The organism is Paenibacillus doosanensis, assembly GCF_025060755.1.
Lineage (GTDB): Bacteria > Bacillota > Bacilli > Paenibacillales > NBRC-103111 > Paenibacillus_S > Paenibacillus_S doosanensis.
In genome coordinates, this window is the sequence record NZ_JANYUY010000014.1 from 1 (window position 1) to 57,671 (window position 57,671).

At 57.2% G+C, this 57,671-nt stretch carries 48 protein-coding genes (1 of these 48 running past the window's edge); 38 read left to right on the top strand and 10 right to left on the bottom strand.

Annotated elements, in window-relative coordinates; genetic code table 11:
* The first annotated feature begins 203 nt into the window (after positions 1-203).
* The 7 genes from N0M98_RS12275 to N0M98_RS12305 all read left to right on the top strand — a co-directional run bounded on the left by N0M98_RS12275 (position 204) and on the right by N0M98_RS12305 (position 6,703).
* Complete coding sequence (locus N0M98_RS12275) at positions 204-728, top strand: P-loop nucleotide/nucleoside kinase family protein (protein ID WP_249861220.1); 525 nt, start codon at positions 204-206, stop codon at positions 726-728.
* 117 nt (positions 729-845) lie between these two features.
* Entirely contained in the window at positions 846-1,844 is a 999-nt protein-coding gene (locus N0M98_RS12280; RefSeq protein WP_259618044.1) for a phosphotransferase enzyme family protein, read from the top strand.
* 45 nt (positions 1,845-1,889) lie between these two features.
* Complete coding sequence (locus N0M98_RS12285; protein ID WP_249861222.1) at positions 1,890-2,390, top strand: NUDIX domain-containing protein; 501 nt, start codon at positions 1,890-1,892, stop codon at positions 2,388-2,390.
* 194 nt (positions 2,391-2,584) lie between these two features.
* A complete protein-coding gene (locus N0M98_RS12290; protein WP_259618045.1) occupies positions 2,585-3,637 on the top strand; it encodes a DUF1835 domain-containing protein in 1,053 nt (350 codons plus the stop codon).
* A 216-nt stretch (positions 3,638-3,853) separates the two neighbouring features.
* Positions 3,854-5,137: a class II aldolase/adducin family protein gene (locus N0M98_RS12295; protein WP_259618046.1), complete on the top strand. Its 1,284-nt coding sequence runs from the start codon at positions 3,854-3,856 to the stop codon at positions 5,135-5,137.
* Between the two features lie 164 nt (positions 5,138-5,301).
* Positions 5,302-5,820 carry a hemerythrin domain-containing protein gene (locus tag N0M98_RS12300; protein ID WP_259618047.1) on the top strand — a complete coding sequence of 173 codons (519 nt, stop codon included), beginning with the start codon at positions 5,302-5,304 and terminating at the stop codon, positions 5,818-5,820.
* Positions 5,821-5,851: 31 nt separating this feature from the next.
* Positions 5,852-6,703, top strand: a complete 852-nt coding sequence (locus N0M98_RS12305) for a formate/nitrite transporter family protein (protein ID WP_249861226.1) — start codon at positions 5,852-5,854, stop codon at positions 6,701-6,703.
* 338 nt (positions 6,704-7,041) lie between these two features.
* On the opposite strand, the gene N0M98_RS12310 is transcribed toward N0M98_RS12305, so the two are convergent.
* Positions 7,042-8,304, bottom strand: coding sequence for an acetate/propionate family kinase (locus N0M98_RS12310; protein WP_249861227.1), 1,263 nt, complete (start codon positions 8,302-8,304; stop codon positions 7,042-7,044).
* Positions 8,301-9,173 (bottom strand): 3-hydroxyacyl-CoA dehydrogenase family protein, encoded by an 873-nt coding sequence (locus tag N0M98_RS12315; RefSeq protein WP_259618048.1) that lies wholly within the window; start codon positions 9,171-9,173, stop codon positions 8,301-8,303. Before N0M98_RS12315 ends, N0M98_RS12310 begins: the two co-directional genes overlap by 4 nt.
* Positions 9,174-9,668: 495 nt before the next feature.
* On the opposite strand from N0M98_RS12315, the gene N0M98_RS12320 reads away from it, so the two are divergent.
* From N0M98_RS12320 to N0M98_RS12430, 23 genes are all read left to right on the top strand, one after another.
* Positions 9,669-10,217 (top strand): DoxX family protein, encoded by a 549-nt coding sequence (locus N0M98_RS12320; RefSeq protein WP_259618104.1) that lies wholly within the window; start codon positions 9,669-9,671, stop codon positions 10,215-10,217.
* A 271-nt stretch (positions 10,218-10,488) separates the two neighbouring features.
* On the top strand, positions 10,489-11,034 hold the full coding sequence (locus tag N0M98_RS12325) for a hemerythrin domain-containing protein (RefSeq protein WP_259618049.1): 546 nt from the start codon (positions 10,489-10,491) through the stop codon (positions 11,032-11,034).
* A gap of 148 nt (positions 11,035-11,182) precedes the next feature.
* Positions 11,183-13,798, top strand: a complete 2,616-nt coding sequence (adhE, locus tag N0M98_RS12330; RefSeq protein ID WP_259618050.1) for a bifunctional acetaldehyde-CoA/alcohol dehydrogenase — start codon at positions 11,183-11,185, stop codon at positions 13,796-13,798.
* Between the two features lie 68 nt (positions 13,799-13,866).
* The gene (pflB, locus tag N0M98_RS12335; protein ID WP_249861232.1) at positions 13,867-16,143 is read left to right on the top strand and encodes a formate C-acetyltransferase; all 2,277 of its coding nucleotides are present in this window, start codon (positions 13,867-13,869) and stop codon (positions 16,141-16,143) included.
* Positions 16,144-16,299: 156 nt separating this feature from the next.
* Positions 16,300-17,079: a pyruvate formate-lyase-activating protein gene (gene pflA / locus N0M98_RS12340; RefSeq protein ID WP_249861233.1), complete on the top strand. Its 780-nt coding sequence runs from the start codon at positions 16,300-16,302 to the stop codon at positions 17,077-17,079.
* A gap of 424 nt (positions 17,080-17,503) precedes the next feature.
* Complete coding sequence (locus tag N0M98_RS12345; protein ID WP_249861234.1) at positions 17,504-18,223, top strand: G1 family glutamic endopeptidase; 720 nt, start codon at positions 17,504-17,506, stop codon at positions 18,221-18,223.
* A 243-nt stretch (positions 18,224-18,466) separates the two neighbouring features.
* Positions 18,467-19,495, top strand: coding sequence for an AraC family transcriptional regulator (locus N0M98_RS12350; RefSeq protein WP_259618051.1), 1,029 nt, complete (start codon positions 18,467-18,469; stop codon positions 19,493-19,495).
* A gap of 209 nt (positions 19,496-19,704) precedes the next feature.
* Positions 19,705-20,496, top strand: coding sequence for an SDR family NAD(P)-dependent oxidoreductase (locus tag N0M98_RS12355; RefSeq protein WP_259618052.1), 792 nt, complete (start codon positions 19,705-19,707; stop codon positions 20,494-20,496).
* A gap of 350 nt (positions 20,497-20,846) precedes the next feature.
* On the top strand, positions 20,847-21,839 hold the full coding sequence (locus N0M98_RS12360; protein WP_249861237.1) for a beta-ketoacyl-ACP synthase III: 993 nt from the start codon (positions 20,847-20,849) through the stop codon (positions 21,837-21,839).
* Positions 21,829-23,118 carry an ATP-grasp domain-containing protein gene (locus N0M98_RS12365; protein WP_249861238.1) on the top strand — a complete coding sequence of 430 codons (1,290 nt, stop codon included), beginning with the start codon at positions 21,829-21,831 and terminating at the stop codon, positions 23,116-23,118. The genes N0M98_RS12360 and N0M98_RS12365 overlap by 11 nt, the downstream gene beginning before the upstream one ends.
* Positions 23,109-24,107, top strand: coding sequence for an NAD-dependent epimerase/dehydratase family protein (locus N0M98_RS12370; RefSeq protein WP_249866422.1), 999 nt, complete (start codon positions 23,109-23,111; stop codon positions 24,105-24,107). The genes N0M98_RS12365 and N0M98_RS12370 overlap by 10 nt, the downstream gene beginning before the upstream one ends.
* A complete protein-coding gene (locus N0M98_RS12375) occupies positions 24,100-24,951 on the top strand; it encodes an MBL fold metallo-hydrolase (protein WP_259618053.1) in 852 nt (283 codons plus the stop codon). The genes N0M98_RS12370 and N0M98_RS12375 overlap by 8 nt, the downstream gene beginning before the upstream one ends.
* Positions 24,948-26,309: a F390 synthetase-related protein gene (locus N0M98_RS12380; RefSeq protein ID WP_259618054.1), complete on the top strand. Its 1,362-nt coding sequence runs from the start codon at positions 24,948-24,950 to the stop codon at positions 26,307-26,309. The genes N0M98_RS12375 and N0M98_RS12380 overlap by 4 nt, the downstream gene beginning before the upstream one ends.
* 564 nt (positions 26,310-26,873) lie before the next feature.
* Positions 26,874-27,713, top strand: a complete 840-nt coding sequence (locus tag N0M98_RS12385; protein ID WP_259618105.1) for an SDR family oxidoreductase — start codon at positions 26,874-26,876, stop codon at positions 27,711-27,713.
* A 420-nt stretch (positions 27,714-28,133) separates the two neighbouring features.
* Positions 28,134-29,228 carry a putative 2-aminoethylphosphonate ABC transporter substrate-binding protein gene (locus N0M98_RS12390; protein WP_249861241.1) on the top strand — a complete coding sequence of 365 codons (1,095 nt, stop codon included), beginning with the start codon at positions 28,134-28,136 and terminating at the stop codon, positions 29,226-29,228.
* Between the two features lie 64 nt (positions 29,229-29,292).
* A complete protein-coding gene (locus N0M98_RS12395; protein WP_249861242.1) occupies positions 29,293-30,351 on the top strand; it encodes an ABC transporter ATP-binding protein in 1,059 nt (352 codons plus the stop codon).
* Positions 30,348-32,060, top strand: a complete 1,713-nt coding sequence (locus N0M98_RS12400) for a putative 2-aminoethylphosphonate ABC transporter permease subunit (protein ID WP_259618055.1) — start codon at positions 30,348-30,350, stop codon at positions 32,058-32,060. Before N0M98_RS12395 ends, N0M98_RS12400 begins: the two co-directional genes overlap by 4 nt.
* 75 nt (positions 32,061-32,135) lie before the next feature.
* Positions 32,136-32,933, top strand: coding sequence for a phosphonoacetaldehyde hydrolase (gene phnX / locus N0M98_RS12405; protein WP_249861243.1), 798 nt, complete (start codon positions 32,136-32,138; stop codon positions 32,931-32,933).
* On the top strand, positions 32,930-34,111 hold the full coding sequence (phnW, locus tag N0M98_RS12410) for a 2-aminoethylphosphonate--pyruvate transaminase (RefSeq protein WP_259618056.1): 1,182 nt from the start codon (positions 32,930-32,932) through the stop codon (positions 34,109-34,111). Before phnX ends, phnW begins: the two co-directional genes overlap by 4 nt.
* A 97-nt stretch (positions 34,112-34,208) precedes the next feature.
* On the top strand, positions 34,209-35,015 hold the full coding sequence (locus tag N0M98_RS12415) for a DeoR/GlpR family DNA-binding transcription regulator (protein ID WP_259618057.1): 807 nt from the start codon (positions 34,209-34,211) through the stop codon (positions 35,013-35,015).
* 160 nt (positions 35,016-35,175) lie between these two features.
* Entirely contained in the window at positions 35,176-36,213 is a 1,038-nt protein-coding gene (locus tag N0M98_RS12420) for an extracellular solute-binding protein (RefSeq protein WP_259618058.1), read from the top strand.
* A complete protein-coding gene (locus tag N0M98_RS12425; protein WP_375295478.1) occupies positions 36,158-36,862 on the top strand; it encodes a Gfo/Idh/MocA family protein in 705 nt (234 codons plus the stop codon). Before N0M98_RS12420 ends, N0M98_RS12425 begins: the two co-directional genes overlap by 56 nt.
* A gap of 43 nt (positions 36,863-36,905) precedes the next feature.
* Complete coding sequence (locus tag N0M98_RS12430) at positions 36,906-37,931, top strand: sugar phosphate isomerase/epimerase family protein (RefSeq protein WP_259618060.1); 1,026 nt, start codon at positions 36,906-36,908, stop codon at positions 37,929-37,931.
* A 101-nt stretch (positions 37,932-38,032) separates the two neighbouring features.
* Here the strand turns inward: N0M98_RS12430 and N0M98_RS12435 are convergent, their stop codons facing one another.
* A complete protein-coding gene (locus N0M98_RS12435) occupies positions 38,033-38,893 on the bottom strand; it encodes a polysaccharide deacetylase family protein (protein WP_259618061.1) in 861 nt (286 codons plus the stop codon).
* Positions 38,894-39,021: 128 nt separating this feature from the next.
* On the opposite strand from N0M98_RS12435, the gene N0M98_RS12440 reads away from it, so the two are divergent.
* The 6 genes from N0M98_RS12440 to N0M98_RS12465 all read left to right on the top strand — a co-directional run bounded on the left by N0M98_RS12440 (position 39,022) and on the right by N0M98_RS12465 (position 47,264).
* A complete protein-coding gene (locus N0M98_RS12440) occupies positions 39,022-40,806 on the top strand; it encodes a sensor histidine kinase (protein ID WP_249861250.1) in 1,785 nt (594 codons plus the stop codon).
* Positions 40,787-42,070, top strand: coding sequence for a response regulator transcription factor (locus N0M98_RS12445; RefSeq protein WP_259618062.1), 1,284 nt, complete (start codon positions 40,787-40,789; stop codon positions 42,068-42,070). Before N0M98_RS12440 ends, N0M98_RS12445 begins: the two co-directional genes overlap by 20 nt.
* Before the next feature lie 104 nt (positions 42,071-42,174).
* Complete coding sequence (locus N0M98_RS12450) at positions 42,175-43,677, top strand: ABC transporter substrate-binding protein (protein ID WP_259618063.1); 1,503 nt, start codon at positions 42,175-42,177, stop codon at positions 43,675-43,677.
* A 115-nt stretch (positions 43,678-43,792) separates the two neighbouring features.
* Entirely contained in the window at positions 43,793-44,662 is an 870-nt protein-coding gene (locus N0M98_RS12455; RefSeq protein WP_249866425.1) for an ABC transporter permease, read from the top strand.
* A 19-nt stretch (positions 44,663-44,681) separates the two neighbouring features.
* Positions 44,682-45,569: a carbohydrate ABC transporter permease gene (locus N0M98_RS12460; protein WP_259618064.1), complete on the top strand. Its 888-nt coding sequence runs from the start codon at positions 44,682-44,684 to the stop codon at positions 45,567-45,569.
* 63 nt (positions 45,570-45,632) lie between these two features.
* Positions 45,633-47,264 carry a CocE/NonD family hydrolase gene (locus N0M98_RS12465; protein WP_259618065.1) on the top strand — a complete coding sequence of 544 codons (1,632 nt, stop codon included), beginning with the start codon at positions 45,633-45,635 and terminating at the stop codon, positions 47,262-47,264.
* 279 nt (positions 47,265-47,543) lie between these two features.
* Here N0M98_RS12465 and N0M98_RS12470 read toward each other — a convergent pair whose 3' ends face one another.
* From N0M98_RS12470 to N0M98_RS12500, 7 genes are all read right to left on the bottom strand, one after another.
* Complete coding sequence (locus tag N0M98_RS12470) at positions 47,544-48,302, bottom strand: sugar isomerase domain-containing protein (RefSeq protein WP_249861255.1); 759 nt, start codon at positions 48,300-48,302, stop codon at positions 47,544-47,546.
* Entirely contained in the window at positions 48,299-49,495 is a 1,197-nt protein-coding gene (locus N0M98_RS12475; protein ID WP_249861256.1) for an N-acetylglucosamine-6-phosphate deacetylase, read from the bottom strand. Before N0M98_RS12475 ends, N0M98_RS12470 begins: the two co-directional genes overlap by 4 nt.
* 13 nt (positions 49,496-49,508) lie before the next feature.
* Positions 49,509-50,291, bottom strand: a complete 783-nt coding sequence (locus N0M98_RS12480) for a glucosamine-6-phosphate deaminase (RefSeq protein ID WP_249861257.1) — start codon at positions 50,289-50,291, stop codon at positions 49,509-49,511.
* Positions 50,284-51,582: a neutral/alkaline non-lysosomal ceramidase N-terminal domain-containing protein gene (locus N0M98_RS12485; protein ID WP_259618066.1), complete on the bottom strand. Its 1,299-nt coding sequence runs from the start codon at positions 51,580-51,582 to the stop codon at positions 50,284-50,286. Before N0M98_RS12485 ends, N0M98_RS12480 begins: the two co-directional genes overlap by 8 nt.
* A 1-nt stretch (position 51,583) precedes the next feature.
* Positions 51,584-52,888 (bottom strand): AGE family epimerase/isomerase, encoded by a 1,305-nt coding sequence (locus N0M98_RS12490; protein WP_259618067.1) that lies wholly within the window; start codon positions 52,886-52,888, stop codon positions 51,584-51,586.
* A 220-nt stretch (positions 52,889-53,108) separates the two neighbouring features.
* Complete coding sequence (locus N0M98_RS12495) at positions 53,109-54,617, bottom strand: sodium:solute symporter family protein (protein WP_259618068.1); 1,509 nt, start codon at positions 54,615-54,617, stop codon at positions 53,109-53,111.
* Positions 54,618-54,769: 152 nt separating this feature from the next.
* Complete coding sequence (locus N0M98_RS12500; RefSeq protein ID WP_259618069.1) at positions 54,770-55,912, bottom strand: ROK family transcriptional regulator; 1,143 nt, start codon at positions 55,910-55,912, stop codon at positions 54,770-54,772.
* 140 nt (positions 55,913-56,052) lie between these two features.
* Here N0M98_RS12500 and N0M98_RS12505 point away from each other — a divergent pair, with 140 nt between their 5' ends.
* Together N0M98_RS12505 and N0M98_RS12510 are read left to right on the top strand one after the other, a co-directional pair.
* Complete coding sequence (locus tag N0M98_RS12505) at positions 56,053-56,574, top strand: (2Fe-2S)-binding protein (protein ID WP_259618070.1); 522 nt, start codon at positions 56,053-56,055, stop codon at positions 56,572-56,574.
* 157 nt (positions 56,575-56,731) lie between these two features.
* Positions 56,732-57,671 carry the 5' portion of a 3'-5' exoribonuclease YhaM family protein gene (locus N0M98_RS12510; protein WP_259618071.1) on the top strand. Its footprint extends 17 nt past the window's final position, so the window shows 940 of its 957 coding nt (coding positions 1-940); the start codon lies at positions 56,732-56,734; its stop codon lies off the right edge, out of view.

The following is a 57,671-nucleotide window of genomic DNA, read 5'->3' on the forward strand; positions in this document are numbered from 1 at the left end:
CGGTGTGGTAGACTTCACCTAAAAGGTGCTCCTCTCTTTGGGTGATGTTGTCCTGGACAAACACCATTCTACCAAAGATTTGGAGCCCTTTTTATGTTTTTAATGCGCAGTACTTTCGAAATTCAGGATAAAGAAAACTTTCCCTTTCTATGTAAGCAGATATTGGATATAATCTGTATTTATGTAATATCTGGGGGCGTTATATGGAGAAGATCCCTTTATTTATTGTTACCGGCGCAAGCGGTGTCGGGAAAACGACAGTTATGCAGGAGCTGCGTGCCATACTGCCGCAGTTTGATGTATTTAGCACGGATATGGATAATTTCGGAACGACGGCTGCCAAATTAGAATACCAAGATCGGTTTAACTTATTGTTTCATTTTGCTAATGCGGTTGCGAAATCCGGAAGAGGAACGATCATTTGCGGCACGATGATGCCATGGGCCGCTGAAAAGTGCGATACATACAATGAATTCAGTGAAATATGCTTTATTAATCTGCATTGCGATGATGCGACTCGCAATCATCGTTTGCGCAACCGAGGAGATCGCGCAATGTGGACCGATGAGATGCTTAAGCAGCATGAAGAATTTGCCCAATGGCTTATTCAAAATGCAGAAACCGCATACAATCCTCCTATGCCCGTAATTGATACTACATCAACCCCACCGGCACAAGTCGCAGAGCACATAAAAAAATACATACTGAGTAAATGGAACCAACCCTGACGAGGCTGCCGCAATGAACGGCAGTCTCGCTGCGCTATGGGAAACGAGAACCAGGGTAGAGACGGATGCGAGCTATCGCTTTTTAAGTGAGTCTGATCATAGGGGAGGATAGCTGCTATGCCGGATGATGCGAACTGTATTAAGGAAATATTGTCAAAATATCCCTTTATTCACCCCGTTGTGGAATTTATTCGCCATAATGAAAACATCACTTACAAGGTAACCGAAAAGGGATCTGAAGATGCTTACCTGCTGCGGATACATAAACCAATAACCAAAAACATGCAGGGGGTACAAAACAGGCGCGAGGCGATTCAATCGGAATTGGAATATTTGTTAGCTTGGTCGTCTTGTTCTGAGCTGCCTGTTCAAATCCCTGTTCCGAATCTAAACGGTGATGTAGTATCAAGCGTTGTCCTGGAAGGCGAAGAAGTATATTGTTCCGTATTGAAATGGATTTGCGGGGAAACCATGTCCAGGAGCGACTTCGCCAGTGAAGAAATGGCGAGTACCTTGGGGGAGCGTGTCGCCCAATTGCACCAGTTTTCACGGAGTTTTAAACCGAGTTCCGGGTTTATAAGACCCGAATACGAGATCGCGTGGATCAATAACATGCTGACCAAATTGCGATCAGGTGAAAACATGGGTGTAATCCTTAGCGGCGAATTCCAAATTATTGAAAAGGCATTTCCGCCGATAATCGATCGCATGAAAAGCTGGAGCAAAAGCATTGAGACATGGGGATTCATCCATGCCGATATTCACTATAGCAACTTCATTCGCACATCAAGGGGAATCTCATTCATTGATTTCGGATTATCGGGGTTTGGATACTATGCAATGGATGTCGCTATGAGCGCCCTTTTTATTAAAAGCGAATTGCGGGATGATCTGCTGTCCGGCTACACTAATGTGATTGCCGGGAACATAGATATCGCACAACTGGAGGACTTGATGTTTTTGAATATATGCGAATATTATGCATTTCTGGTCAGCAGAAGAGAAAAGCATCTATGGATACGCGAACATATGCCAAGCCTGATTGAACTTTGCCGATCGTTGCTTCAAGGCACACCGGTTTTTTATCGTATGAATCAAGTAGGCTTAGCCAACTAAAGAGGCTATGCTTAATAAGAAGTTCCGCTAACAGGAGGCGATTGCATGGAAGTCAGACAAATGGCGACAGCATTCTTGATCCATCAAGAGCATGTATTAATGATGAAGAAAGCTCGCAGCAAACTATTTGATTTCGAGTTTTGGGGAGGCATTGGCGGTCATCTTGAATATGAAGAATTGAACTTCCCGATGAAAGCAAGCTACAGGGAAATTGAAGAAGAGACCGGGTTTAAGGAGAATGAAATCAACAACTTTAAACTTAAATACATTTTAATAGAAGACAGTCACGGTGAAATCAGACAGCAGTACGTTTATTTTGGTGAAACGACGCATAGAAACTTTATCGCTTCGGATGAGGGCGACTTGTTTTGGATTCATAAAAATGAACTGTTAAATCTAAAAACTTCGAAAATGATCCAATCTACAATTCAACATTTCTTGGAAAATCCTGATGAAACTAGCATTTGTGTAGGCTCGCTCACGGTTAATGATGAACAAATTCCACAGATCCAATGGACTACCGTAAAGCAGACGTCAACTTTTTAAACCTTGGAGTTAAATGAACGTACTTACTATCTAGATTTAGTCGGGCCTGTCTCATAGAGATGGGTCTATTTGCTTTATTATCCTATATATGAAACTAACTAGGCGATTTCGCGTCTAAATTAAAAAGGTACAAACAGTAAAAATCCGAACCAAATCGAATCGTATCGATATAGGTTGGAGGGGAGAAAAGAGCATTGAATAAACGATTAGACATACGGAAAGCGATCCATGCGCTATCCTCGCAAGAGGCCAAGCAGCTCCTCGCGGGCATTAAGCTTCAATTGGATTTGGTCGAGTTGAGCCCTAATGCGAATATAGATTTGTATAAAAACATCAATGACATGTACGAGCAGCTGCTGGTTCCCGATAGCCGGAAATCGATATGGGAGCCGGATGCGTCTGCCAGAAAGGTACATATCGTTTTCGGGGATTCTGCTGCCGCAAGCTTGAAATTGGCCATGAAGCAGCTGGGAGATGCGGAGGCGAGCAAGATGGTCTGCTTCCGCGACCTATTTTCCATCGGTCCTTTATGGCGGCTTCATGAAGAAAGGGGACGAGCGGCTAGAGGGGAGTGGTTCAAAGACCATATTAATAGCGGCAATGACGACGATGCTTATGATGATTATGGCAGTATGTATCACCAAAGACTGGACGAGCAAATGGCCCTTATTCCCGATGAAGCCTCCATTGTCATATGGAGCGGCGGCAATGCGCATGAGCAGGCAGGGCTTCGGTATGCCATGTATTTGCTCAAGGAAAGGAACAATCCAATCTTTACCTTCCATGCCGCAAAGGCGTGCGAGAGAAGGTTTTCCACTGCTGATCGGCAAATTCGCTATTCCCATACAGGCGAAATTTCCCCGGAGCTACTTCAGGAGATTGTTGGAGAGGCCGAGGAAACCGAGCCTTTACCACGGGAAACAAGAAGGCTGCTGGAGCAGGAATGGTTGTCGCTTGCAGAGCGTGGCGAAGTGCTGCGCACATGGGATGGAGAACGAATTATTAATGTCCGTGAAGATCATTACGACGCTTATTTGCTGGAAGCCATAGACAAGCTGCATACCGGCCAATCCCATCGTGATTTTATTAAAGCGGCAAGGGTCATAGGCGAAGCGCTCGGCTCCTGTGAGCAGTACATCGGCGATAGTTATTTAGAATATCGGCTGAGGCAGCTGATCTACAACGGAGTTTTGGACATCAAAGGCGTGCCGCGGGCGATGAGGTATTATAGTGTAAGGCGTAAATAAGGGACAGAAGTAGGAAAATTGCAGGAGTTGAAGCCAATTCCTTTTGCAAAACGACCGGGACCGCTGATCCGTCAAAGGTGCCGGTCTATTTTCTGAGGCAGAACCGGGCATTATAATTGATATTGTGAAATCCATCACATGATACGGCGCTACCGCGGGCTATAATGAAATTCATACTGAGGATATGCATTTATATAGGAAAAAGAGGTGGACTCTATGCATTTTGAACTGGCGCATCCGGCTGATCAAATCATTATGATGATGGAGCGAATTTACGGTTACGGCATGACTACGACGTCCGGGGGCAATCTGTCCATACGCGACGAGAACGGAGATATTTGGATCACGCCCGCCGGCGTGGACAAAGGGGCTCTGACCCGCGAGGATGTGGTGTGCGTGAAGCCGGACGGAACGTCGGCCGGCATTCATGCGCCGTCGAGCGAGCTTCCTTTTCACGAGCGCATTTATCGTGCCAGACCCGACCTGAAGGCGGTGCTTCACGCCCATCCGCCGGCGCTTGTCGCCTTCAGCATCGTCAGACTAATCCCGAACCTGCATTTGCTGCCCAACGATTACCGGATTTGCGGCGAGGTGGGGATGGCGGAATACGCGCTGCCCGGCAGCGAGCGGCTGGGGAGGAATATTGCCGACGTATTCGCGAGAGGAATCAACACGGTGATGCTGGAAAATCACGGCGTCGTGATCGGGGGTAGTGATTTGTTCGAAGCGTTCAAAGCCTTCGAAACGCTGGAGTTTTGCGCGAGGCTGGAGCTGAAGGCGAGACGGATCGGCGAACCGGTCGCCCTGACGCCCGAGCAGCTTGCCGAACGGCTGGCGGACGCGCCGCAAGCGGAGGCTTTCGTTCCCGCCGGATTTAGCGCGAAGGAGAGAGGACTGCGCCGGGAGATGTGCCGGCTGATTCATCGCGCTTATCATCAGAAGCTTTTTACAAGCACGCAAGGCACGTTCTCGCAAAGAATCGACGGAGATTCGTTTATTATTACGCCATTCGATCAGGACCGGAAATACCTCGGGCCCGAAGATCTTGTAAGGGTGGACGGCGGCCGCGTGGAGGCGGGGAAGGCACCGAGCCGCTCGGTTCGGCTGCATCAATGGATTTACGATAAGCAGCCGCATGTCAATTCGATTATTATCGCTCATCCGCCGAATATTATGGCCTTTGCCGTGACGGCTGCCAAGTTCGATTCCAGGACGATTCCCGAGAGCTACATTTTGCTGAGAGGCATGCCGAAATTACCTTACGGCGCGGCTTTCCGGACGCCGGAGGCAACGGCGGAACGGTTTACTCCGGATACGCCGATCGCTCTCATGGAAAATGAATGCGTGATCGCCGTCGGGCACAGTCTGCTGAATGCGTTCGACAGATTGGAAGTGGCCGAGTACAGCGCCAAAGCGGTCATTTCGGCGGCAAGTCTGGGCGGCATCGTCGTTATGGATCAGGACAAAATCCGCGAGATCGACGAAGCGTTCAAGCTGTAGTGCAAGCTGAAGCGGGGTAGGCGCGACGATGCGTGTCAAACAACGAATCGATTATCCATGACAACTTGTGATTGTTTTCACATACGTTCCCGTTCGGATACGGTATAGTGGGAACTAGCAAGAGATCATAGCATAAGGCCTAGAAGCCAACGGAGGGATAAGCGATGAGACAGCGCATGAATATGGATTTGCATTTTACGACGATCGGCCACCCGCTGTATGAATTCAACGAAGCGGTGCAGCGGCTTAGGGAAGAGCACGCGATGCTCGAAGAAGGGTTGGGCGAATTATGCGCCGCCGCCAAGGCGATCGGGGACGAGGAGCAGACGGACGATTGGACGGAGCCGCTCCTTGAATTGCGCGGGAAGGCATTGGCCTTTCAGCAGGAGCTGATGGCCCACAGCCATTGGGAGGAAGAGAAGATGTTTCCGATGGTCGCCTGGTATTTCGGCGAGGAGCCGGATCAATTCCCGCTGATGGAGCAGGAGCATGAGCTTGCCGAGCAATGCATCGAGGCGTTCATCAAGGCGGCCGACCGCATCCGTCATGCCGTGCGCCGCGCCGAGGCTCAAGATATGGCAGCCTATTTGCTGCAGGCCAGATCGATATTGAAGCATCATTTCCGCCAGGAAGAAGAGATTATCGCGGCGCTCGAAGACCGTTCGAACCGGTACGGATTTTAGGCCGGGCGGCATCCAGGAGGGGGAATGTTCCATGGGCTTCGCCAAACCGGAGCAAATCGCGCTGCGCACCGTGCAATTCGGCGTGAAAAAAGCGAACCTGCCGCTGTCCGCCCAGCTTCCGCTCGGATTCGCCGCCGGCGCCTTCATCTCGCTCGGCTTTCTTCTGGCCATCCGCGTAAGCGCCGGCCTGCCTCCCGAATGGGAAGGCTTCCGCAGCTTCCTCGGAGCCGCCGTCTTTCCGCTGGGGCTGATCTTGTGCCTGGCGGCGGGCGGCGAGCTGCTCACCGGCAATATGATGGCCGTGCCCTTCGCCTGCATGGCGGGACGCATTCCGCTAAGGCGCGTTGCCGCCAACTGGCTGGTCATCACGCTGAGCAACTTCGCCGGGGCGATCTTCGTCGCCTATGCGTTCGGCCATCTTGCCGGAATGACGGAGCACGGGCCTTATCTGGCCCAAATGGTCGCGCTGACCGAAGCCAAGCTGGAAGAGCCGTTCCTGACGGCGCTAATCTCGGGGGTCGGCTGCAACTGGCTTGTCTCCCTGGCGGTGTGGACCGCGTACGGCGCCGACGACGGAGCGGGAGTGGTGCTCGGCATCTGGTTTCCGACGATGGCGTTCGTGGCGCTCGGCTTTCAGCACGTGGTCGCCAATATGTTTCTCATTCCGGCCGCGATTTTCGCCGGACAGGCGAGCTGGGGGGAGTATGCGGCTAATTTCGTCCCCGTTTTTCTCGGCAATGCGATCGGGGGTTGTTTATTTGTAGCCGGACTCTATCGTTTGGCCTACAGACGGAAGCTGCGGGAAGGAGAAAGCGCGGAGGAGCAGGTCCGGCAGCAGGCGAAAGGGAGCAAGGAGCCGGCTATAAGGGAGCCGCAATTATGAGGAATTCGGGCCCGAGCGCCAGCCGCTTGAATATAGGCCGATGACTAAGACCAATTTCGTTAAGGTGAAATTGGTCTTTTTGGCTTGCCGTGCAGCCAGAATGGGATCATTGGATGCGCATGAACGATAAAAGCGACCGCTGCACGCGGCCGCTCCTCTAACGTGAAAAGACACCGACACAGTTATTGCGCTCGCATCGCAATGCTGCGAAATTTTCCAACGCGCGCGAATCCCGAAGTGCGCGTTTGCAGCGCCGCGCGGCAGTAGGTCGAATCCCATAAGCAGAGGCAAGCGGCGCAACATACCGACTGCCCCTCCTATAGGGCAGATCCGTCCGTTTACACCGATCCCAATGCCGCGTGGTGAACGCGATCCGTATCGCAGCTTGGCGCCGCCGCTTCCTTCTTCTCCAGCAAAGCGTACGTTTTCTGGGCGATCATCAGCTCCTCGTTCGTCGGAATGACGAGGACACTGACCCGGGACTGTTCGGCGGAGATGAGCCGCTCCCCGCTATCCGCCGCTTCGTTGAGCCGCTCGTCGACGGCTACCCCGAGATAAGTCAGCCGCTGCGTAATTTGCTGCCGCAAGTACGACGAGTTCTCGCCGACGCCGCCGGTAAAGACGATCGCATCGACGCCGTTCATCGCCGCGGCATACGCCCCGATATATTTGCGGATGCGGTATTCGTACATCTCCAGCGCGAGTATCGCGCTCGCCTGCCCCTGCCGGGCGGCTTCCTGAATTTCGCGCACGTCGGAGCTGATGCCGGAGACGCCGAGCAGGCCGCTGTGCTTGTTCAGCATGGAGCTGATCTCATGCAGCGTCAGCTCCTCCTTCATCATGAGATAAGGGAGGATCGCCGGATCGAGATCGCCCGAACGGGTTCCCATCATCAGCCCTTCGAGCGGCGTCATGCCCATGCTCGTGTCGACCGAGCGGCCGGCTTCGATGGCCGTGCAGCTGACCCCGTTGCCGATATGGCAGGTCACCATATTCAGCTGCGTGACGGGCTTGCCGAGCAATAGCGCCGCGCGGCGGCTGACATATTCATGCGACGTGCCGTGAAAGCCGTAGCGGCGAATACCGTATTTGCGGTGAAGCACCCGGGGAATCGGGTACAAGTACGCCTTCGCGGGGAGCGTCTGATGGAAAGCCGTATCGAATACGGCGACCTGCGGCACATCCGGGAGATGCTCCTCCACGGCGGTAATGCCGACCATATGCGCCGGGTTATGGAGCGGGGCGACGTCGTACAGCCGCTTGATCTCCCGCTTGACTCCGGCGTTAATGAGCACCTCGCCCGTGAACACCTCGCCGCCGTGGACGACCCGGTGCCCGACGCCGTGAATGTCCGTTACGCTGCGGAGCACTCCGGTATCCGGGTTCGTCAGGAGGCGCAGCATCAGGCTGATCGCCTCCGAATGCGTCATAATCTCTTGCACGAGCGTCACTTCGTGTCCCGCGCCGTCCTGCTGAGAGATCAGCGCCGTCTCCGAGCCGATCCGCTCGACTCTGCCCTTGGCGATGAGCCGCTCGCGCTGCATATCGAACATTTGATATTTCAAAGAGGAGCTGCCGGAATTGATAACCAGGATGTTCATATTCTTTCCCCTCCGTCGGTATATTGGAAAAAGCCTCTGCCCGTTTTGACCCCGAGCCTGCCGGAGCGCACGGTTTTCTTGAGCAGCGTATTCGGCCGGAATTTCACGTCCCCGAATTCGAGAAACAAAGCCTCCATCGAAGCGAGCACGGAATCGAGGCCGAACCGGTCGGCCATTTCCAGCGGGCCGTAATGAAAGTCGTAGCCGAGCTTCATCGCTTTGTCGATGTCCTCGGCGGAAGCGACGCCCTCCAGCAAGGCGTGGATCGCCTCGTTGATCAGAACGCAAATGAGCCGGGTCGTCACATAGCCGGGAGATTCGTACACCTGCACGCTCTCCTTGTCCAGCACCTGCTCGGCGAACCGTCTCATTCGGGTGAATGTCTCTTCCGACGTATTCATGCCCCGCACCAGCTCGACCATGCGGATTTGCCCCGCCGGATGCAGGAAATGCATGCCGATCGTCCGGTCCGGATAAACAAGCCTGCTTGCCAGCAAGGTCAGGCTGAGCGTAGCCGTATTGGTGGCAAGAATCGCATCCGGCGGAAGAATGCGGTCGAGCTCGATGAACAGCCGCTGCTTCGTCTCGAAATGCTCCGTAACCGACTCAATCGCAAGCTGGCATTCCGCCAAAGCTTCCATATCCGTAACCTTGTGCAGCCTGGAGAGGATCAGCTTTTTCTCCTGACGTGTAAGAGCCCATCGTTCCATCTGCCGGTCCAGATGAGCCTCGATCGCTTCAACGGATTGTCCGAGCAGCTCGGGCGTTTTATCGTAGAGAAGCACGTCCAAACCTTTGGACGCCAGCATAACGGCGATGCCTTGTCCCATCGTGCCTGCGCCGATAACGGCGATTTTTCTAAGTTCCATCTCTCTCACTCCTTCCATTCTTATTGTAAGATCGCTGCACGGGAAACTCTGTGATCCTTTTCACAAGGAACTTATTCCGGGCGGGAGCGGCGCCGCAGATTGGAGCAAAACGCAGCCCTCAACGCGGATTAGCGGGGGATATTGTCGAAGCAAAACGAAGTTTAAAAAAATTCCGGCAAGTGTGATTTTAAGCACATTCTTTTATCTTGAGGTCTGGTACATTATAGCCATGGGGGACAGCAAAACACCCCGCAGCGCCAAGCTTCATAACAACAAGGTTCGCAAGATGAAGCTTCGGAGCATAAAGGCTTCACATAACAACCAAGCAACGCTATGAAACAGGGAAAGGAGAATCGCCATGAAGAAAACATCCGGATCCAATCGATCTCCGCTGGTCGAAAAGATTTTTTACAAATAAGTTTGTGAAAAAAAGAACATTCCAGTTTTACAATTAATTTCATGTTAAAACTTCATATCAAAGAATGGGAGAGGATTATCATGTTAAAGTGGATTAGGGAAAACGTTTATGCGGCCGGATTATTTTTCATCATTCGGGTTTACCTCGGATGGGAGTGGCTGACGGCAGGCTGGCACAAGCTGACAGGCGGGTTCGACGCCACAGGGTTTATTAAAGGGGCCGTCACCAAGCCGATTGTCGATAAGGCGACCAACGAGCTGGTTTATCCGACCTTCACCGCCTTCCTGGAGCATTTCGCACTGCCGAACGCGACATGGTTTAACATCGTCATTCCGATCGGCGAATGCTTGGTAGGCCTTGGACTTATCCTCGGCGCATTGACGACGGCGGCGGCATTCTTCGGTATGCTGATGAACTTCATGTTCATGTTCGCGGGCACCGTAAGCACTAACCCTTGGCTGATCCTGATTGGCGGACTCGTCTTCCTGGCTGAAACGAACGCCGGACGCTTCGGAGTCGACTACTACCTGATGCCGCTGCTTCGCAAAGCGTTTCATAAGATGAGACACGGCGGACACAACGGCCCGACAGCGGCGGACGGCAAGCCTAAAGCGGTGCATGTATAACCGTCCGGCACATCAAGCCAAGTCGGCAAGGAGCAGCAAGAACAGCAAGAAGCGTGGTGAAAGAGCGGCCGGGGAGCGGAAGCTTCTCTCGGCCGCAGGCCGCGAATGCAGCGCCGAACATCAAGAAGCCCGCTTGCAAGACCGGCAGGGAGCGCGGCTGCTATCAAGCAAGCAGACGGAGCCCGGACTTGGATCAAGTCCGGCGCTCTTCTGCAAGCGGCAAGACGGCAAGTGTAACGATAACGGCAAGCGATAAACGGAGGTCATGACCATGGACAGGAAAATGGCTTATGAAACGCAAGGCGACTTGGGGACCGCGCACGAAACGGAGCTTTCCGAGGCGCTGGAGAGATTGAAGCGGGAACACGACGACCTGCTGCGGGCATTGAACGGGCTGTACGCTAAGGCCAGACTGGCGGAACGGGAAACCGATCCGAAGCGGGCCCTGCCGTTATTGCTTCAGCTGCGGCTGGGAGTGACAGCCTTTCTGGAAGAGCTGGAACGCCATTCGGAATGGGAGGAGCACGAGCTGTATCCGTTCTTGAACGATTATTTCCACCGCAAGCATGCGCCGTCGATCGTGCCTTCGCTGTGGATGCTGGAGAAAGATCATGAACTGGCGACCGACAATCTGAACTCCTACCTGAAAGCCGTTCGCGTGATCGAGAGCAACCCCGATGCGATGCTGCCAAGCCAAGCGGCCGGCTACCTGATTCATGCCTGCCGCATTCTGCAAGAGCATTTGCGCCAGGAGGAGCAGCTTGTATTCCCGATGACGGAGCAGGTGCTGACGGACATGGATTATTTATTCTCTTAGGCTGCTGGTTTCTGGTATGCAGATGCCATGTAGATGCTATGCAGATGCAAAACCTGCTGTGCAATCGGGGAAAAGGCTTGACGCAAGATATTGTGAAATAAATCACATAAAAGCGGCGAAAGGCCGCTTATCCATTGGAGGCGAAACTATGGCAGTCAGAGAAAAGCAGGCGGCATCAGGCAGCGCGGTTACTGCGCAAGAAGAAGTGAACGGACTGGTCCAAAAGGCGAGGAAAGCATTGCAGGCCATGCTGCAGCTGAATCAGCAGCAGGTCGACCACATCGTGCAGCAGATGGCGCTGGCCGGGCTGGATAAGCATATGGCGCTTGCTAAGCAAGCCGTCGAGGAGACGGGCCGCGGGGTCTATGAGGATAAAATTACGAAAAATTTGTTCGCCACCGAGTACATTTATCACAGCATCAAATACGACAAAACTGTCGGCGTCATCGAAGACAATCCCTATGAGCACTACCAGAGGGTTGCGGAACCGGTAGGCATTATCGCCGGCGTGACGCCGGTGACGAACCCGACGTCGACGACGATGTTCAAGGCGCTGATCGCGATGAAAACGCGCAATCCGATCATCTTCGCCTTCCACCCGTCCGCTCAGCGCAGCAGCGAGGCCGCGGCGCGCACGGTCATGGAGGCGGCGGTGAAGGCGGGCGCTCCCGAAGGCTGCATCCAGTGGGTCGAGCATCCGTCTCTGGAAGCGACTAACCTGCTCATGAACCATCCCGACGTCGCGCTGGTGCTGGCGACAGGCGGAGCCTCCATGGTCAAGGCGGCGTACAGCACAGGGAAGCCGGCGCTCGGCGTAGGCCCGGGCAACGTGCCCTGCTTTATCGAGAAAACGGCGAATTTGCAGCAGGCCGTAACCGATCTGATTTTGTCCAAGACGTTCGATAACGGCATGATCTGCGCCTCCGAGCAGGCGGTCATTATCGAGGAGCCGGTTTACGCGCAGACCAGGCAGTTAATGAGCCATATGGGCTGCTACTTCTTGAATAAGGAAGAGACGGAAGCCGTATCGAAGCTGGTCATCAACCCGGAGAAATGCGCGGTCAACGCCGTCATCGTCGGCCAGTCCGCCGTCCAAATCGCGGGGATGGCAGGCATCACGGTGCCGGAGAATACGAAGGTGCTGGCGGCCGAGCTGGGCGGCGTCGGCGAAGCTTATCCGCTGTCCGCCGAGAAGCTGAGTCCGGTGCTGGCCTGCTACAAGGTGAAGAACGCCTCCCAGGGAATCGCCCGGGCGGCGGAAGTGGTCGCCTACGGCGGCATGGGTCACTCCTCCGTCATTCATTCCAATGACGAGCAGGTGATTGCGGAGTTCTCCGCAGCGCTGCAAACCGGCCGGATCATCGTCAACGCTCCGTCGACGCACGGCGCGATCGGCGATATTTACAACACGAACCTGCCGTCGCTGACGCTCGGCTGCGGGTCTTACGGCCATAATTCGACGACGGCCAACGTCACCGCGGTCAATCTGCTGAACATTAAGCGGGTCGCTTACCGCACGGTCAATATGCAGTGGTTCAAAATTCCGCCGAAGGTGTATTTCGAGAAAGGCGCGACGCAATATTTGGAGAAAATGCCGGACATCTCCCGAATTCTGATCGTCACCGACCCGATGATGGTGAAGCTGGGTTATGTCGAGCGCGTCGAATATTATTTGCGCAAACGGAAGACGCCGGTATCGATTGAAATTTTCGCCGATGTCGAACCCGATCCTTCCGTCGACACGGTCGAACGCGGCACGAGGCTGATGGAATCGTTCCAGCCGGACTGCGTGATCGCGCTCGGCGGCGGTTCTCCGATGGACGCGGCCAAGGCGATGTGGCTGTTCTACGAATATCCGGATACGAGCTTCCAATCGCTGAAACAGAAGTTTCTGGACATCCGCAAGCGGGTGTACAAATATCCGCGCCTCGGCCGCAAAGCGAAGTTCGTGGCGATTCCGACGACTTCGGGCACAGGCTCCGAGGTGACCTCGTTCGCCGTCATTACCGACAAGCAGGCGGGCCATACCAAATACCCGCTGGCCGATTACGAGCTGACGCCGGATGTAGCGATTATCGATCCGGATTATGTATACAGCCTGCCGAAAACGGCGGTAGCCGATACGGGGATGGACGTGCTGACCCATGCGATCGAAGCTTACGTATCCGTCATGGCTAACGATTATACGGACGGTCTGGCGATCAAGGCGATTCAGCTCGTGTTCCAATACCTCGAGCCTTCGTTCGCCGCGGCGGACCCGCTGGCAAGAGAGAAGATGCATAACGCTTCGACGATAGCGGGCATGGCCTTTGCCAACGCCTTCCTGGGCATTAACCACAGTCTGGCGCACAAATGGGGCGGCGAGTTCCATACGGCGCACGGACGGACTAACGCCATATTGATGCCGCACATAATCCGGTACAATGCGCAGAAGCCGACGAAGTACGCTTCGTTTCCGAAATACAGCCATTTTGTCGCCGATCAGCGCTACGCGGAGATCGCCCGTATTCTGGGCTTGCCCGCCCGCACGACGGAGGAGGGCGTGAACAGCTTGATCGAGGCGGTCCGCAAGCTGAATCAGGCGCTCGGCATTCCGGCCTCCTTCTCGGAGCTCGGCATCGACCCGCAAGTATTCGAGAGCAAGGCCGACGAGCTCGCCGACCGCGCCTTCGAGGATCAATGCACGACGGCGAATCCGCGGATGCCGCTCGTTACCGAGCTGGCGGAGCTGTACCGCAAGGCGTTTTACGGAAAATTCGAATAACGGCGTTATCGATTCTATGATCTGATCTTATCGTGCAAAGCTGAGATAATATTTTGGAGGTGCCTGTCATGGCAATGAAGGAAGCGGAGCTGCAGCAGCAGAAGCAGCAAGCATGGGAAGCGTATTACGAAGGGTTTCGCTCCGGCAAATGGAAGACCCATATCGATGTAAAAGATTTCATCGACCGGAACTTGACTCCCTATACCGGCGACGAAGCGTTTCTGGCCGGTCCGACGGAGGCGACCGTCGCGCTCTGGGAGCGAATCCGCGAGCTGATGAAGCAGGAGAATGCCAACGGAGGCGTGCTGGACATCGACGTGAACACGGTATCGACGATTACGTCCCATGCGCCGGGTTACATCGATCAGGAGAAGGAACAGATCGTCGGTCTCCAGACGGACGCTCCGTTCAAGCGCTCCGTGCAGCCGTTCGGAGGCATCCGGATGGTCGTGGACGCTTGCGAGGCGTACGGCTTCCAGCTGCCGGAGGAGATCGTCAAGCTGTTCACCGATATCCGCAAGACGCATAACCAGGGCGTATTCGACGCCTATACGACCGAGATGCGCACGGCGCGGAAGGCGGGCATCATTACCGGCCTACCCGACGCCTACGGGCGCGGCCGGATCATCGGCGATTACCGCCGCGTCGCCTTGTACGGCGTCGACCGGCTGATCGCGGCGAAGCGGGAAGAGCAGCTTCAGCTCGAAGTGGACGCGATGACCGAGGAGGTCATCCGCGCCCGCGAGGAGCTGTCCGAGCAAATCGCGGCGCTGCGCGAGCTGAAGCGGATGGCCGCCTCCTACGGCTGCGATATTTCCCGGCCGGCCGTGTCGGCCCAGGAAGCGGTGCAATGGCTGTACTTCGCCTACCTCGGCGCGATCAAGGAGCAGAACGGGGCCGCGATGAGTCTCGGCCGCGTATCCAGCTTCCTCGACATTTATATCGAGCGCGACTTGAAGGCAGGCAGACTGACGGAGGAAACCGCGCAGGAGCTGATGGACCATTTCGTCATGAAGCTCCGTATCGTGAAGTTTCTGCGCACGCCCGATTACAACGAGCTGTTCAGCGGCGACCCGACCTGGGTGACGGAATCCGTCGGCGGCATGGCGCTGGACGGAACGACCCGCGTGACGCGCAGCTCATTCCGCATCCTGCATACGCTGTACAACCTCGGGCCCGCGCCGGAGCCGAATTTGACGGTGCTCTGGTCACCGCGTCTGCCCGAGGCGTTCAAAGCTTACTGCGCCAAGGTGTCGATCGAGACAAGCTCGATTCAGTACGAGAATGACGATCTGATGCTGCCGCAATTCGGCGACGATTACGGGATCGCCTGCTGCGTATCGGCGATGCGGATCGGCAAGCAGATGCAGTTTTTCGGAGCCCGCGCGAATCTGGCCAAAGCGCTCCTCTACGCAATTAACGGCGGCGTGGACGAGAAGCTCGGCATTCAAGTCGGACCGGCCATCGCGCCGATCCTGAGCGAGACGCTCACGTACGACGAGGTCATGCCGAAATACGATATCGTGCTGGAATGGCTGGCCAAGCTGTATATCAACACGCTGAACGTCATTCACTATATGCATGACAAGTACAGCTACGAGCGGCTGGAGATGGCGCTCCACGACAAAGATATTTTGCGCACGATGGCATGCGGCATAGCGGGCTTGTCCGTCGTCGCCGACAGCTTGAGCGCGCTGAAATACGCCAAGGTCCGCCCGATCCGCAACGAGCGGGGCATCGCCGTCGACTTCGAGATCGAAGGCGAATACCCGCAGTACGGCAACAACGACGAGCGGGTCGACCGCATTGCCGTGGAGCTGACGGAAGCGTTCATCGCCAAGCTGCGCAAGCATAAGACCTACCGCAATGCGGTGACGACGATGTCCGTGCTGACGATCACCTCGAACGTCGTCTACGGGAAGAAGACCGGCAGCACGCCGGACGGACGCAAGGCGGGAGAGCCGTTCGCTCCGGGAGCCAATCCGATGCACGGCCGCGACCGCAAAGGCGCCTTGGCTTCGCTCGCTTCGGTAGCGAAGATTCCTTACGAGAGCAGCCTGGACGGCATCTCCAATACGTTCTCGATCGTCCCGAAGGCGCTCGGCAAGGAGCAGCAGGCGCGGGTGAACAATCTGGTCAGCCTGCTCGACGGCTATTCCGCGACCGGCGGCCATCATCTGAACGTGAACGTGTTCGACCGCGAGCATCTGCTCGACGCGATGGAGCATCCGGAGAATTATCCGCAGCTGACGATCCGCGTCTCCGGTTATGCGGTCAACTTCGTCAAGCTGACCCGCGAGCAGCAGCTCGACGTCATCCACCGGACGTTCCACGGATCAATCTGATTGGATCTGATCTGATCGTCTGATGAACAAGAAGAACTAGCTCAAGCGGAAACAGTCCGTAGAAACGCAAGCGTTCGCCTTCAACCCCGGATATCGGGCGGTTAGTCGTACCGGGCAATCCGGGAGGGGCGGCGCTCAAGGAAAGGAGCATACCGTATGAACGGCACTTTACATTCCCAACACAGTCACGCCGGAGCCGTCCACTCTCATACCGGCCGCATCCATTCGATCGAAACGTTCGGAACGGTCGACGGCCCGGGCATACGCTTCGTGCTGTTCATGCAGGGCTGCGCGCTGCAATGCCAATACTGCCATAATCCGGATACTTGGGATTCGGCCAAGGGCCGGGTCGTCACCGTAGACGAAATTCTCGGCGAGCTGGAGCCGTACCTGGAATATTACAGGCGCTCCGGGGGCGGCATTACCGTCACCGGGGGAGAGCCGACCTTGCAGGCCGCGTTCGTCGCCGCCTTGTTCACCGAAGTCAAGCGGCGCTGGGGGCTGCACACCGCCCTCGATTCGTCCGGCTTCTGCGAGCCCGACCATGTGCAGGAGCTGATGGAGGTGACGGATTTGGTGCTGCTCGACGTGAAGCATATCGATCCGGCGAAGCATACGGCGCTGACCAGTCAATCCAACGAGCGGACGCTGCATTTCGCCGAGCTGTTGTCCGCGCAGGGCAAACCGGTCTGGATTCGCCATGTGCTCGTCCCCGGCCTGACCGACGGCAGCGAGGATCTGAGGAAGCTCGGCGCTTTCCTGGGCAAGCTGACCAACGTCGAGAAGCTGGAGCTGCTGCCTTATCACCGGATGGGCGTATACAAATGGCAGCAGCTCGGCAGGCCTTATCCGCTGGAAGGCGTCGCCGAACCGGACGAACGCGAGGTGGAGCGGGCCAAGCGGCTGATTGCCCAGGGGATGGGCGGGAGTTGGTGAGCGGACGTGGAGCGTATTGGAACCATCTTATCCGAAACGCCTCCATGCAACCGATACAACCGATGCAACCGATACAACCGATGCAACCGATTATAATGAAAACAAGCGGTCCTTTCCGGATATATTCGGAGCGGGCCGCTTGTTCGCTGTTTCTGCGCTCTTGCTGTGCGGCGCCTTGGCGGAACGGATTGCTTGCCGCCGCGGCGCGCCTGTTTCATGCTCTTTGTGACAGCCGTCCGTGTCCGGCTCTCCCCGGTTCGAATAGCCATATGAAATAAACCTCCATCGGGGCTTTCGGCTTTCCAAGAAGCGAAGCGCCCGGTTATAAGCAGGTTTATTCGCCGATTGGAATACAGCGATGCGATCGCTGTAAAGGACTTAACATTCCGATGCGGCAGATAAAGGCGAACAGGTGGTGAAAGGTTTGGCGCGAAGCATACGGAAAGGCTCGTCGCCCTGCAAGCCGGTGTCTTCCAAGACGGGAATCCGGCAGAATGCGCTGGCGGCGGGGTGGACATCCGCCAACTGGTCGGGGTACGCCGTGAAGAAAACGAAAAAAAATTCATGCCGCAGCATCTCCGCCTATTGGAGGGTACCGCGGATAAGAGCAAGCGAGTCAGACAAATATTCCTCGACTTGGATCGGCATTGACGGATTCGGTAACTCCTCGTTAATTCAAACCGGAACCGAACAGCACTACAAGAACGGCAAAGCCCATTATTACGCCTGGTGGGAAATACTGCCTGCGGCCGAGACGAGAATCCCTCATAAGGTTTCGGCCGGCGATTGGATGTATGCGAGCATTTCCCGGCGAAGCGGCGCGAATCGATGGCGTATTGTCCTTGCCAATCGAACCCAAGGCTGGGTTTTCTCCAAAACGGTCGCCTACAGCGGACCGGCTCTTACCGCGGAATGGATCATGGAGGCGCCTTCGCTCAACAATCAGATAACCAATTTGGCCAAGTATACCCGGCTTCCGTTTACCAGGTGCCGCCTCAACCGGAGCAACCCGCGGCTCAAGTCTGCGCAGAGAGGCGTTATGGTTCAGAACGGCAAGACAGTCTCCACGCCGTCTCTTCCAAGCAAGAGCAAGGACGGCTTCTTCGCAGCCTACGGCTCCCGAACGCCCCGGCCACCGAAATAACCCGAAGCAGCGGCTTTGCGCCGGGCAGCGCTTTTCCAGATTCCAGTGGCTCTTCCGCGCTTTTTTCACCAGGCTTCAAAAGCCCGGCTGTTTCCCCGCGACATTTCAGTTTTAAGCCGACCTCCTTCCGGGGCGGCTTATTTGTATGGCTGTATGCCTTGGATGAAGAAAAGCGCATAATTAATGTATACTTATTAGTACCCGGAACGAATAGGTAAGCAGCTAAAAGGAGATCCATAAGCAATGAAATCCGACCGTATCAAATTTCCGCCGGGATTTTGGGCGGGATTGCAGCAATTGGGGATGGACCCGCAGGACGTAGCCCGCAAAGCGCGGCTGCCGCTCGCCGCAATTGCCGATGAGGCTGAAGTCACCGCCTCCCAATATTTCGCCGTCTGGCAAGCGTACGCCGATCTCGCAGGTGACGCGGCTGCGGGAATCGTCCGGCTCGTCACCGTCTTTGCAACGGCGCAATATCCGCCGACCGTCCTGGCTACCTATCATGCTCGCGACTATCGCGATGCCCTGAACCGGATGGCCCGGTATAAGCGGCTGTGTCCTCCGGAAAGCTTGCGGATAACCGAAGAGGGAGAGCGCTGTACCGTCGAATTGGAATGGATGCCCGGCAAGCGCCCCGTACCGCCGGTGCTGGTCGGCACCACGCTGGCCTTTCTTCTGGAGCTTGGACGGCGCGGCACGGGCCGGCCTATCACCGCAATGTCCGCGGAATTTACTCACTCGATGGGAGATGTACAGACCCTTGAAGCTTACTTCGGATGTCCTGTTCGGACGGGGGCGGCCGAGAACCGGTTGACGCTGCGCCGGAGCGACCTGGACCGCCCTTTTATATCGTATAACCAAGAGCTGCTGGAGATCCTGACTCCCGTGCTGGACCGCTCGCTGGATGAACAGATCAGCCGCTCCGTCTCTGATATGGTCAAGTGGTTTTTGAAGCGCAGCTTAACCGGAGGGCGCCTCGACATTCGGACTGCGGCGAGCGGGCTCGGCATGAGCGATCGAACCCTGCAGCGCCGCCTTACGGAGGAAGGGACAACGTTCAAGCAGCTGCTGTCGCAGGTTCGGCATGAACAGGCGCGGCAATATTTGACAGATCCTGAGCTTGATATAAAAGAAGTGGCGTTCTTGCTTGGATACGAAGACCAGAACTCGTTTTATCGCGCCTTTCGCAATTGGGAAGGCGACACGCCTTCCCGCTGGCGTTCCCGGCATATCGAGGCAAACCCGCGGTTACAGAGCACCAATCTCATCTAATTAACCTCACCTAATTCCGCCTGATCCGTCTCGCGCAGTTCCCGTATTTTTCCGAGTTTTCGCATTTGGCGGATTCAACAAGAAATTTGGCGCTGCGGGCTAGTTACGGAACGATCCGGACCAAGTAATATGATCTCTATCCTAAGCAAACCGGAGCAATCCGAAGCATTATACGTTTGCTGTGAATGACAACAAAGGAGATATCAGTTATGGATATGGGATTAAGGAACAAAACCGCGTTGGTCACCGGATCGACCAGAGGCATAGGGAAAGCCATTGCCGTTGAACTTGCCAGAGAAGGCGCCGATGTACTTGTTAACGGACGGAATCGTGACGAGGTCGAAAGAACGGTAAGCGAATTGAAATCGGAGTTCCCGTCGACTTCTCCGCAGAACGCTGCCGCCGATATTGCAAATAAGGAGCAAAGGGCAGCTTTATTTGAGAAGTTTCCCCGCGTCGACATCCTGGTCAACAATATGGGGATTTACGAAATCATGTCCTATGAGGACGTTGACGACGCGGTGTGGGAAAGGTATTTTCGTACGAACGTGCTCGCCGCCAACGCATTGTCTAAATTTTATCTGCCCGCCATGTTGAATAACAATGACGGACGAATTATTTTTATCGCCAGCGAAGAAGCGGTAATGCCTTCGGGGCAGATGCCTCAGTACGCAATGACCAAATCGATGCTGTTATCGCTGTCCAAAAGCCTGTCCAAACTGACGATAGGCACGGAAGTCACATCCAATGCAATTATGCCGGGACCGACGCTTTCCGAAAATGTATATCAAATTATCGACGGCCTGTTTCCGGACGATATGGCTTTTTCGGAAAAGGAGAAACAATTTATGGCGGCAAACCTGCCTCAATCCGAAATCCAGCGCTTTATCAGACCTTCCGAAATAGGCAGGCTGGCCGCATTCGTATGCAGCCCTTATGCATCCGCGTTTAAAGGTTCCGCCATCCGAATGGACGGGGGTATGGTGCCTACGATTTTTTAATGGTAACGGCTCGGGTTTGGCTGCTTCCGGGACATAACCCGCCGGCCAAGCCCGTAGTACCGTAGTAAGCAGCTTAAAAACGCCTGTCGTCTTGAACGTCGCGCAGCACCGCGATGCCGACGAACGCTTGATGAGGACGCCTTAAGGGCGTCTTTTTGTTGTTGCTTTAGTTAGAGGCAGCCGCGAAATCTGCGGGGTCTTAGAAAAAGATAGTACTTTCAGCATTTCAGGAATCGTCTACAATAAGGTATAACAAAGATTCGACGCTTCTAGACTGTCGATCGCTTCCTTCTCTTATGTCGCACAGCTTTAAGAGAAGTTACGCAGGGAGAGCATAAGGAGGTTCGACTATGCATATCAGAAATATTAAAATAAGAAGCACAGGCAAATATTTGCCGAAAAAGATCGTGACCGCCCGGGAGATGGATGAGCGGCTCGGCGTGCCCGCAGGCTGGGTCGAGAAAAAATCCGACGTGGTGCGGCGGCATTTCGTCGAGGATGAGACCGCCTCGCAGATGGGGGCTTACGCTGCGACCGAAGCGATGAAGCAAGCCGGTCTGCGCTTCGGCGACATCGATTGCCTGGTGTGCGCCAGCGGCACGATGGAGCAGCCGATTCCGAGCACGGCTTCGCTGATTCAGCGGGCGCTCGGCGAGGAGCAATCCGGGGTGCCCTGCTTCGATATTAATTCCACCTGCCTCAGCTTCCTGACCGCCCTCGACGTCATGTCGTATATGGTAGCGTCAGGCCGCTACCGCCGCATTCTGCTCGTATCGAGCGAGATCGCCTCGATCGGGCTTAACTGGTCGGATAAGGAGAGCGCAGCGCTGTTCGGCGACGGGGCGGCGGCGGTGATCGTCGAGGGAGCGGAACAAGGCGAAGGCTCCCGCATCGTCTGCTCGGCGATGAAGACGTACAGTCAAGGCGCGCATTTGTCGCAAATCCGCGGCGGCGGCACGGGCGCTCACGCCTTGTCCGCGCAGGAGGAGGAGGCGTTCCTGTTCGAGATGGACGGCCAGGCGATTTATAAGATGGCGGCGCGCATTTTGCCCGGCTTCGTCGATTCGCTGCTTCGGGAAGCGGGCTGCTCGATCCAAGATATCGAACTCGTCATCCCGCATCAGGGCAGCGCGATGGCGATGCGGCTCATCGGCCGAAAGCTCGGCATCGCGCGCGAGCGGCTGATGTTCATCACGCCGACGCACGGCAATACGATCGCCGCGTCGATCCCGATGGGGCTGCATGAAGCGATCCGTCAAGGGCGGATTGCGCGGGGATCGCGGATCATGCTGCTCGGGACGTCGGCAGGGTTGTCCGTCGGAGGGATGATCCTTGACTATTAGCGGGCAGGCCGGATCGCCGGAGCGGAAGGAACCGGCAGGCAGGCGCATTCTGCTCACCGGCGGCCGAGCGCCCGCGACGCTCGACCTGGCAAGGCAGCTCGCGGCGAACGGCCACGCGGTCTACGTGGCGGAGAGCTGCCCGGAGCAGCTGTGCAAGCGCTCGCGCGCCGTGCGGCGCAGCTACCTGGTGCCGGAGCCCGCGGCGAATCCGCGGGCCTATGCGGCGGCGCTGCGGGACATTGCCGCGGCCGAGCGCATGGACTGGCTGCTGCCGATGTGCGAGGAGCTGTTCTATGTCGCGGCCGGGCTTGACGAGCTGCAGAGCGTCTGCCGCGTCCTGGCCGAGCCGCCTGGGAAGCTTAGGCGGCTGCACAGCAAGTGGGAGTTCATCAGCCGTGTGCAGGAGCTCGGCTTGTCCGCTCCGCAGACGCATTTGCTGTCGTCGCCGCAGGAGCGCGCCGCCTTCATGGCAGAGGAGGCGGAGCGGGCGAAGCGGCGGCGGGAGGCCGGGGAGCCGGATGCGGCGAAGTGGGTATTCAAGCCGGTCTTCTCCCGTTTCTCCAGCAAGGTCGTCATAGCGGAGGTGAAGGCAAGCGGCTGGCAGCCGGATTCCCGGCTGGCTGCCCTGCCCGTGACGGGCGAAGAGCCGTGGGTGGCGCAGCGGTATATCGAAGGGACGGGCTACTGCAGCTACAGCATCGCCCAGCAAGGGACGATAACGGCGCATGCCGTCTATCCCGTGCGCTTTACGGCCGGACGCGGCGCCTGCATCAGCTTCGAGCCGGTCAAGCATCCGGGAATCGACCGCTGGACGGAGCGGTTCATACGCGAGGAAGGCTTCACCGGCCAGATCGCCTTCGACTTCATCGAAGACCGCGAGGGCGGGCTATATCCCCTCGAATGCAATCCGCGGGCGACGAGCGGCATTCATCTGTTCCGGCCGGAGGACCGGCTGGACCGGGCGCTCATGCCGGAGGAAGGGCAGCCGCTACCGGAGCGGATCGAACCGCAAGCTTCCCGCAAAGCAATGATCGCCGCAGCGATGCTGAGCTGCGGCGCGGTCGCCCTGCTCAAGGACTTTTCCCGCGAGCGGCTCGGGTCATGGCTGCGAATCATGACGGGAGGGCGGGATGTCGTCTTCAGGGCGAACGATCCGGGCCCTCTCTGGCAGCAGTTCCGGCTAGTGTATTGGAATCTGCGCGTCGGCGCCCGGCATCGCATTTCGGTGATGGAAGCGTCCACGAAGGATATTGAATGGAACGGCGGTGAATTAAGGTGAAGGTGCTGGTCACCGGTGCAACGGGTTTTTTAGGCAAGCATTTGGCGGTGGCTCTGCACAAGCTCGGCCACGAAGTCACGGCTGCGGGGCGGAATGCGCAGGCCGGAGCGGAGCTGGCCGCGCAGGGCATCGCGTTTCTGCCTTGCCGCCTGGAGGATACGGCTCAGACCGTAAGGAGCTGCTTCGGGCAGGATATCGTCTTTCACTGCGGGGCGCTGTCTTCGCTGTGGGGCAGCTATAACGATTTCTATGAAAGCAATGTAACGGGCACTCGCAACGTGATCAAGGGATGTACGGAAGGCGGCGTACAGAGGCTTATTTACGTTTCAACGCCGAGCATCTATTTCGATTATACCGATCGCTTGAGCATTGCCGAATCCGCTCGGCTGCCTCGCCGCGCGGCCAATGCCTATGCCGAGACCAAAAGGCTCGCCGAGCAGGACATCGATGCGGCCTTTCGCTTGGGGCTGGCTGTCGTTACCGTTCGTCCGCGGGCGATTTTCGGTCCGGGCGACCGGGCAATCGTACCGCGGCTCATCGAGGCCAGCCGTCAAGGGAAGCTGCCGCTCATTAGGGGCGGCCGCGCCGTTCTCGATCTGACCTATGTGGATAATGCGGTACAGGCGCTGCTGCTGTGCATGACGGCGCCTTCTTCCGTGCTCGGGCGCAAGTACAATGTTACGAACGGCGAACCGCAGCCGTTCATTGAGGTGCTGAACTATTTGTTCGAACGGCTGGGCGAGCCGCTCCGCAGCCGGAAGCTTCCGTACCGGGCGGCTTACGCGCTGGCGGGTTTGCTGGAGGCCGCCGCCAAGCTTTCCGGCAGCGGCAAGGAGCCGCTGCTAACTCGCTACAGCGTCGGACTGCTTGGCCGCAGCCAGACGCTCGACATTACGGCGGCGAGAGAGGAGCTCGGCTATCGGCCGCAGGTCACTGTGAAGGAAGGGATTGACGCTTATGCCGCTTGGTACCGGAGACAACATGATTAAGCTGGATGTCGCATGCTTCGTGCTGGAGGCCGGCTGCTGCACCCATCCTCAATGGGTTACGCTGCGCGGCGGAAGCCGCCGTCCTGTCCGCTTCCCCGCTCTGTTCGCGCTGATCGAGCATCCGCGCCTCGGCTATATGCTGTTCGATACCGGGTATACGCAGCGGTTTTTCCGGGAGACGGCCCGCTGGCCATACTCGCTCTACGCGAAGATGACGCCCGTTCGCTTCACGGAGAGGGAGAGCGCGGTACAGCAGCTTCGGCGTAGAGGAATCGAGCCGGAGGCGGTGCGGCACATTATTATCTCGCATTTCCATGCGGATCATGTCGCCGGGCTGAGGGATTTTCCGAACGCCGACTTCCTGTTCTTGCAGGAGGCGTATGACGCCGTCCGCCGCCGTACGGGCTGGAACGCCGTTATGGCGGGGTATCTGCCCGGCTTATTGCCGGACGATTTCGAGGCGAGGGCGCAGCCGATAGATGAAAGCAAGCAGGCCGAGCTGCCGCCGGGTTTCCCGTTCGAGCGCGGCCTCGATCTGTTAGGGGACGGCAGCCTCATCGCCGTCGACGTGCCGGGACATGCCGCCGGGCAAATCGGCCTTCTGCTGTCTGCCGGAGGCGAAATGCATTTTCTATGCGCGGATGCGGTATGGAGCAGTCTCGCATATCGGGAGAACCGGCCGCCGCATCCTTTGGCAGGACTGATTATGTCCGACCGCCGCAAGTATAAGGATAGCTTCGAGCGGGTCCGCCGGCTGCATAAGCTGTATCCGGACATCCGGATTGTTCCGTCCCATTGCGAGGAGATGGAACGGTCCCTTGTTCGGGGAGGGGGCTCGGTATGATCGACAAGCTGATTGTAGTCTGGCATTATGCGCTGACCAAGTACCGGATGCGGCGAAGCCGCGAACGGGAGCGGGTGGAGAAGCGGCAGGAGAAGCGTATCCGCCGGCATATCCGCTTCGTGCGGAAGCGCTCCGCCTATTACCGCGAGCTGTGGCGGGGGCTTCCCGATTCGGCGTGGCGCAGCTTCCCTGTCATCGGGAAAACGGAAATGATGGAGCACTTCGACCGCCTCAATACGGCGGGCGTCTTGAAGGAGCAAGCTTTCGCGCTCGCGCTGCGGGCGGAGCAAACCCGCGATTTCACGCCGATGCTCGGCTCCGTGACGATAGGGCTGTCCTCCGGCACGTCGGGCAGCCGCGGCTTGTTTCTTGTGAGCCGTTACGAACGCATGGCCTGGGCGGGCACGATCCTGGCCAAGGTACTGCCCCGCTCGCTGCTCCATGCCGAGCGGGTCGCCTTCTTCCTCCGCGCCGACAGCAATCTGTACGGCAGCGTCGGCAGCCGCAGGCTGCAGTTCCGGTTCTACGATCTGCTCGATCCGCTCCATGAGCATATCGAGCGCTTGAACCGGCAGCAGCCGAGTCTGCTTGTCGCCCCGCCGTCGCTCTTGCGGGCGCTGGCGGAGGCGGCGCAGGACGGCCGGCTGGCGATCCGGCCGGACAAGATCGTCGGGGTCGCCGAGGTGCTCGACCCGCTGGACGGGCGGCGCATCGAAGCAGCGTTCGGCCAGGCGGTGCACCAGATTTACCAATGCACAGAAGGGCTGCTGGCCTGCACCTGTCCGCACGGGACGCTGCATATCAATGAGGATATCGTCGCGGTGCAGAAGGAATATCTCGACGAAGAGCTGCGCAAGTTCGTCCCGATTATTACGGATTTCTCGCGGACGACGCAGCCGCTGATCCGGTACCGTCTGAACGATATGTTGACGGAACGGGCGGAGCCTTGTCCTTGCGGTTCGTCGCACTTGGCGCTGGAGCGGGTCGAGGGGCGCTGCGACGATCTATTTTATTTCCCGGCGAAAAGCGAGGCGAGGCGAATGGAGCCGCCGGTGCCGGTATTTCCCGATTTTATTAGCCGTGCGATCATTTCCTCCGCCGAGGAAGTGCTGGAGTATAAGGCTGTTCAGCATGCGGCGAACCGGGTAGAAATCTCGCTGCGGTTGAAGCCGGAGCATGCCGGGATATGGGATAGCGTCTGCGCGCGCATTACCGAAAGCATCGGCCGCTTATGCGATTCGCTCGGCTGCAGCGCGCCGCAGCTGCGCTATACCGAGCTGGCCTATGAGCTTGGGCCGCGCAAGCTGAGAAGGGTGGAGAGAAGATTCCAGCCGGAGGAGCGGCCGCTTTTATACTGAGATGCTAAAGGCATGGTGAACAAGTGGCCGGAGAGTCGATAAAGAGTTGAAATAGCATAAGCGTTCGCTTTTTTCTGCGGATTGCAACCCATTTAAGGGACATTTATTCAAGAAATTCGGGACGGGCAGCGATCGGAGCATACGCAGTAGCACGGAAAATCTGCGCTGTAAAGGCGAGCGCTAACGCTTCTACAGTGGCGGAGTAAAGTCGCAACGGACACAGGGGCCGTTATATAAACCATAGCGGCCATTTTGGATTTCTAACGGACACAGATGCAGCTATTTGTTGACAAAGCCTCCATAGAAAGCGATACGGAGCTATGTAAGCGCTGTGATGTCCGTCCCTCGTTTCAAAAACGTCTGTTTTCGACGAATTTAGCTCACCGGTGTCCGTTAAACTTGGAAATGATTTGATGCTTGGTTCCGGGGGCTATACCTCCTGAGAACCGCGGACTTTTTCACCGCACTCTTAAGAAAAGGAGGGGTTTGCTCTTGGACACGAGTCAGAAGCATCCGCAGCTTAAGCGCAGCGGAGACGGGCAGGACGGACAGAGCGAAAGGCCGGTGGCATGCATAACAGGGGCGTCCAGCGGCTTCGGATTGTTAATGGCGCTGGAGCTGGCGAAAGCCGGCTACAGGGTGATCGCAACGATGCGCGATACGGCGAATAACGGGCTGCTGCTTCGGCGTGCGGAAGAAGCGGGCGTTGCGGAGCGGATCGACTGTTTGCCGCTCGATGTAACCGACCACCCGGCGTGCGAAGAGACGATCGCGCATATACGGTCCGCCTACGGCCGGATCGACGTGCTCGTCAATAATGCGGGGATGGCCATCGGAGGCAGCATCGAAGAGATTCCGATGGAGGAGTGGAAGCGGCAGATGGACGTCAACGTCTTCGGACTCATCGCGATGACCCGGGCGGCGCTTCCTGTTATGCGCGAGCAGCGACGGGGCACGATCATTAACATCGGCAGCGTGAGCGGAAGAGTCGGCTTCCCCGGATACGGACCCTATGCGGCGTCCAAATTCGCGGTGGAGGGGTTCAGCGAATCGCTGCGCCTGGAGATGCTGCCGTTTGGCGTCCACGTCGTGCTGGTCGAGCCGGGAGCGTACCGGACCGATATATGGTCCAAAGGCTTCGACCATATGACGGCGCGGTTTCGGGAGGACTCGCCCTACGCGCGGTTTCTGGGAGCCGTTCTGCGCTATTCGCGCAATGTCGCCCGGACCGCAGGCGAGCCGCAGGATGTCGCCCGAGCCGTCGTCCGCATCGCCGGCTCCCGCTATCCCCGGCTGCGCTATCCGCTGGGGCGGGGAGCGGCGTTGTCGATCGCAGGCAAGACGCTGCTGCCTTGGAAATGGTTCGAGCGGCTGCTGCTGCGGGAGCTGGAGAAGGGGGATTAGCTGAAGACGAGAGGAACCTAACCTTCGTCGAACGCTGCTGCAATTGCGATAGGGGAGGACGCCGGCAGGAGGTTCCTCCGGGCATGCCCTACCATGCCGCGATAAAAGCCAATACATATACTATGATTTCCTCGAGCAGAGTTAGCCGACTCTCTCGGGGATTTTTTTGTATTCGACATAAGATGGGAACCGATTGCCGTGCAACGCATTTTGAGCATCGCGTAAATAATGAACCATCGAAAATCCGGCAAAACGGGCCGCGGGCCGCATCTTCCTCTGTTAGATTGACATGAAAAACAACTAAAAACAACGAAAAACTATTAAAAACACAATCTTAATATGGGTTTAACACTCGTATTACAATTCGCTTTTATAGTTAGAAACAAGCAGTCATCTTAAAAAAACGAGGGAGAGATTAGCTTGAAAAAGTGGACGCATGTCATTGCGGCGGCATTAGTAACGATATCATTGACGGCAGGCTGTGCTGCCAAATCGGCGCAAACCCCGGCGGCGGGCGGTGCCGCTTCGGCGGACGCAAGCACGGCTAACCAGCCGGTCAAAAACAACGAAATTACGGTGTACACAGCGCTTGAGGACGATCAAATCAAGTCTTATCTCGAATCGTACAAAAAGAAATATCCCGACATGAAGGTCAACATCGTTCGCGACAGTACAGGAGTGATAACGGCCAAGCTGCTGGCGGAAAAAGCGAATCCCGTCGCCGACGTCGTCTGGGGCACGGCGGCGACGAGTCTTCTGGTGTTAAGCCAGAACGACATGCTGGAGCCTTACGCCCCGCAAGGCGCGGACAAAGTGGTGCCGGAATTCAAGGATACGGCGAACCCTCCGAAATGGGTAGGCATCGACGCCTGGGAAACGGCGTTTATCGTCAACACGAAGGAGCTGGAGAAGAAACACCTCCCGGTCCCGAAATCGTATGCCGATCTGATCAAGCCGGAGTATAAGGGCATGATCGTAATGCCTCATCCTGCTTCATCCGGTACCGGCTTTCTCGATGTATCCGGCTGGATTCAGCTGATGGGCACAGACAAGGCTTGGGGATATATGGACAAGCTCCACGAAAATATCGCTTCCTACGTTCATTCCGGCTCCAAGCCGGCCAAGATGGCGGCTTCCGGGGAAGCGGCGATCGGCATCTCGTTCGGCTACCGCGGGCTTCAAGAGAAGAAGAAGGGCGCTCCGGTCGAGGTGGTGTTCCCGGAAGAAGGCTCCGGTTGGGACGTTGAAGCAAACGCATTGATGAAGAAAAAAGACATCAAGCCGGAAGCCAAGCAGTTTTTGGATTGGGCGATTTCCGAAGAGCCGATGCAGGAATATGCGAAAAATTACGCGATTCTTTCCGTGAAAGGCGACGGTAAAATCCCCGAAGGCTATACGCAGGACCCGCTGAAGCAGTTGATTCAATACGATTTGAATGCGGCGGCTAAGGACCGCGAAAGCATCTTATCGGACTGGGAGAAGCGTTACAGCGGCAAGAGCGAGCCCAAGAGCTGATTCAAGCTCGCCGAGCAGGGAATTCTCCGATCGAACAGCTAGCTATATAGGAGAGTGGTTACTTATGAAAAACAGCGATTTGACCGTGCGCGGCATTCACAAATCGTTCGGCGGGTTTCAAGCGCTGCGCGACATTCATCTCGATATTCCCAAGGGGCAGTTCACCTGCCTCCTGGGGCCGAGCGGCTGCGGCAAAACGACGCTGCTGCGCATTATTGCAGGCCTTGAGCGGCCGGATGCCGGCAAGATCGAGCTAAGCGGCCGCGATATTACCGCGCTGCCTCCGGCGAAGCGCAACTTCGGCATCGTGTTCCAATCGTACGCGCTGTTTCCGAACCTGACGGCGGCGCAAAATATCGCCTACGGCTTGAAGGGCAAGCTGCCGCGCAAGCAAATCGAAGAGAAGGTGCGGGAAGCGCTCGAGCTGGTCGATCTGCATCGGATCGAGGAGCGGTATCCCGCCCAATTGTCGGGCGGTCAACAGCAGCGCGTTGCCCTGGCCCGGGCAATTGTGATGTCGCCGGAGCTGCTGCTGCTCGATGAGCCTCTGTCCGCGCTGGACGCGAAGGTGCGGATCAAGCTGCGGCAGGAGCTCCGTGCGCTGCAGGAGCGGCTCGGCATCACGGCCGTGATGGTCACGCACGACCAGGAGGAGGCGCTCACGTTGGCGGATCGGATCGTCGTGATGAACAACGCGCAGGTGATGCAGAGCGGCTCGCCGCAGGAAGTGTACGAACGGCCCAACTGCCCGTTTGTAGCCGATTTTATCGGGGCGATCAACTTTTTGCCGGGTTCGCAGGTGGCCGGCTATCCGCAGCCGGAGGCGCTGCTTGCGGTGCGTCCCGAGCATATTCGGGTCGTAAGCTCCGGAAGAGGCGCGGCGGAGCATGACGTGCCGGTCATCGCCGGCTTGATTCGTCATGTCGAATTTCGCGGGCCTTACTACCGGATCGAGCTGCAATTGCTCAATGACAGGGAGGAGCCGGTCGATCAAGCGATGACGATCGACGTGTCCGTGCAGGCTTCCCAAAGCATGGAGCTGGTCAAGCATCGTAAGATGATGCTGACGCTTCCGCAGGAACGGCTGCTCGCCTTTGACCGGGAAGCGGCGGTGCTGCAATGAGAGCTCTCGCCCCGCGATGGCGGAAACGGCGCAGCTGGGGGGCGGGCGAAGGGGGGCAAGCGGCATTCATTGCGCTCATGCTGCTCATCCTGCTTATCGTTATGGCCGCCCCGTTGTACATGCTGTTCCGCCAAGCGTTTCAGAGCCGCGACGGCGCGTATGTCGGGCTGGACAATTTCCTGCAATACTTCGAGACGCCGGTTTGGAGTGGCGCCATCGGCCATACATTGTTCATTTCACTGAGCACAACCGCCATTTCGGCCGTGCTTGCGTTTTTCTACGCTTATGCGCTCGCCCGCACCGATATGAAGGGCAGACGCTTGTATAAATCCGTCGTGCTGCTGCCGCTGTTTGCTCCGACGATGATGCACGGGATCGGCCTGATTTATTTGTTCGGCAAGCAGGGGCTGGCTACCCAAGGCCTGTTCGGTCTGCTGCCGTCCATAGACATTGAGCTGTACGGACCGACGGGAATCATTTTATCGGAAATCATCTATACGTTTCCGCAGGCGTTCCTTATCTTCTCCATTGCTCTGGCCATGACCGATTTCCGGCTGTATGAGGCGGCCGAATCGATGGGGGCCGGCAAAGCAAGAACCTTTGTTACCGTTACGCTGCCCAGTGTAAAATATGCGGCGATCAGCGCGCTGTTCGTCTGCTTTACGCTCAGCTTTACCGATTTTGGCGCGCCGGCGGTGGTCGGAGGGCAGTATTCGGTATTGGCGACCGATATTTACAAAAAGGTCATCGGCCAGCAAAACATGAGGATGGGAGCGGTAATCGGCATTCTGCTCACTCTGCCGGCCTTACTCGCCTTTGTTGTGGACCGGATGGTCACTAGCAAGCAGCAAGCGGTCCTTACGGCCAAGTCGACGCCGTATCAAGTATCGCCCGGACGGTGGCGCAATGCGATCGGCCATATGTATTGTCTGCTGATCGGCGGTTCGATTGTCCTGTTGACGGCCGTTGTCGTCTTGGCCTCGCTGGTGAAGGTATGGCCGTATAATTTGACGCTCGGCTGGAGTCATTACGACTTTTCCAATGTGGCCGGCGAAGGGCTGGCTCCGATCTGGAACAGTATCCGCATCTCGCTATTTACCGCGGCGGGCGGTACGGCCATGACCTTCTTGTTTGTTTACTTAATCGAAAAAATCCGCGTTTGGCCGGCGCTGCGCCAAGCAAGCTATTTCATCTCGATGCTGCCGCTGGCGCTGCCCGGGCTCGTCATCGGGCTCAGTTATATATTCTTTTTTAATGCCCCCGGCAATCCGCTTCATTTTTTATACGGCTCGATGGCGATTCTCGTGCTGGTGAACATCGTTCATTTTTATGCGGTGCCGTTCCTTACGGCTTCAACCGCGCTCAAAAAGCTGGATAAAGAATTCGAGCTCGTATCGGAATCGATGAATGTGCCGTTCTACAAAACATTGTTTCGTGTGACGATACCGATGTCGCTGCCTGCGATTATGGAAATGGCGATGTATTATTTCGTCAATTCGATGGTCACGGTATCCGCCGTTATTTTCTTATATGCGCCGGACCTGAAGCCGGCTGCGATTGCCATCGTCAATATGGACGACGCGGGAGATATCGCTCCTGCAGCGGCGATGTCGGTGCTGATCGTGGCGGTGAACGTCGCTGTGCGTTTGCTGTACGAGGCGGGAACGTTCCGGCTTCGCAGAAGGATGGAGGCCTGGCAGCGCAAGTAACGTTTCTCAGGGACTCTTATTGGAGCTTCTTAAACGGCAGGAATAACTATTTTTTACCAAAAGGGGAAGATCGACATGATTCAAGCGGTTATATTGGATTGGGCAGGAACGATGGTTGACTACGGATGCTTCGCGCCGGTAGCGGCTTTTATGAAAGTATTCGAGGAAAGAGGCATTGGAGTGACCCAGGAGGAAGTGCGCAAGCCGATGGGCATGCTGAAGAAGGACCATCTTCGCGCAATTTGCGAAATGGATCGCGTCGCAGTGCTATGGCAGGCCCAATACGGCCGGACGCCGAACGAAGCGGATGTCGATTCGCTGTACGGCGATTTCGAGCCGATGCTGTTCTCGATCCTGCATCGGTATGCGGAGCCGATTCCGGGCGCGGTGGATATGGCCGAACGGCTGCGCAAGCAGGGCATTCGGATCGGCACGACGACAGGCTATACGAGGGAGATGATGAACGTCGTCGCCCCGGAAGCGGCCAAGCGCGGTTACGAGCCGGACGGGATCGTTTGTCCGGATGAGGCGGCGGGAGGACGTCCGCTGCCGTGGATGCTGTATCAAAATGCGATCCGGCTCGGCGTGTATCCGATGAAGCATCTCGTCAAATGCGGAGATACGATCAGCGATATGATGGAAGGCGCGAATGCGGGCGTATGGACCGTCGGCGTACTGAAGGGCGGCAGCGAGCTCGGCATGACGGAGCAGGAGGTGGAAGCCTGCGATCCGGAGGAATTGAGCCGCCGTCTGGATCAGATCGAGAGCGGCTTCCGTGCGGCCGGGGCGCATTACGTCATTGAGACGATCGGCGAGCTCGATCGTGTCGTAGCGCAAATTAATGAGCGGCTGGCCAAGGGGGAACGTCCATGAATCGCGCTATCCATGAAGGGCAAGAAAGCTTTGGCGGGCAGCAAGCGAAGCAAGCGCAGGAAGCGCTCCCGACGCTGCCGAACAATCCGTATTTATTGCTGACGCCGGGGCCGCTTAGCACGACCCCCAGCGTCAAGGCCGCGATGCTGCGCGACTGGTGCACGTGGGATGACGACTACAACTCGCTCGTGCAGAGCATTCGCCGCCGGCTGACGCGGATGGCGAGCCGCCGTGATCCGGAAGCGTACACCTGCGTCCTGATGCAGGGCAGCGGCACGTTCAGCGTCGAGTCCGTGATCGGCACGGTGCTGCCGGAAGGCGGCAAGCTGGCGGTGCTGGCGAACGGCGCCTACGGCCAGCGAATCGCGGCCATTGCCCGGACGCTGCGCATCCCGGTAGCCGTCGCCGACTTCGGCGAGATCGCGCCGGTGAGCGCGGAGCGGCTGGAGGCGCTGCTTGCCGAGCAGCCCGACATCACGCATGTTGCGGTCGTCCATTGCGAGACGACGACCGGGATTTTGAACCCGATCGCGGACATTACGCGCACCGCGAAGCGGCACGGGCTGATCACGATCGTCGATGCCATGAGCAGCTTCGGCGGCGTTGACATCGATATGGCGGAGCTGGACATCGATTTTCTGATCAGCAGCAGCAACAAGTGCATCCAGGGGGTTCCGGGCTTCGGCTTTATTTTGGCGCGGAGGGCCGCGTTGGAAGCCTGCGCGGGACAGGCGCGCTCCTTGTCGCTCGATCTGTACGACCAATGGAGCACGATGGAGAAGCATAACGGCAAGTGGCGGTTCACCTCGCCGACCCATGTGGTCAGAGCGTTCGATCAAGCGTTGATCGAATTGGAGCAGGAAGGCGGCGTCAGCGCGCGAAACGCGCGATACGCGGAAAATCAGCGCCGGCTCACCGCCCGGCTGGAGCGGCTCGGCATCCGGCCGCTGCTGGCCCGGGAATGGCAGTCGCCGATCATCACGGCCTTCTATTATCCCGAGACGGATAAATTCTCGTTTCAAGAGCTGTATCGTCGTTTGAAACAGGCCGGTTACGTGATCTATCCCGGCAAAATATCCGCCGCCGACACGTTCCGTATCGGCAACATCGGCGATGTCGCGCCGGATCAAATCGACGAGCTGGCCAGCGCGATCGAGTCGCAGCAATTTTGGACATAACGAGCATGGGGGACCGAGCCGCAGCGGAACGATGTTGATCCGGTTCAACAGCTGGTATACTTATAGTTGATTACTGAAGGCATTGGAGGCTGCACGCGTGTCGTTGAATGGCGAGGAAAGAAAACAGACCATCCTGAACCTGCTTCAGATACAAGGCAAAGTAAGAACGCCGGAGCTTGTGGAGCAGCTGGAGGTTTCCGCGGAAACCGTGCGCCGTTATTTGGAAGAGCTGGAGTTTGAGAACAAGCTGAAGCGCGTTTACGGCGGAGCGATCAGGATTCATTTTGAGCGGGAGGAGCCGTCCCATTTCAAGCGGGAGGTGCTGCATGCGGAGGAGAAGAGGCGGATCGGGCGGGCTGCCGCCGATTTCGTTCAGGATAAGGATGTCATCGTGCTGGACGACGGTACGACGGCGCTGCATATGATCGAATTTCTTCTGGGTAAACAAGGAATTACCGTTCTCGTTTCTTCCGTTCCGGCTTTGAATCTGCTCATTGATTATAAAAATAAGGGGATGTTCTCCGGCGAAATTGTATTCATCGGCGGACGGGTGAATGCGGCCCATTACCGGGTGAGAGGGGCGGCGGCGCAGCATTTTATGAGCTCCTTCCATGTCGACAAGGCGTTCGTCGTAGCCGACGGCATTCGGCTGGACAAAGGCATTACGAGCTATGACGATGAGCGCGGCCTGCTGTCGCGGATGTTTCTGAAGCAGGCGGACCAGGCGATTGTGCTCGGCGACCATTCCAAAATAGGGTCCGCCCATTTTTTCAAAATGGCCGATTTGAGCGAGGTCGATATGATCATTAGCGATGCTGCGCCTCCGGCCGAATGGCGGGAGAAGCTTGCGGAGCAGGGAATTCACTGGGTTGCAGCCGGCGAAGTCGACGGGCTTTCCTCATAGGGGAGCCCGTTTTTGTATATACCTATTCAAACTTACTCTAAACCCTAAATGCAACACAATACGATCGGATGAGAAATCAGAAGATCTGATCATGCTAAAGCGGATTCATTCTGTTACCCTTAGTGAAGAGAATACCATTAATTTTACTGGGGGGAACGGTATGAAGAAATGGATCAAATCGACGGCAGCGATGGCGCTGACGGCAAGTCTGCTTGCCGGATGCGGATCGCCGGGTTCCACGGCCTCCAAGGCGGAGGACGGCGCGCAGCAAGCATCCACGGGAGCGGCGGATCAGTTCAAAGAGAAGCTCAGCCTGAACTTGATGAGCATCACCTATGAAGGCGGAGGCTGGCCCGATAAGCATCCCATGATCGATTATTTGAACAAGAAATTCAACGTCGATCTGAAATTCCAATGGGTGCCGTCGGACAGCTATACGGAGAAGCTGGGCGTGCTGGCGGCGTCGAATTCGTTTCCCGATGCGTTCTTTATCGATATGAACAACTTTCTGAAATGGCGCGATAAAGGCGTGTTTCTCGACGTCAAGCCGCTGCTTGGCAATTACCCCAACCTGACCAAGGATATTAAGCCGGAAACGTTTGCTATTGGCAATCCGAGCGGAAAAATATACGGAGTGCCCGTGTATACGCCGGAAACCCGCGATACGTTGGTTATCCGCAAAGACTGGCTGGATAAGCTGGGGCTGAAATATCCGACGAACACCGACGAATTGTATAACGTGGCCAAGGCGTTCGCCAAAAACGATCCGGACGGCAACGGCAAAGAAGATACCGTCGGCTTCTCGACCTCGATCTCCGGGGGAACGACCTTCAACAACCTGGATTACTTGAAGTTCGCTTTCGGCTTGGCTAACGGCTGGAAGGAAGTGAACGGCGCCTTGGTTCCATGGCAGGTGCAGAACAAGGAATTGAAGGATTTCCTGGGCTATTTGCGCAAGGCGTATGCCGAGGGCGTGCTGGACAAAGACTTTGCGGTAAATAAAAATAACGATCCGAGCGTGAAGGCGGAAGCCAATAAATTGGGGATTCATCAGCTGGTGGCCACGGCGATTTATGCCGAAGGCTCCTCCGGCTCGGAGCTTAACATCAAGAAGACGGACCCGAACGCTCAATGGATGACGGGTGCGCCTCCCAAAGGGCGGCTCGATACTAGATATTCGCGCCGAGGAGAGCCATAGCGGCTCGCATGCGCAGTCTTCGAAGCGATGGGAGACGGCGGGCGGAGGGGCCTTGATGATTCTCGGCTCGCACCCGATCGCCGCGGCGATTCATCTGAAAAGCTTTGAGGGCCGCATGAAAGGGGAACGCCCCATCCGCGTCCGGTCGGTGGTTGCCGATATGGCGCCGATGACGAAAAGCGCCGCATACCAATCGGTGGAGCGGCACTGGATCGTGACGGATTGGGTCGATGTGGAGACGTGGGCCAGCGTGATCATCACGTTTACCGACGGGACCAAGGCGGTCGTGCTGGCCTCGTTCGCCGTACTGGGCGGCGTTCGCAACGTGATGGACATCTATACGTCCAACTCCGTCATCCAATGCAATATGACGCCGAACGACGGAGTGATGGTGTATGCTCCGAGCCCGGACGTCTTCGCCAATGAATTTATCGCCGAGAAGCTCGAAACGAAGGCTGGCTGGAATTTCGCCTCCTCCGACGAAGAATGGGCTCGCGGGTACATTCAGGAAATGCAGGACTTTATGGAGTGCATCGCGTGGGATAGGCAGCCTCTATCCGACGGGCAGCTGGCCAGAGACGTGCTGGAAGTGATCGATTCCGCGTACTTGTCTTATGAAACGGGGAAGCGGATTGATATTTTAAATTGAAGTTTCAAATTAAAATTCCAATAAGGAAGAGGAGAATCGCCCAATGAATCGTGCAGAGCTGAACGAAGTATCGCTTGCCAAGATGTACAAGCAAATTCCGACGCAGCATTATTTGCCGGATGACCGCAGGGGAGAGTATTATTCCGGGGACTACAAGCTGGGTGTCAACCTGTACAGCTTCAGCCATAATTTGTTCGCCTGGCTGCAGGGTACAAGCGCCGCGCCTCCGGCGGATACGCTGTCGCTCATCCGTTTTTGTAAAGAGATCGGCTGCGACTGCGTGGACGTCACCGGCTATTTCATTCCCGGGTATGAGAATTTGGCTATGCCCTCCAGGCCGGACAAGGACATATACGGCTATGCCGAAAGCATCCGAAGTCTATGCGAGGAGCTGGGGGTTGAAATTAGCGGCACGGGCGTCAAGAACGACTTCGCCGATCCCGATGCCGCCAGACGGGCTCTGGACGTGAAGCGAATCAAGTACTGGATCGACGTCGCCGCGGCGATGGGAGCGCCCGTCATGCGCGTGTTCAACGGCGAAATTCCGCAGGATATGCTATCTACCGACTGGGACACGGTCGCCCGCGAGCGGATCGTCCCCGCCCTGATCGAATGCGCGGACTACGGCGCCGCCAAGGGAGTCCGCATCGGCATGCAAAATCACGGGGACATTACCTCGACGGCCGATCAGGTCATCCGCATTCTTGAGTGGGCGGATCACCCCAATCTCGGCGTCGTCAACGATACCGGCTGCTACAAAACGTTCGGCGCCGCAACGGGCGACAGCTACGATTGGTACGACGACATCGAAGCCGTGCTGCCGTATACGTATAATTTTCAAATCAAGAGGCTGCCCGGCGGCCTGAATACGGAGACTCTGACGGATTTGGATGAGCTGTTCACGCGAATCCGCTACAGCGGTTACCGGGGGTATCTTCCTTTGGAGACGATCTGGTCGGGCGCGGACCCGCAGCATCCTTCCAAGCTGGCTGCTCCGCCTTACGAGCAGGTTCGCGATTTTTTCAATGAGATTCAAGCGGCGATGATTCGCACGAAAGTACGGAAGTAACCGTTCGAACGCAGCATCATAAGGGATGCTCTCAGCCTAAGGAAGCGATAGGCCGTGAGCATCCTTTGCTGTTGTTGGGCGTGCTCAGCCGTCCCCTGCCATCATGCCCTCCACGACCGCTGCAGCTCGCGAACCTCCCGCCATCCGATAAGGCTCAGACGCTCTCGGGCGATGACGTCCTGAACGTCCGGGTCGAGGAACAGATCGTATTCGCAGCGCCGGATCGGCCAAGTGCCGGTAATGGCCTTCAGCTCTTCGGTATCGAGCGACGGATGGAATAAGAGCTCCGTTAATCCGGGCTTCATCTCCCGAAGGAGCCGGATCGCAAGCTGCTTGATCGAATCGTAGTCCGGCGTCTCGGCATAAGTAAACGGCAGACTTAGAACCTCATGCGGATGGAGAATCCCTCTCTCCGCGGCCAGCCGTGCGACCAGCGCCTCCTTACCCGTCTTGTGCGCAGGGTTGGGCGAGAAGCGGATAGGCAGCGCGAACTGCGCGGCCAGCTCCACCAGCAGCTCATGATGATCCGGTCTAAGGCTGCCCATATGATTGTCGAGATGGGTCGGGTCAACCCCCATGCGGATCGCCAGCTCGATCTGCGCGGTCAGCTCCGACCGGACTTGTTCGGGGTCCGCCTTCGCCATATGAGCCGTGTTCGCGGGAAAATGGCCGAATTCGTCAACCAGCGTATCTACATTCCCGTTCCTCAGCACCGGCCCCCACTTGTAATGATCCCATTCGCTTGTCAGCGTCAGATGAACGCCCACGTCCAGCCGGGGATTGCGCGCAGCCGCCCGGGCGGCCTCCAGCGACCAGGGGCAGTTGACCATCAAGGTAGCGGATGTAATTGCCCTCTTTTCCAATAAGTTTAGAATGGCTTGATTGGTCGTATGACACATGCCGAAGTCGTCCGCATGCAATATGACGCACCGTTCCTCCTCCAAGCTCCGTATTTCCGCCATTGCCATCGTTCCCCCTTCAGTGTTAGCTTATTGTATATCTCGATTATCGCAGAAAGCCTTCGGGCCCTCTACTCCGATTTCGACTTTTGATTTTCTTTTTTAGACTTTTGTTAAGGGGGGATGCCGGCGTGAAGAGAGGAGAGCGCTGGATCAAACGGTTGTCCTTGAACTCGATTCGCACGAAGCTGGTGCTGGGCGTGCTGCTGATCATCGTGCCGTTGAACGCGCTGATGCTGGGCTTAAGCTTTTATTCGATCAAGGTCGTTCATAATCAGGTGGCCGATTCCAACAACAATATGCTGAGCTTGTACATGGAGCAGTTCGACGAGAAGCTGCGAAGGGTGGATGAATATTTGCTCGGTCTGATGCAGTACGAATCGAATCTGTCGATTCTGCAATCTCCCGCGTCGGAGTGGAATCATTACAGCGCAATTCATAATCTGAGCAATAATGTGACGGCTAACATCGTTTCCTACGATTTTCTGGCGGGCATCTTCGTATACTCCGCGCCGGGCGACGATTACATTTATGCCTTCAACAGGCAGACGCAGATCGGCGAGAGCGACTATATCCGATCTTATGTCCGGGACGCGGTCCGCTCGGATCGGACGCCAAGGGAATGGTTCGAGCGGGGATGGTTTATCGTGCATCCTCCTTCCGGGGCTTCGTATTTTGTCCGCCTGATGAGAAGTGAAAACGGTTACGTCGGGGCTTGGATGAACATCGCCAATGTGCAGCTGCCGCTGCCTTTGGTGAATATCGGGGACCAAGGCGCGGCGTTGTTCGTGGACGAACAGGGCGCTCCGCTGACTAACGCATCGTTCGTCGGCGAACGGCAGGTGCAGGTGGATGTCGGGCTGACGGATTATTACATGACGGGGCAAAAAGAACGCTTCCTCGCCCTCGGCAAGCATTCCACGAAAGGAGCGTTCAGCTTATTCGTCTTCCTCCCGGAGGATAAAATACTGGAGAAGCTGCCCGATCTGCAAAAAGTCGTCGTCACCATCACGGTCTCGTCGTTCGCGATTTTGCCGGTAAGCTTGCTGCTGCTGCGCAAATCGATGCTGATTCCGATACGAAGGCTGCTCAGAGCGATTAAACAGATTATGGAGGGCAATCTGGACGTGCGCATCGCGGCGTTCCGGACATCGGAGGAGTTTCGGATCGTGAACGACTCCTTCAACCATATGATTTCGCAAATCCAGGAGCTGCGCATCCGGGTGTATGAAGAGAAGCTCGACAAGCAGAAGGCCGAATTGCAGCATTTGCAGCTGCAGCTCAATCCCCACACGTTCATTAACTCGTTAAATATGCTGCACATGCTGGCTCGCACCGGGGAGTATCGGACGCTGGAGGATATTTCGCTATGCCTTATTCATTACTACCGCTACAATTTCCGCAGCAATTTGACGCTGGTGACGCTGAAGGAGGAGCTTCAGCATGTGCGCAACTACATCCGCATTCAAGAGCAGCGGTTCCCGGATAATATCCGAATGTCGGTGCAGGTTCCGGATTTTCTGCTGCGCGAGCCGGTCCCGCCGTTAATTATTCAAACGTTCGTGGAAAATACGGTCAAGCATGCGGTCACGCTGGATGAGCCGATTGACATTACGGTGCACGCCGAAGTGGCCGTCTGCGGCGAGCAGCCGTATCTTCTCCTGCGGGTTCAAGATACCGGCATGGGCTTCCCCGATCAGGTGCTGAGCGACCTTGCCGGGGGAAACCGGATTTACAACGAAGAGGGGGAGCGGATCGGCATATGGAATGTGAAGCGGCGGCTGCACATCATTTACGAGAACAAGGCGGACATCCGCTTTGCCAACGGGGAGCCTCATGGAGCTAAGGTAGAGCTACGGCTGCCCATTTATCACGAACCGGAAAAGAGGAAGCTGCATGAATCTGCTTATTGTTGACGATGAACTATGGCTTGCGGAGGCGGTAAAGAGCGAGCTGCCTTGGGAGGAAATGTTCGGTATAAGCTCCGTATCGATCGCGAACAATATCCGGCAGGCGAAGGAGGCGTTCGGTCGGGATTCCGTAGACCTTATGATCTGCGACATTGAGATGCCGCAAGGCAGCGGGCTGCAGCTGCTTGCATGGGTCAAGGAGCATCATCCCCGGACGGAGACGGTGTTTCTTACGTGCCACGCCGATTTCAAGTACGCGCAGCAGGCGATGCAGCTCGGCTGCCTGGACTATTTGCTGAAGCCGGTATCCAGGGAGGAGCTGCGCCAGGCGGTAGAGAAAGCGATCGCCCAGATTAACCGGCAAAGCTATCTGCTGGAGTACAGCCAGCTGGGGGAATTTTGGACGAAGCATCAGCCGCTGCTCGTCGAGAGGTTCTGGCTCGATGTGATCGGCTACTCGATCTCGCCGCAGCCCGAAGCGATACGCCAAGCGGCGGCGGAGCGCAACATTCCGCTCAGGGAGGGGATGCTGTTCCTTCCCGTGCTGATCCAGGTACAGCGGTATCATAAACCGCTCAGCCCGCGGGATGAAAAAATATTGGAATACGGCCTGTGCAACTGCGCCGAGGAAACGCTGTTTCCCCAAGAGGACGGCAGAATCATCGTCTTGTCGGAGCGCAAGCTGCTCGCCGTGATTCCTTCGGGCCAAGGGGGCCATGACATGAGCCGGCTTGTCGCCGACTGCGAATCGTTCATTGCCTTCGGCAATCGGCATCTGTACTGCGATGTGTCCTGCTATGCGGGGGAAGCGGCGCCCGTGCACCAGTTTGCCGATACGGTGCAGAGGCTGTTCCTGCTCGCTCAGCATAACGCCGCGTCCACTGGCAAGGTGATCGTATCGCGGGGGGCGCCCGCCGCCCGCTCGTTATCGGCCGAACTCGTCGAGAAAATCGGGCAATATGTCGACGGGAAGCTCGATCAGGAGAGCCTGTCGAGAGAAAGCGTGGCGCAGACGGTGTTTTTGAACCCGGATTATTTGGACCGCATCTTCAAGAAAGAAACCGGCATGTCCGTCACCGCCTTCCTGCAGCAGCAGCGCATGCGGCGAGCCGAGGAGCTGCTCTCCCATACGACGATGTCGGTCATCGCGATCGGCCAGCAGGTCGGTTACTCGAATGTTTCGCATTTTTCCAAACGGTTTAAGCAGCATTCGGGTCTGAGTCCGCTTGAATTTCGGCGCCTCCGCAGCCTTCCTCCTAGTCGAAAATAGAACAAGGAATGGTCGAAAACAGAGCGGAACCGGATGCCGGCGGGCGGTAGAATGAAATCATGTTCGAACATCAATTTGAAACGGTAACAGATGGGGGAAAGAGCATGAGAAAACAAATGAAGTTGGCCGGCTGCGTACTGTCCGCTGCGCTGCTATTATCCGCCTGCGGAGGGAACGAGGCTCCGAAGGCGGGGAGCGAACCGGCGGGCGATGCGGGAGCGAACGCGTTAAACAAAGACCCTTACGAGGTGGTCGTCGCCTTCCCGATTATCGGCAGTATTCCGAAGGACATTCAGCTGGTGCAGGATGAAATCAACAAAATTTCCAGGGCGAAGCTGAACACGACGATGAAGCTGCTGCCGCTCGGCAGCGACTGGGCCAATCAGATCAATCTGATGCTGAGCAGCGGGGAGAAGCTGGATCTGATGGCCACGTACAATTACAGCGCCGACGTTTCGATGGGGCGGCTGCTGCCGATTAACGAGCTGATCGATCAGCACGGACAGGGCATCAAGACGGCGCTGGGCGATTACTACAAAGCGACGTTCATCAAAGGCAAAAGCTACGGGGTTCCGAGCGTCCGGGACTTCGCCCAAGATTACGGCCTGCTGATCCGCAAAGACCTGCTCGTCAAAACAGGGATCGACACGTCCAAGATGAAGAGTCTGGACGATTTGGAGCCGCTGCTGAAGGCGCTGAAGGATACGATCGATCCGTCGATGGTTCCGCTCACGAACAAGACGGGCAATTCGGTGCTCGGCACCTTCAGCACGCGTGACAGCCTCGGCGACGACCTGGGCGTGCTGCTGGGCAACGGCCAGGATAATCTCAAGGTCGTGAACTGGTATGAGACGCCGGAGTATGCCGGGTATTTAAAAACGATTCGCCGTTGGTACGAATCCGGCTATATTTTGAAGGACGCCGTGCAAAACCAGGAGGCGGAGAACGCCGTCATTAAAGCGGGCAAAGCGGCGGCGGTGCTCGGACATCAGAAGCCGGGCTTCGAGACGCAGGCTTCGCATACGACCCAAATGGAGATGGCCACCGTCAAGCTGGTGCCGCCGATCGCCAAGACGAGCACGGTCACGAACGTCATGTGGGGAGTCGCCGCCACCTCCAACAAGCCGGACCGGGCGGTTCAATTCCTGAATTTGATGTATTCGGACAAAGACATCGTCAACCTGCTCGACTGGGGAATCGAAGGCAAGCACTACGCGAAGGGCAGCGACGGCCTGATCGATTACCCGCAAGGCGTCGACAAGTCGAATACGGGCTGGGGCTTGAACATGGGATGGATGTTCGGCAATCAGTTCCTGGCATACGTATGGAAGGGCGACAGTCCGGACTTATGGAAAAAGACCGAGGAATTCAATCGGAGTGCGATGAAATCGAAGGCGCTCGGCTTTACGTTCGACGCCTCTCCGGTGAAAACTGAGGTGACAGCGGTATCCAACGTCATTAACCAATACCGCAGAGGCTTGGAATGCGGCGTGCTGGACCCGGATAAAGAGCTGCCGAACTTTATTTCCAAGCTGAAGGATGCGGGCATTGACAAAATTGTCGCCGAAAAGCAGAAGCAGCTGGATCAATGGTCCAAAGAGCAGTGAGGAAAGACAAGGCAATCCGACGCCTGTCGGGTTGCCTTTCTTCTAGACGACGAGACCGGGGAGCGAAGATGCCGTGCGCAGTACAACAGTTAGAAAATATGTTCCTTTGTTTTCCATGATGATTCCGGGGCTGATCTATTTGCTGATCAACAATTACGTTCCGATGTTCGGGATTATGATCGCCTTTAAAGAGGTGAACTATGCCAAGGGCATTTTTGCCGGGGATTGGATCGGCTTCAAAAACTTCGAATACTTGTTCAAAACGCGGGATGCTTACGTCATCACGCGAAATACGCTGCTGTATAACGGGGCGTTCATTATCATTCATACGGTGGTGGCCGTAGGCGTGGCGATTCTGCTGAACGAGATCAGGCAAAAGCTGGCCAACCGCTTTTATCAAAGCGTCATTCTGCTACCGCATCTGATCTCGATGGTGATCGTCAGCTACTTGGTCTATGCGCTGCTGAGTCTGGAGACCGGGCTGATGAACAAGACGGTGCTGCCGCTGCTCGGGATCGATCCCCTCTCCTGGTATACTGAGGCCAAGTATTGGCCGCTTATCCTGACGATCGTCCACGTATGGAAAGGGGCGGGCTTTCTTTGTATCGTGTATTTGGCTTCGATTATCGGCATCGATACGGAGTACTACGAAGCGGCGATGCTCGACGGGGCGACGAAATGGCAGCAAATCCGCATGATTACGATTCCGCTTATTACGCCGGTCATTACGATGATGACGCTGCTGGCGATAGGCCGCATTTTTTATTCCGATTTCGGTCTGTTCTATCAAGTGCCGATGAATTCGGGTCCGCTCGTCGAGACGACCAGCGTCATCGATACTTATGTGTTCAGAGGCTTGATTACGCTCGGCGATATCGGGATGTCATCGGCGGCGGGGGCTTACCAGTCCATCGTCGGCTTCGTGCTGGTGCTGCTGTCCAATTATGCGGTGAGGAAGCTGAGCAGGGAAAACGCCCTGTTCTAGAAGGAGGTGAAATGAAAGCATGTCTAAAGAACCGAAAAGCATTCAATGGATCGCCCATCTCGTGCTGCTCGCCATGGCGGCCGCATGTTTGATTCCGTTCGTGCTCCTGTTCATGTCGTCGATCTCCAGCGAAGAGAGCATTATTAAATACGGGTACCGGTTTGTGCCGCAAATGTTCAGCCTGGACGCGTACCGCTATTTGCTGGAGCACGGGGGAGAGCTCGGGCGCGCTTACGGCATCACGATCCTTATCACCGTCATCGGGACGTGCGCGAGTCTCGTCATTACTCCGATGCTGGCGTATCCGATGTCGCGTCAAGATTTGCCTTTGAAACATTTCTGGGCGTTTCTCGTCTTCTTTACGCTGCTGTTCAACGGCGGTCTGGTGCCGACCTACTTGATATATACGAAATTTCTGGGGATCAAAAATACGATCTGGGCGTTAATCGTCCCCGGGCTGCTGATGAACGGGTTTAACGTGCTGCTGGTGCGGACTTACTTTATGACTTCGATTCCGCCGGCCCTGATTGAAGCGGCCAAAATCGACGGCGCGGGAGAGTACCGGACCTTCTACAAAATCGTGCTGCCGCTTTCGATGCCGATTATGGCGACGATCGGGCTGTTTCACGGGATCGGGTATTGGAACGACTGGTTCAACGGGTTAACCTACGTGACGAATCCGAAGCTGTTCAGCATTCAAAATATTTTGAACCGGATGCTGCTCGATATTCAGTTTCTTACGCAAAATTCCAACTTATCCGCCGCCGCCGGAGACCAGGTCGCCAAGCTGCCGAGCACGACGGTTCGTATGGCGATCGCGATTGTCGGCGTGCTGCCGGTGCTGATGGCTTATCCGTTTTTCCAAAAGTATTTTATTAAAGGCATCACGATCGGCGCGGTCAAATAAGGATGGCGGATGATGAGGCTGCAAGGAAAGTCCGATATAATACGAGCGAAGGGGAGCGGCAGGATGAACGATAGGCCAGGCGTTCCGGGCGCAGGGACGGAAGATAGAGCCTGGGTAAGGCAGTCCGGGACATCGGATGACTGTGCCGGGAGACGGCAGTATCGGGTTGAGGTGACCGAGCATGTCGGCGTAACGATGAGCGACGGGATTACGCTGAGCGGGAGGCTTTTCCTGCCGCAGGCGGATGAAGGCGCGAAGCGCTGGCCTTGTCTGCTGCTGGCTAACGGCTACGGGAATCGGAACCAGCCCAGAGAAGATGAGCTGTGCGGCTTCTTTGCCCGCAGCGGGTATGCGGTGCTGCATGTAAGCATGCGCGGCTCCGGCGCCTCCGAAGGCGTCAATACGTTATTCGAATCGTACGGAGAAGACGGCTGCGAGCTTGTGGCGTGGATGGCCGGGCAGGAGTGGTCGACCGGCGCGGTAGGGATGATCGGCCAATCGCTGCGGGGCATCAGCCAATGGCTGACCGCCAAGCGGCTGCCGCCCGGGCTGAAGGCGATCAGCCCGGAGATCGCGTCGCCCGACGGCTACGACGATTTGTGGTATGCCGGAGGGACGCTGCCCGGCCCCGGGCGAAGAAGCAGGGGAGCGCCGGAGTACCCGGCGGCAGCGGCGCACCGCAACAAGGACGAATGGTGGCGCGAGCGGACGGTGTCGCCGGAGGAGCTGGCGCGGATTGCGCAATCCGGCATAGCGGCGCTGATCTCCGGCGGCTGGCAAGATTATGTGTCGCCGGGGAATCTGAAGGCTTATTCGGCGCTGCGCGCCTACGGGGGTATATGCAAGCTGGTCGTCGGGCCCGAGGCCCATGCTTCCGTTGCGCGGATGGAGCCTTATGACTTCAGGCTGTGCCAACTGCGGTGGTTCGACCGCTATTTGAAGGGAGAAGATAACGGGATCGACCGGGAAGAGCCGGTGCTGCTGTTCATCCGGGGCGCAGACATGTGGCGCTACGAGCGGGATTGGCCGATCCCGGATGCGAAGCGGGCGGCGTTCTATCTTGCCGGCATACCGAGCGGCACGCTGGCCGGACGAGACGGCGACGGTTCGCTTTCCTTCGCTCCCGAATCGGAGAGCGGCAGTTCGGTCAGCTGCTACGACTATTTGCCCGATACCGGGCCGTTGCTTCCGGCGATGCGCTGCGCGAGGGGCGGCATTCCCGCCGCCGATCTGTCGCGCTATGAAGAGGCGACGGCGAGCTGGACGACGGAGCCGCTTCCCCGCCCTGCGGAGATAACCGGCATCGTACGCTTGCGCTTGTGGGCGGCGTGCACGGCCGAGGACGCCGATTTTGTCGTCACGCTCTCCGCCGTATCGCCCGGCGGACGCTCGCAGCAGTTGACCTGCGGTTATCTCAACGCCTCCCGCAGCCGCAGCCGTTCGCACCCGGCTCCGCTCGTCCCGGGCGAAATCCGGGACTATATCATCGAGCTGATGCCCATAGCCTCGGTCGTGCCGGAGAGCTATCGGCTGCGCCTTGCGATCGCCGGAGGCAGCTGCTCGCTGCCCGAGCAGGAAGCGCCTCAAGGTCCCGGGCTGCAGCCGCTGCCGTCCGCGGTAACGATCTATCATTCCGGGCGGTATCCGTCCTGTCTGGAAGTGCCGGTGATCGGAAGCTTTATCGGGCCCGAGTGAGGAACGGCGGCCGGGCAGGCGGAGCCGCCCGGATATGAAGAGGCTGACCGGATAGGACTGGATAGGAAGCTAAATTCCGGGAACGCAGACAGCCGGGGCGCGGCCGCTACAGCAGGCGATTAGCGTCTGGCTGTCTGTGTTTTGCCGGGGGTAAGACGGAATCCGGCCGCTATAGAAGGGCAGCTCACGTTTAGTCCTCCTCTGTTTTTTGCAGGTACAAAATGAAACCCGGCCTCGGATCGTAAGGATCGCAAGGCCGGGTTTGTTATGGCGTGTGCGCTACAGCTTCTTGATTCTGCCTTTGAATCGCTCAATGAAGCGGGCGTTGGCTTCATCGCCGCCGCTGGCATTGCCGCTCATCCATATGGGCGGGCGGATGCCGTCCTTGACCAGCAGTTCGATCGTCTCGGCTGTGAGCGAATTGAGCAGATAGGCGTTGGCGAACGTGGACATCGCGGCGACCCGCTGGTCCAGACCGTCGATTTCGACGACGGCGTCTCCGACTTCGATTTTCGTATCCAGCACGATATCGACCAGGTCGTGCAGGTTTTGCTTGGACGGATGACGGGCCGGATGGCCGGCCGGCGTGGCGAGCGCATGGCGGACGGAGGTGACCCCGATCGTCTTGACTCCGCGCGCTCTGGCTTCCAGCGCCGCATCGATCGTCGCCGAATTGATGCCGTAGGCGTTAATAATCAGCAATAAGTCCCCCTGCTTCAGCCCGTAATCGTCCAGCACGATCCGCGCGTAGCCGGGCGTTCGCTCGACCGCCATCGATCTTAGCGCGCCGCCGCTCAGCAGCGTCCCTTCGTCGAGGATGGCGCTGATATGCATCAGACCTCCGGCGCGGAAAAAAATCTCCTGCGGCCCGAGATTCGAATGGCCGCCCGGCCCGTAGGCATAGACGATGCGGTCCTGCTTGATATGCTCCGCCATCACACGGGCCGCTTCGGCGACGGCGGCCTGCTCCTCCTGATGAAGAAGCTCCAGATGACGAGTGATTTGCTGAAGATACCGGGTCATGGCTGCTGTGCTCATGCGTTTGCCTCCTTGGCGGGGGATGCCGAGTCGAAGACCCGTTCTCCCAGCTTATAAGTTTGGATGATTTTCACGCCTTGCGGACGCTTCAGCTCGAATAAGACCAGATCCGCCGGCGCGCCGGGGGCGAGTCCGCTCTGCGAGGGCAGGTTCAGCAGGGCGGAGGGGCGCAGCGACGCCATCTCCCATGCGGTATCCAACTCGGCCAGTCCGCTGTCCAGCAGATGGGAAATGCCCCACGGAAGCAGCTGGGCCGATCCGGCCAGCAGGCCGGGATGCTCCGCCAGATGCAGTCTTCCTTCGGGAGTGAGCACGACCCGGCCTCCGATATGGTTCTCATACAGGCCGGGCTCCATGCCGCTTAAGTACACGGCGTCGCTGACGAGCAGCGCCTTCTCTCCCTTGGCGCGCAGCGTCACCTTCAGTACCGAATCCGGCAGATGGAAGCCGTCGGCGATGACGCAGGCCGCCAGCTCATCCCGGCTCAGCTGCTCCCATATATAGTTGGGATGACGGGGCAGCGACAGGTGGGCGCCGTTGCCCAGATGCGTCGACATGCGCGCGCCGGCCTGAACCGCTTCGGCAATCTGCTCCGGCGAAGCGGCGGTATGGCCGATCGACACGATGACGCCCTGCTCCACACAGCGCTCGATGAATTCGGCCGATCCCGGCCATTCCGGCGATAGCGTGACGATCTTAATCCTCCCTTGGGCCGCTTCCTGCCATCTTTGGAATAAAGGCCAGTCGGGCGCTTTCGTAAAGCTTCTGTCATGGGCTCCGCGCGGACCGTCCTCCGGGGAAATGAACGGCCCCTCCAGGTGAATGCCCGGAGCTGCGGCGGCGGAGACGGGGTCGGCGGCGCAGGCGGCGGCGATGGAGCGCATTGCCTGCTCGATTTCCGCATCTCCGTTCGTAATGACGGTGGGGAAGTAAGTGGTGACGCCCTGCCTCCACAGCCCGCGCGTAGCGCGTTCCACCGCGCCTTCGGCAATCGGGATCGTATTGAAGTCGGCGCCGAAATAGCCGTTGATTTGCAGATCCACCAGACCCGGAGCGACCCAGGGCAGCGCAGCTTGGCGAATTTCCGCATCCAATGGATGAAGCGATTGAATCCGGCCGTGTTCGATATGAATCGTAACGGGCTGCTTCGTTTTATAATGAATTCCGTTCACCTTCGTTACGCTTCTTGGCATCTTTATTCATCTCCTAACCGATTTCACCGTCGTACGAATCCGTGTCTACATACAGCGTGCAGTCCGGATGCCGCCGGAGGATGGTCGAAGGGCATTCCGTCGAAATCGGGCCGCCGAGCGTTTGGCGCACGGCCGCGGTTTTCGTCGCGCCCGGCACCATGCAGTATAAATGAGCGCCCGAGAACAGGGTGGGGATCGTCAGCGTAAGGGCGTGCGTCGGCACGTCTTCCAGGCTGGCGAAGCAGCCGTCGTTGACCTGCTGCCGGCGGCACGGCATATCCAGCTCCACGCTCTTGACGAGCGCGCTGTCGTTAAAATCGGCGACAGGCGGATCGTTGAAGGCGATATGGCCGTTCTCTCCGATGCCCAGCGCCACGATGTCGACCGGTGCTTCGCCGAGCAGCGCCGCATAGCGCTTGCATTCGGCTTCAATGTCGCCGGAGCTGTCGATCAGATGAACTACGCCCGGATTCACCCGATCGAACAGCCGCTCGCTCAGAAACGAGCCGAACCGCTGCGGCGCTTGCGGGGCGAGCCCGATATATTCATCCATATGGAACACGGTGACGCGTTCCCAGTCGATGCCCTCAGCGCTGCATAAAGCTTGCAAAAATTCATTTTGCGAAGGCGCTGCGGCGAAGATCATCCGGATACGGTTTTTCGAGCTTAGCAGCTCTTTCATTTTATCCGCGACATGGCTTCCGGCGGCCGCTCCAAGCAGCTCTCTGTTTGCATATATGTTCACCTTCAGCCGATCGACGGTTTTCGTGTGCAGCGGTTGTACGGTTTCATTCATGATTCGGTTTCTCTCCTATCACTTGTAATATGGCGCTGCGGATGACGCCTTCCGTTCGGGGATGAAACGGCGACGGCAGGCCGAAATACGGGACCGAGTCTCGCGCTTCGTAGCCTCCCTGGACAAGCTGCTCTTCGGTGGGCACATAGCCGATCATGCCGTTCGTATAGCCGAGCGGGAGCGCCTTGCCAAAGGAGGCTTCCTTGACAAAGCGGCCGTAATCGGCGACCATCTCCGCATTAAAGGCGACAAGCGACAATTCTTCGGCCAGATCGAGCCGCGTAATTTCCAGCGGAATGCTCTCCTGCCTGCACTGCGGCTCCCGCAGCAGGAGGCGGGCGCGTTCGCCGTATATATCGGTCTGCCGGGCCTCGGCTTCCAGCTCTTCGCTCGCTGGAACCGACTCGAAGGGCAGCGGCAGCTCCACGGTTCGGCTCCCGAGCCCGGCCGGCGCGAGCTGCCGCATAGGCAGGCTGCTCACGCGCAGCACTTCCTCGCTCAGCCAGCTTCCGAAGCGCTCCACCTCCATGCGGCAGCCTCGGTAAAATTCGCCGCCGCTGACGAGCGCGGGGCGAATATCCCCGCAGCAGCCTTGCAGGAAGGCGCCGACGGCCCCGCCGCCGAGCGCTTGCTCGATCCGTTCCAGCGCCGCCCCGCAGTACTCCGACGAAATTTCGTTATCGCCGGTCGTCGTCGGGTGGCAAGTATAATGAACGAACAGCGCTTTGACCGCGCCGCCGGAGGCGCGAAACCGGATGACCGTAACGGCCGGATCGACAGGCCCGTTCACGTCGGGCGCCATCGCGATCTTCCCGCCGACGTTCTTGCGGCGGTTGACGCCGATCCGGCATTGCCCGGCGCCCCGTTCTATCGTGACCGGCTCCATCGTCCGCAGCGCCCGGCCGATCCCTTCGAACAGCCGCTGTTCCAAATCGGCTATATATTCCGCATCCGGCCTGCCGAGCGCATCCGTGAAGCGGCCGCTCGTTTGCGGCCCGCAATGGGTATGGGTCGCATGGAGCAGCACGGTATGAAAGCCCCAGCGTTCCTTAATCTTGGGAACCAGCTTCTCGACGAGATCGCTTCCCCACCAGATCAAATCCGCGGAGACCAGCAGGGCGGAGGCGGTGTGCCCCGAGCCGTCCGTCCGCTCGAAAGCGTGAATTCTGGCGAACAAGGGGCGGGCGATATGCTCGAACGGCCCTTGCCTATGCGCAAATCCGGCCAGCGGAACGGGCTTCGCCGGGGTGATGTCCGTTTTGGCGGAGCCGAGCTTGATTGGCGATGTCATCTCACCGGACACCTCCGCCGGCGGTTTCCGAATGGTTCGCATACAGCTCGATAATCAGCAGCACATTGCGGATAATATGGAACGGATCTTTGACCGGCAGCGCCACGACTTTGTCCAGCGGATGGCCTGCCCGGTCTCGAATCTGAATCCATTCGCCGATGCGCCGGTCGGGCTGGGGGAAGGTCCGGAAGACGTATTCATGCGTTTTCAAATACAGCTCTTTCAACGCCGCTTTGTCTTCGGCTTCCCCGGCCAGCTCGTAAGCGAGCAGCGTGCTGTACAGCGCCTCGGAATGCGGCCACCACAGCTTGGAATCCCAGGTGTCCATAATGAGCGTTTCGTACGGATCGCCGGTGCGCTGTCCCGCGGGAGGCCCGCCGTCCCGATCGACGAAGCGCAGCAGGCCGCCGTGCTCCGTATCCCATCCGAGCTCGAACGCCCGGCGGATGACCGGCAGCGTCCGCACGGCCAAGTCGCTTTGTCCGAGAAGCCCTGCCGCATGAATGACGAACCACATGCTCTCGAGCGTATGCCCGGGATTGACATGGCGGCAAAGAACGGTTGACGGCGCCTCGCCGGGCTCAGCCGGAAGCAGCTCGGCGATACGCTGATCGGGCATAAGGAATTCATTCATGACGCTCTCGGCGTAGGCAAGGCAATCCTGCCGCACACGCTGACAGGCGGGATGGCGGAAATGCGCCAGCGTCTCCGTCAGCTGACCGGAAATGTTCAGCAGGATCATATGAACGGAGTGCGATTTCAGCCCTTCCGGTATCGGGTAAGGCTCGCTGCGGATACGCCCGCCGCTTAAGCGGGCATGAATCCGGTCGTACAAGGCGAGCGCTTCTTCAATCATGTCGTTACGCTCGTTCAGGAGGGCGAGCTCGGCCAAGCCCAGCACGACGAAGCAATCCGCATAGAAGCTCGTATCTAAGCCTTGCCCGGGAACGCTCTCCTTCTTCCGCCCGTCTTCCGTCAGCAGGAAGGCGCAGTTCCCGTTGTCCAAGTAGACGTGGCGCCGGAGAAAATCCGCGGCCTGCTCCGCCTCCCTCCGGAAAGCCGAAGCGTCCCCCGGCAGAACGCCTTGCCCGATCAAGCGCGCGATCCGCGACCATATCCATATATATCTGCCCTGCGACCAGGTGTATTTATCCGTGTTGATCCGCTCGTCCCCCGAGTTCGTGAAGCAGGTGAACATGCCGCCGTAGCGCCGGTCCACCGCCTTGCTCCAGAAGGGCAGCAAATCTTCCAGCAGATGACGTCGATAAAAAGCTTGCAGCGTTTGTGCGCCCCATAGTTCGTGCATGATGTTCCTTCCTTTCCTTTAAGGTTGCCGGACCTGCGGCCGATAGAAGTTTCCGCTCGCTGTTATAGCCGAATTTTTTTCATTTTGAACCGCTAAAGCGGAGAAAATCCGTCTATAAAGGCGACCGCTTACGCTTTTCCAGATTCAAATGGCCCCTCCGCTCTTTTTCCAACACGCTTTTAAAGCCGTATTATGTTTCCGCTTTCATAGGGCCGATCGGTTATGCCTTGAATCCCTGCTGCGGGGAATTGGCATCTTGGGCGTCGGAGCTCAGCGAATCGAGCAGCTGCTCGACCCTCGGCGACACCGGCGTGCTGCCCTTCAGCCAGCCCATGCCGATAAACAGGATGGCCGACACGACGACAGGGGAAGCAACGAGTGTGGCCGTGCTGACGGTAAGCACATATTTGACGATCACGAACGTGACGATGCCGGCAGCCCAAGATACGATAGCCGCTGCGGAGTCGCTTCGCTTGAAGGCAGGAATCAGGCCGAGCAGCATCGGGATCGAGATCGGACCTACCAGAGCGCCGAACCAGACGATCAGCAGATTCAATATGCCGCCGAATGTGCTGGAGTAGACGGCGATGATCAAGGTAAGCACGACGAAGGTAATCATCGCCCCGCGGGCTACGCGCAGCGCGGTCTTTTCGCTGAGCGTACGGTACTTGGAGGAGATGACGGGCAAAATATCGCGCGTAATGACCGCCGTAATCGCATTGGCGTCCGAGGTGGTCATCGCCATCGTATGGGCGAACATGGACGCGAGCACCAGACCGATCAAGCCGTGCGGCAGCAAATCCATCGTCATCATCGAATACGATTGCGTCGGATCTTTCAAATCTTGATAGAAGAGAGGAGCGGCCCACATCGGGAAGAACAGAATCAACGGCCAGATGAGATATAAAGCGCCGGAGAGAAGAGCGGCCTTGCGCGCTTCGGAACCGTTCGGAGAAGCGATGTAGCGCTGCGCCAGGTTCCAGGTGCCGCCGTTGTAGCTGAGAAAATCAATAAGGATGTAAGCAAGGACGAACCCCATCGTATACGGGCCGACCAGAGGCTGGCTGTGAGAGGCGGGGAGCTGATCCCAGATACCGGTAATCGAGCCGATGCCGCCCAATTTCATGACGACAATGACGAACATGGCGACTCCGGCGATCAATTGAACGATGAATTGGGCGAAATCCGTCCAGGCGTCGGCCCATAGGCCGCCGATAGCGGAGTACAGCAAGGAGATTGCGCCGGATAAGAAAATGCCTACGTTCAGCGGAACTCCCGCGAACACGTTTAGGATGACGGCGATGGCAGCCCATTTGGCCCCGACGTCGAAGAGCTTGAGCAGCACGCCGCTCCAAGCCATCAGCTGCTGCGTAGGCACGTTATACCTGGTAGACAGGTATTCCATAGGGGATTCGATGTTCATCCTCTGACGCAGCCGGGCCCAGCGCGGAGCGATCAGGGCGGCGCCGACAAAGACGGCGATGGACACCGGGATAGCCCACCATACATACAAGGTAAATCCGTAGGTGTAAGCGACGCCCGCATAGGCGACGAATACCGCCGCGCTGTAGCCGGACATATGGTGAGAGATGCCGGACAGCCACCAAGGCATTTTCCCGCCTGCCGCAAAAAAGTCTTGAGTACCGCTGATTTGGCGGAACGACCATACCCCGATACCCACCATAAGAAGGAAAAACAGCCCTAACACGATCCAGTCCAACATTGACATAATGGAGTTCACCCCTGCTTTGTAATGTGATTCGGATCAATTAATCCTAAACTAGGACTAATTGTTAATATTAAATTAACACGCCCATGTTTCGGGTGTCAATCGTCTATTCAAACTTTTGTCACATTTTATTCGGCGCAGAAAAAAAGCCGTCATTCTTTTTCAAAATCAAGAATAACGGCGAACGCAGCTCCGATGCTGGAGGCGCAGCGGCTTTTGATAAAGAGGATTTTCGTTTGCTCGGTCGGATATTTCAGCGCCCGGCTTTCCACTGTAGAAAGCACCGATTGCTTAAAGGCGTCCAGCTTGTCCAGCGGACTGTCGACGACGATATAGCCGGGATTGAGCAGCGCGATGACGGGCGCGAGCGCGATGCCGACATACCGTCCTGTTTGCCGCATAAGCTCGTCGGCGGAAGAGAGCCCGGCCGCATCCTCTGTCCAATAAGCGTCAAAGTCGCCTTCGGCGCGGACTTCGGGATACAGCTCCCGGAGCTGCTTGGCCAGTGCGGGGAGGCTGACCATCGCTTCCAGACAGCCTCTCTGACCGCAGGTGCAGAGCGGGCCGTTCGGCTCTACGCACAGATGGCCGACTTCCCCGGCCGTCCAGCTGGCGCCGTTATAAATGCTGCTGTCGATAATATGCGCCCCGCCGACGCCTTCGTCGATACGCAAATAAAAGGAGTTGGCGGCGTGCTCCGCCGGCATCCCGGAGGACGGAGCGAGGGCCGCGGCCTTCACCAGGTTCAGCACCTTCGTTGCGACCGGCAGCCGCGCGTCCATCCGGTCCTTGAGCCGGACATTCCGCCAGCTCAAATGGGACGAGAAGTGAACGACCCCTTCGATAGGATCGACCAGAGCCGGGACGGCGACGCCGATACCGAGCACCTCCGGATGCCGTCCGATCAGCTCGCCGCATAACCGAATCAGCGTGCCGATGCATCGGTCGGGGTCGTTGGCGTCCGTCACGATGCTGCCTTGGTCCAGAACGGCGGAGCAGTAATCCGTGACGACATATTGAATGTACGAGTGCTGGATCAGGATGCCGATGCTCTTGTACGCCTCCGTCTGCAAGCTCAGCTGAATCCGCGGCCGCCCGACGCTTCCTTGCTCATCCGATCCGACTTCTTTAACGACGCCTTCTTTTATAAATTTATCGACAATTAATGAAATCGTATTTTTACTTAAACCCAAGGCTGCGGCAATCTCTTGTCTGGAGCTGATTTTTCCTGCGCGAAGAAGCGCTAGCGTCCGCTTTTCATTTTGCTGCCTCAGCAGGGCCGTGCCTTTGCTCATGAATCGTGGCGCCCCTTCCGTCATTGTGTGTTGCTATTGCAGCTATCGCAGCCGGCATCATAGCGAAATCGAATCTCTGAATCTCATGATAGCATATTTCAAAATGACCTAGCCAATCTTCTGCTTCCGGCTTATATGCGATGACGATGTATAATCGGGGGCTGGATCTGTCGCTACAAAACAGCTTCCTTTCCGTCCCGGAAGGCGCTTGGGGCAAGTGGCAGCCGTCGTTAAGCTTCAAGAACGGCAGCGTCACTTCGCCGACTGAGGGGAAGCGGGGGGAATGGCGTGAGGAAGTGGTCGGAACTCTTTTCGGCGGGCATGTCGGTCCTTTGCTTCGCTCCATATCCCAAGCGGCGGCCATACCGCTGCCCGTCCTATGGGAGAACATCGCCGTCCGCATCTATTCGCTCTATGAGAAGCGGCTCGGCGAAGGATGCGGTTCCGAGGAAGCAGCCTGCATTAGCGACGACTACTATTATTTGGTGCATGAGGCCCGGCCGGATTTGTTCGGGGAGAAGGACAATCCGTTAGCCGTCTTCTACGGAAAGCCGTCCGGCGGCGCGTTCCCGGAGCCTGCGGTTCGAATGAGAAAAACATGCTGTCTGTACTACAAGATTGCCCCGGATCAAAGCTGCTGCGACGCCTGTCCTATCGGTTAGGACGGGCGCGTCTTAAGAAGGCTTCTCCGATTTTAGGAGAGTCTTCTTTGCCGTTTCCGAGATGTGGCGCCGCTTCTAATGCCGAAGCCATTACGTTTGGCACCGAATATGCTAGAATAGAGTCATACATAGGTTACTAGTTTTGGAGGCATACCATATGACGTTAATTAAAAGCCTGGTCAATCAGGATGAATTTGTCGGATTTTATTTGTTGAAAGAGCTGGAGGTCAAGCAGACGAACGGGACGCCGCCCAAAGATTATTTCGATATTGTCATGTGCGATTCGAGCGGTCAGCTGTCGGCCAAATACTGGGACGTTTCGCCGGCGGATAAAGAGACCTTTTTTCCGATGGGATTAGTTAAAATTCGGGGGATCGTTCAGACGTACCGCGAGAGGCTGCAGGTCAAAATCACCCGCATCCGCAAGGCGACGGAGAACGATGGCGTATCGCTCACCGATTTTATCCGTTCGGCGCCGATTCGTCCCGTCGATCTGGTCTATACGATCAAGCAGGTAATGGCGTCGATACAGGATGACGGGATCAAGACGCTCGTCTCTTACTGCGTGAATAAAGTAGACGAGAAATTAATGCACTACCCCGCGGCCAAAACCCATCACCATGCCTATTACGCCGGTTTGGCTTATCATATGGTCCGCATGCTTGAAATCGCCGATTTCGTATGCAAGCAGCGCCCGTTTTTGAACGCCGATCTGCTTAAGGCGGGCATCATATTGCATGATATCGCCAAGCCCGAGGAGATGATCGCCCAGCTCGGCATCGTGAGCGATTACAGCGTGCAGGGCAAGCTGCTCGGCCATATCTCGATGGCCTCGAACTGGATTACTGAGGCCGCCATTCACAGCGGAATCGATCTGCAGTCGGAGCGGGTCATCGCGCTGCAGCATCTCGTCTTGTCCCATCACAACCTGGGCGAGTGGGGCAGCCCCGTACAGCCGCAGACGGCGGAGGCCGTCGCGCTGCATCATATCGACGCGCTGGACGCCAAGCTGCAGATGGTCGAGGACGCGCTCGATTCCTTGCCGGAATCCGAAGCGTGGACGCCGATGATCCGCGGGCTGGAAAACAAGCCGATCT

Coding starts and splice junctions, on each gene's coding strand:
- N0M98_RS12275 (WP_249861220.1), top strand. CDS start 204: ATGGAGAAGATCCCTTTATTTATTGTTACCGGCGCAAGCGGTGTCGGG.
- N0M98_RS12280 (WP_259618044.1), top strand. CDS start 846: ATGCCGGATGATGCGAACTGTATTAAGGAAATATTGTCAAAATATCCC.
- N0M98_RS12285 (WP_249861222.1), top strand. CDS start 1,890: ATGGAAGTCAGACAAATGGCGACAGCATTCTTGATCCATCAAGAGCAT.
- N0M98_RS12295 (WP_259618046.1), top strand. CDS start 3,854: ATGCATTTTGAACTGGCGCATCCGGCTGATCAAATCATTATGATGATG.
- N0M98_RS12300 (WP_259618047.1), top strand. CDS start 5,302: ATGAGACAGCGCATGAATATGGATTTGCATTTTACGACGATCGGCCAC.
- N0M98_RS12305 (WP_249861226.1), top strand. CDS start 5,852: ATGGGCTTCGCCAAACCGGAGCAAATCGCGCTGCGCACCGTGCAATTC.
- N0M98_RS12310 (WP_249861227.1), bottom strand. CDS start 8,304: ATGAACATCCTGGTTATCAATTCCGGCAGCTCCTCTTTGAAATATCAA.
- N0M98_RS12315 (WP_259618048.1), bottom strand. CDS start 9,173: ATGGAACTTAGAAAAATCGCCGTTATCGGCGCAGGCACGATGGGACAA.
- N0M98_RS12325 (WP_259618049.1), top strand. CDS start 10,489: ATGGACAGGAAAATGGCTTATGAAACGCAAGGCGACTTGGGGACCGCG.
- adhE (WP_259618050.1), top strand. CDS start 11,183: ATGGCAGTCAGAGAAAAGCAGGCGGCATCAGGCAGCGCGGTTACTGCG.
- pflB (WP_249861232.1), top strand. CDS start 13,867: ATGGCAATGAAGGAAGCGGAGCTGCAGCAGCAGAAGCAGCAAGCATGG.
- pflA (WP_249861233.1), top strand. CDS start 16,300: ATGAACGGCACTTTACATTCCCAACACAGTCACGCCGGAGCCGTCCAC.
- N0M98_RS12350 (WP_259618051.1), top strand. CDS start 18,467: ATGAAATCCGACCGTATCAAATTTCCGCCGGGATTTTGGGCGGGATTG.
- N0M98_RS12355 (WP_259618052.1), top strand. CDS start 19,705: ATGGATATGGGATTAAGGAACAAAACCGCGTTGGTCACCGGATCGACC.
- N0M98_RS12360 (WP_249861237.1), top strand. CDS start 20,847: ATGCATATCAGAAATATTAAAATAAGAAGCACAGGCAAATATTTGCCG.
- N0M98_RS12375 (WP_259618053.1), top strand. CDS start 24,100: ATGATTAAGCTGGATGTCGCATGCTTCGTGCTGGAGGCCGGCTGCTGC.
- N0M98_RS12380 (WP_259618054.1), top strand. CDS start 24,948: ATGATCGACAAGCTGATTGTAGTCTGGCATTATGCGCTGACCAAGTAC.
- N0M98_RS12395 (WP_249861242.1), top strand. CDS start 29,293: ATGAAAAACAGCGATTTGACCGTGCGCGGCATTCACAAATCGTTCGGC.
- N0M98_RS12400 (WP_259618055.1), top strand. CDS start 30,348: ATGAGAGCTCTCGCCCCGCGATGGCGGAAACGGCGCAGCTGGGGGGCG.
- phnX (WP_249861243.1), top strand. CDS start 32,136: ATGATTCAAGCGGTTATATTGGATTGGGCAGGAACGATGGTTGACTAC.
- phnW (WP_259618056.1), top strand. CDS start 32,930: ATGAATCGCGCTATCCATGAAGGGCAAGAAAGCTTTGGCGGGCAGCAA.
- N0M98_RS12420 (WP_259618058.1), top strand. CDS start 35,176: ATGAAGAAATGGATCAAATCGACGGCAGCGATGGCGCTGACGGCAAGT.
- N0M98_RS12430 (WP_259618060.1), top strand. CDS start 36,906: ATGAATCGTGCAGAGCTGAACGAAGTATCGCTTGCCAAGATGTACAAG.
- N0M98_RS12435 (WP_259618061.1), bottom strand. CDS start 38,893: ATGGCGGAAATACGGAGCTTGGAGGAGGAACGGTGCGTCATATTGCAT.
- N0M98_RS12445 (WP_259618062.1), top strand. CDS start 40,787: ATGAATCTGCTTATTGTTGACGATGAACTATGGCTTGCGGAGGCGGTA.
- N0M98_RS12450 (WP_259618063.1), top strand. CDS start 42,175: ATGAGAAAACAAATGAAGTTGGCCGGCTGCGTACTGTCCGCTGCGCTG.
- N0M98_RS12455 (WP_249866425.1), top strand. CDS start 43,793: ATGATGATTCCGGGGCTGATCTATTTGCTGATCAACAATTACGTTCCG.
- N0M98_RS12460 (WP_259618064.1), top strand. CDS start 44,682: ATGTCTAAAGAACCGAAAAGCATTCAATGGATCGCCCATCTCGTGCTG.
- N0M98_RS12465 (WP_259618065.1), top strand. CDS start 45,633: ATGAACGATAGGCCAGGCGTTCCGGGCGCAGGGACGGAAGATAGAGCC.
- N0M98_RS12470 (WP_249861255.1), bottom strand. CDS start 48,302: ATGAGCACAGCAGCCATGACCCGGTATCTTCAGCAAATCACTCGTCAT.
- N0M98_RS12475 (WP_249861256.1), bottom strand. CDS start 49,495: ATGCCAAGAAGCGTAACGAAGGTGAACGGAATTCATTATAAAACGAAG.
- N0M98_RS12480 (WP_249861257.1), bottom strand. CDS start 50,291: ATGAATGAAACCGTACAACCGCTGCACACGAAAACCGTCGATCGGCTG.
- N0M98_RS12485 (WP_259618066.1), bottom strand. CDS start 51,582: ATGACATCGCCAATCAAGCTCGGCTCCGCCAAAACGGACATCACCCCG.
- N0M98_RS12490 (WP_259618067.1), bottom strand. CDS start 52,888: ATGCACGAACTATGGGGCGCACAAACGCTGCAAGCTTTTTATCGACGT.
- N0M98_RS12495 (WP_259618068.1), bottom strand. CDS start 54,617: ATGTCAATGTTGGACTGGATCGTGTTAGGGCTGTTTTTCCTTCTTATG.
- N0M98_RS12500 (WP_259618069.1), bottom strand. CDS start 55,912: ATGAGCAAAGGCACGGCCCTGCTGAGGCAGCAAAATGAAAAGCGGACG.
- N0M98_RS12505 (WP_259618070.1), top strand. CDS start 56,053: ATGACGATGTATAATCGGGGGCTGGATCTGTCGCTACAAAACAGCTTC.